The organism is Mycobacterium sp. JS623 (assembly GCF_000328565.1).
Classification (GTDB): domain Bacteria; phylum Actinomycetota; class Actinomycetes; order Mycobacteriales; family Mycobacteriaceae; genus Mycobacterium.
Genome location: NC_019966.1, coordinates 3,068,888 through 3,124,942, shown reverse-complemented (window position 1 = coordinate 3,124,942; position 56,055 = coordinate 3,068,888). Strand labels below are relative to the sequence as shown.

The following is a 56,055-nucleotide window of genomic DNA, read 5'->3' as shown; positions in this document are numbered from 1 at the left end:
CGACAAGCACATTGGCCGCAGCACATGACCGGTCGCGCATCTGCGCGAAAGTTACGGGCGTTCCCGCAATCGACATCATCACGCGATCGCCGAATTGTTGCGCGCGCAGATCGAGGACTGCGGGAACGGTCAAGCCCGCGTCGGGCATTACACCCTCGCTGCGGCCGGGTCGGGCTCGCCGTCGGCGGTGTAGCCGAAATCGGTCGCGGCCGGCTCCTCGCCGGGATAGAACCGGTGCGCCCACCGCCGCAACGCGGCGTAGTCCCGCGCCTCCTCAGGAGCAAGATTGGGCTTCTCCAGGTACTTCATGTTCTCCCAGGTGAAGAAGTCCTGCTTGATGACTTCCTGTTGTAGCTGCAGGAATTTCGCGGCGCGTCCAGTTGGCTTGTCCCCGGTGTCACCGGATTCGCGGATCGAGGCCTGCGTGTAGAAGTAATCGGTGTAGTCCTCATCGACAGGAGTCTGACCGGTCACCTGGACCGTCGCCACCAGATCCGACGGGAAGCGCACGACACCAAGCCCCAACGAGTAGTTGTCGTAGATGATTTTGGCTTCCACGGGACCATTCGGCGTCAGCCACGTCTTCGCCCGTCCCCCACCGAAATCCGCGTTGACCGTCGCGTGCAGGTGGTAACCGCTGACTTCGAACGATGCCGTATTGGCCGGATTGGCCGCCTTGTGCACATATTGCACGTGATACGGGTCGGCGGCGTTCTCGATGATCATCTGTGCATGCACCTTGACCCGGTTGACCATCCGGGTGTGCGGGTGCAGTGGGTAGTACTCGTCGGTCTCCAACTCGGGCAGCACCGGAGGCTGCCAGTAGGGGGCACGGCCATGCCGCTCGTGCCAGACCAGGATGAAGCCGTACCACTCGGTGACCGGGTAGGTCTTGATGCGGACGTTCTGCTTGCAGCCGATCTTGCTGTACGGGATCAGAGCGTTCGTGCCGTCGCCGTTCCAACGCCAGCCGTGCCACGGGCAGACGATCCGCTCACCCTCGACCGTGCCGCCGACGCCCATGTTTGCGCCCAGGTGTTGGCAATACGCGTCGAGGACATTGACCTGACCGGACTCGGTACGGAAGATCACCAGCTCTTCGCCGAAGTAGTGGGCGCGCTTGACCTGGCCGGCGGCCAGGTCTGAGGCGAACCCGACGATGAACCATCCGGTTGGGAATCGGTAGGTCGACAGGCTGATGCCGCTGGGCCCGAACTCGCGTTCCGACGGGTCCGTGGTGTCCGCAACTGTGTCCGCCACTGCTCTCTCCGTCCGCGCACCAACCGGGCAGGTCAGACCCTGTCCATTGCCTATTTTTACTATTTTAGGCATTCTAGGTCAAGGACAGCCAAGCGAGGAGCCTGCATGCCGATCACGACTCCCGTCGATTTGTCGGATTCTGCGTTGTGGCAGAACGGTTTTCCCGATGAACTATTCGCCGAGTTGCGTCGCGAACGGCCGATCTTCCACCACGAGCGGACCGACGGCGTCGCCAAGACCGTGCATCGCGACTTCTGGATGACCACCAAGCACCGACACGCGCAGCGGATTCACCGGGATACCGACTCGTTCACCGCTGTGGACGGGCCGCTCATTCAGACCATCGGCGTGATGACGGACTTTCCGACGATCATCCACATGGATCCGCCGGAGTTGACCAAGCGGCGCAGAGTGATGTCCCACGCCTTCACTCCGAAGGCGATCGCCAGGCTCGAGGAAGGCATTCGGACGCGTGCGACGTCGTTGGTCGACCGGTTGCTTACGGCGGGCAGCGGGGACTGGATCGAAGACGTCGCCGACGTGCTTCCGATGTCGGTGATCGGCGACATCATCGGCATCCCCGACGGCGACCGACCGCAGATTTTCGACACGCTGGACCGGATCCTGAAGTCCGCCAACGGGCAAGACGCGACGGCGACCGAACAGGAGCAGCTCGAACTATTCGGCAAGGTTTTCACCTACGCACTCGAGCTCACCGCCGAGAAGCGGCGCAACCCAACCGACGATATCTGGAGCACGCTGGCCACCGCGGTCGTCACGGACGAGAACGGCGAGCAGCTGTCCATCCCCGCAAACGAGCTCGAGATCTTCTTCTACGTGCTGACGTTCGCGGGCAGTGATACGACGAAGAACGCGTTGGCTTTTGGGCTGCAGGCATTCGTCGCCAACCCCAGCGAGATTGCGCGGTATCGCGCTGATGAGGCTATCCGGTCCAGCGCAGTCGAAGAGGTACTGCGCTGGGCGACGCCGGTGGCGTTCTGGACACGCAGCACCAAGGTCGACGTTCAGATGGACGGTGTCACCATCCCGAAGGGCGAGCGGGTGGTGTCGATGCTGCGTTCGGCCAACCGCGACGAGGAAGTCTTCGACGATCCGTTCACCTTTGATATCGGCCGTGCGGAGAACCAGCATGTGACATTCGGCGGCGGTGGACCGCACCACTGCCTCGGCGCGATGCTGGCACGCGCCGAGATACGTGCCGTGCTCGACGAGTTGCTCTGTCGCGCAGACGATATCGAGCTAGGTCAGCCGACAGTCAGCTATCCGAACCTGACCAACAACATGTCGATCTTCGATGCGATGCCGATCTCGTTACGGGCACGCTAGTCACAAGCCTTTCGGCCGGGTGCCGATCACGCCCTCGGCGGCCAACCTGTCGAGATCACCGGCCGTCAGTCCGCAGAGCTCAGCCAGCACCTCACTGTTGTGCTGCCCCAGTGTCGGCGGTGTGCGGTGTAGCCATTTCTCGGTGCCCTCGAGCAGTGCGAAAGGCGGTGTCGGATAAAGGCCCTCACCGGTCCGCGGGTGGTCGAGGCGTTCGAAGAAGCCGCGATCCCGCAACTGCGGATTCTCGGTCACCACCGACGGCGAGACGACGGCGGCGCCCGGAATCCCGGCGGACGCAAGGGCATCGACAACAGCGTCGAGCTCTTGTCCGGCGAGCCATTCACTGAGCTCGACGCCGCCCGTTAACTCTGCCAATGCCGTCAACTGCGCCTCGGTGTGCGCGCAGATCGCGATCCAGTTGTCGTCGCCCGCGCAGCGGTAGAGATCCTGCGTCGTGCCGGGTAGACCGCGGTTGCCTCGCCGCGCCAGTATCTCGCCGAACACCTCGTATTCGATTGTCTGCGCTGCGGTCACGTTCAGCACCGTCTCGATCATCGGCACTTCGACCAGCTGGCCGCGACCGGCGCGGTCACGGAATTCCAACGCTGCCAGAAGCGCGAACGCGGCGTGTGCGCCTGCCAACGGGTCGCAGGCGCCCCGCGGTGGCACCGGCGGTCCGTCGGGCAGGCCGGTCACCCAAGCCAACCCCGCGATCTGCTCCATCGTCGGCGCGAAGCCAACGCGATCCCGCCACGGCCCCGTCAGGCCGAACGCGGGCATCCGCACCACCACCAGGTCGGTCTTGATCGCGAGCAATGCGTCTGCGCCAAGCCCGAATTGGTCCATCACCCGGGGCGAGAAGTTTTCGATGACCGCATCGGCCTGGCTTACGAGCTGCTTGAGCAGCCGGATGCCGTCCTGAGATTCCAGATCCAGCGTCACCGAGCGCTTGTTGGTATTCATGGCGTGAAAGACCCAGCCGTACTCCCACCAATCGTCGACATCAGTGCGCATGCCACCCGAATACCGGATGCCGTCGGGCCGCTGGATCGATTCGATCTTGATGACGTCCGCGCCGAGCGCGGCCAATGCATGCGTAGCCGCCGGCCCTGCCCAAAACGCGGTCAGATCGACGATCCGCACCCCGGCCAGTGGCAGGTCCGAAGCTGCGATAGTAATGGACTCCCTTGGCTCCCAAGCGGTTTCACCGTCAGCTTCGCCGACGGCCGGTGCTGGCCGCACAGGGGCGGGTGCCGCGGCCGACATCAGCCAGGGTGCTCGCGGCTGGCGGAAACCCGACGGGTTGTCGACGTAAACTCCGCGCTCGCGTAGGTGATCCATCTGCGGGATGGTCGAGCCGTTGCCCAGCGGGGCGATCGGCAATCGGAACAACTGGCCGAGCTCGACGATCTCGTCAACGGTGCGTTCGCGCATCCACGGCCCGATGCGTTCGCGGATCCAGTCCCGGTAAGCCCAGCGCCCGAGCTGGAACCGAAGATCCGGAATCTCGGTCAGCTCCTGGCAATCCACCATCGCGGCGAAGTCGAGCCACTGCTGCCCGGTGACCATGCTGATGCCGACGTAACCGTCAGAGGCTTCCTCGATCGACGGGACTTCGATCGAGCGCTTGATCGAAGGCACTTGCAATAGCTGCGAATGCAACCACTCACTGCTTTGCATCAGGGTGATCGCCTCGAGCATCGACATGTCGAGGTGCCCACCCGGCCCGCCGCGGCGGACCCGCCGCATCAGGGCCAGCGCCCCGTACGCGGCGCACGCCCCGCCCATGTACTCCCCCAGCTCGCCGCCGATCGAGATCGGCGGGCCCGCAGGATCACCGCGGAATCCGGTCAGCCCTGATGCGGCCTGCAGCGTGAACTCCGTCGCCGGGCGGTTCGACCAGGGGCCGGTCAATCCGAAGTCGGAGATGGATACCACGACGCACTGCGGTGACGTGTCGACAAGATCGGCCCTCGGCGTGGTGATCACGACGTCCGCGCTCGACATAAGCTCACCGGATGCGGCTGTCACGCTGCGCTTCCCAGCATTGAGATAACTGAACAGTGGCGAATTGGCGCCCTCAGAGACCACAGCGCCGGTTGCGGTGAAGCGGCGCAACGGATCTCCCGCGGGGGGCTCGACCTTCACCACCTCAGCGCCCGCGTCGACGAACAACTTGCCGCAATAAGCGCCGGCGATCCGGTCGCTGATCTCGACGACGCGAAGGTCATCCAGCGGGGTAGGCGAATCGCCGCTCAACCGCACATCCTCCCTGGTTTCTTTATCATCTTAGTAACTTTTGTCGGATAGCGGCGCCTGCTAGCAGGCCAATCACTGTTAATATTGCCAAGACATGACAACACTGGGAATCGGCCCCGAGGCCCGCCGCAGGTTGTCGGCGCGCCGGACTGCCGAGATCGTGGCCGACGAGCTTCGGCGGCAAATCATCGACGGCGAACTCGCAGACGGCGACCTGCTGCCGCGCCAAGAGGTGCTTGTCGAGCAATTCAACGTCAGCCTGGTGTCGTTACGCGAAGCCCTGCGAATCCTCGAGACCGAGGGACTGGTGTCGGTGCGTCGCGGCAATCGCGGCGGCGCCGTCGTGCATGCACCCGCCAAGGCCAGCGCGGCCTACATGATCGGACTGTTGCTGCAAAGCGACACTGTGCCGTTGGCCGATCTCGGCACCGCGCTGCAGGAACTCGACCCGATGTGTGCGGCCCTCGCGGCCAAGCGTCCGGACCGCAGCGAGACGCTGATTCCCAAGCTCAAGGAACTCAACGACGCGATGGCCGAGCACATCGAGGACGGCGCCCGCTTCACAGAGATCGGCGGGAAGTTCCACGACGAGATCGTGCGCGGCTGCGGCAATCACACGATGATCGCGGTCGTCGGCAGCCTGGAGACGCTGTGGAGCAGCCACCTGCAGTGGTGGGCAGACGAGACCGCGGCCAAAGGTGAGTACCCGGCGCTGAGCAAGCGCCGCATCGCGTTGAGCATTCACACGAAGATCGCCGAGGCGATCGAAGCAGGCGACGCCGAACGCGCTCGCAAACTGTCGGCGCGCCATTTGGCGGACACTCAGGCCTATTTCATGGCAGAGGATCCCGAGCGGCGCATCGTCGCACTCTCGCCACAGGCGCTGGCGCGGCGGCAACGCTGAAAGGTGTTGTGTGCGGACGGCTTTGATTACCGGCGGCAGCGGTGGCATCGGCAAAGCCTGCGGCCGTAAGCTCGCCGAACTCGGCTACAACGTCATCCTGACCGCACGCCGCGAGGAGCCCCTGCGGGCCGCGGCCGTAGAGATGGGCGCGCGCTACGTCGTCGCCGACGCGGCCGATCCGGACAAGTTCCAGCCCGCAGTTCAGGCGGCAGGCGAGATCGACCTCGTGGTGCACGCGGCAGGCGTTCTCGGCGGAACGTACGCGCGCAAGCAGACTTTCGATCAGTGGCGCGCGACGATGTCAGCGAACCTCGACTCATGCTTCGTCGTCACGTCGGCCGCCCTGCCCCACATGAAGGCAGGCTCGCGGTTCGTGTTCGTCTCGTCATCGGCAGCACATGAGCCGATGCCCGCGCGCACCGCGTACTCGGCGTCGAAGGCCGGCATGAACGCTTTCGCGCTGGCGTTGGCGCAGGAGGTCGACCGCGACGGCATCAACGTCCACATCGTCACGCCGGGGCCCGTCGAAACCGAGATGCTGCAGGACGTCCCCTTCGAGATGTATGCGATCCGGGCCGCCGACGTGGCCGAAGCCGTCGCTTGGCTGGACACCGTCGACCCATCGGTCGACGTACCCGAGATCCGGCTGCACGCGATCACGCGCGGTCCGTCAGCGCGAGAACCCGTGGTGCCACTGGAAGTTGAGCGCCGGGGTGCTAGTCCGCCTCGCCGTCACTGAGATATACCTCGGACTCCATCTGATGAAAGATGCGCAACCGCTCGCCGCGGCGGACGAGCAGCCACGTGACCCAGCTGGAACCCGTGCGCCGGATATCGGACTCCCGGCCCGTCAGGGTCCAGCGGCTGAGCAGCAACGCCCGCACGACGGTGTCGTCGACGACGTCACACTCATGCAGTGTCGAGTTGACCGATGCCGCCTTGAGCCTGCTGGCGACGCGCGCCCAATGGCGATCCAGCTCGTCCACCCCGATCAGCGGTGCTGCGTATTCATCACCGACGTAGATCGGCTGAGGATCGTCACGCTCCCAAAGATCGCCAAGGCAGGCGAAATCCAGGCTCGACCAACACTTGTCGTACTGCCGGACCAAGTCAGAGACGTCAGGCAGAGGGTGGCTGTTCACCGGGCAGCGCCTTGACCGTCGACGGCAGGCCGTAGAGCGCGGTGGCGTTGCCTCGCATGATCCGCTCACGCTGATCAGCGGGGAAGCGCCGCACGGCCCACTCGGGCGAGTCATAGCTCCAGTGCGGGTAGTCCGTCGAGAACATCAGGCAGTCACCGAGATCCATCATCTCGAGGTATTCGCGGTAGGTCGCGACATTGACGTCCTCGAGCGGTTGCGTGGTGAACCGCACATGTTCGCGGACATACTCCGACGGCTTGCGGCGCACATGCGGCAGGTCGGCTTTGCGCCGCTCCCAGATCCGGTCCATCCGCCACATCATCGGCATCGCCCAGGTGAAGCCGCCTTCGACGAACACGATCCGCAATTCGGGGTGCCTGTCGAAGGCGCCATCGAACACCAGGCTCATCAGATGCGACACATACAGCAGCGGCCAGGAGGCAAAGAAGTCGTGCCAATGCGCTGGGTTGCCCACCGGGTAGATCGGGATCAACTCGAACGGCGTCTGTCCCATCAGGTGCGTGGCGACGGGAAGCCTGTTGCGTGCCGCGGCCGCGTAGAGCGGATCGAAATGCGGGCTGCCGAAGGGGATCCCACGGGTCTGCGGCGTCATCAACACCTCGGCCATGTACGGGTGGCCGGCCCACCGCTCGATCTCGCGAGCGGCAGCATGTGGATCCTGCGCGGTGACGCTGATCGCACCGCGCCAGCGGCCGTGCCAGTTGTTCTCGCCGAGCCACACGTCTGCCAGCCAGTCGTTGTAAGTGGCCTTGAGCACGTGCTCGGCGTGCGGCAGCTGGGCGTCGCACATCGGCTCCAACATCGCGATGCTGACTCCAGCGTCGACCAGCAGTTGCTTGGCGGCGAACTCGGGGTCGCTGCCCGCGGCTCCCCCGCGCGGCGGTGCGGCGTCGACCCGAAGTGACATCGTCTTGTACGAGTCCGGCGTGTCATAGAAATGCGGTACCGGCGAGACGGCGTTACCCGTCGGCCACAGCTTGTCTTTCCACTCCGCAGGCGCATACGACTTGAGCACCTCACCCGATACAGGCAGCGGGTGCACGTCGGTGTCGACGATCGTCACGGCAATGTCTTGGGCTACCGGTGTGCGTCCTTCCACAGTCGTCATGCGAGGCTTCTTTCCGTGACCCCGTAGAGGTCACTTGCGTTGTGCCACAACACCTTTTCACGTTGTTCAGTGTTGAGCCCGGCCACCACATCGTCAGGCTCCGACGTCGACCAATGCGGATAGCTCGATCCGTACATCAGCAGGTCTGCCTTGTCGTTGAAATCCAGCCACCGCTCGGCCAGCCCGGTATCTGTCGGCCCATCGAATGCCGATGAGCAGAACCGGACGTGGTCACGCAGATATTCACTGGGATAGCGGTCCACCCAAGGGGTTTGGTCGCGCATCGACATCCAGAACGTGTCCAGGCGCCAAATCAACGGCGTGAGGATGTCGTAGCCGCCGTCGGCGAAGACGAATCGCAAACCGGGGATTCGCCCGAACGTGCCCTCGACGATCAGCGTTGCCAGGTGCACGAACGAGTTCAGCGGCATGAACGCGGCGTATCCGGGATAGGTGTAGGAGTGCCCCGCGAACGTCGGCGCATGGTCGACGCCGTTGCCGCCGTTGATGTGCACCGCAACCGGCAGTCCATGAGCCGCCGCGGCCTCCCAAATCGGCTCGAACATCGGCTTGCCGTAGGGCTCTCGCGACTGCAGCGGGACGCCGACCTGAACCATCTTCGGATGGTCGGCCAGCCGCTCGATCTCCGCGACCGCACCCTTGACGTCCTCGGGGTTGACCCTGATGGTGCCGAGGAACCGGCCGGGCTCGTCGGGCTCGAGCCAGCGCTCGAGCAGCCAGTCGTTGACGGCCGCACAGATGCGGCTGTTGAGCAGGTAATCGGCGATGTTGCCACGGGTGAGCGGGTTGAGAATCGCGAAATCGACGCCGTCGCCGTCAAACAGGTGGCAGGCCACGGTGTCGGGGTCGGACCCCGGATAGCCGTTGCCGTAGAGGTCCTGGCGATAGTCGCCGCCGGGCGCCTGGTACCACTGCTGCTCGACATCAGGGATCGAACGCAACTTGTGCGCAGGCGCAAGAAACTTCCGGATCTCCGCGTTGTAGCGGAAATGCGGTTGCACATTCGCATCGATGATCATGCGCCGACCTCGCAGGCGTGGCCGGCGCATTCGGTGTTGAAGATTCGCTCGCAAGCTTCGCTCATGCGGTGAGATACACCTGCCCGTCACTCACGTCGACCTCATAGGTGCGAACCCGCTTTTGGGGATCGGCGAGGTTCACACCCGTCGTGATGTCGAACTCCCAGTTGTGCCAGGGGCAGCGCGCGATCCGGCCCTCGCGGACGCGGCGCAACTGATCGGGCATCTCCGGTGCGTATTCATTGGTGCCGACGACATACCCGGCACACAACGGTGCACCCTCATGCGAGCAATAGTTCGCGATCGCGTACAACGCACCATCGATGTTGTAGACACCCACACCGAACTTGCCGGCCTGAACCAGCTTCATGCTCCCGGGAGGCAGGTCTTCGATGGCACACACCGGTCGGCGCAGCATCATGTCCCTTCGGTTTCCTTGACCTAGAATACCTAAAATAGTAAAGATAGGGCGACAGAGCCGCTAGATGCCCTGCCAGGGAGGCATAGGTGACGACCAGCACGGATCCCCAGAGCGCCCCCGATCTTGCGACTGATCCCTACGCATACTTCAACTACATGCGCAACTCGGCGCCCGTATGGCGCGGCACGCTCATGGAGAGCGACTTGATGCCGGAAGAGCTGAAGAACCCGGAAAACTGGACTCTGTTCGACTTCGAGAGCGTGTTCACCGCGTTCCGCGAGGACACCGTGTTCGCGTCGGAGATGTACAACCAGACGATCGGCCTCGTGTTCGGCCCGACGATTCTCGGCATGGCGGGCAAGCAGCATCACGACCATCGCAGCCTGGTGGCGAAGGCCTTCCGGCAGAGCGCGCTCACGGCGTGGGAACCGGAGGTGATCGACCCGATCTGCGACCAGTTGGTCGACGAGTTCAAGAACGAGGGCCAAGTCGATCTCGTCAAGGCGGTGACGTTCGAGTTTCCGACCCGGGTGACCGCGGCGCTGTTGGGCTTACCGCAGCAGGACCTGGAGATGTTCCGGCGGCTTTCGCTGCAACTGATCTCGATCACCGAGGACATCGAGGCCGGCCTCAACGCGTCTGTCCAACTCGGTACCTACTTCCAGGAACAGGTAGACCAGAGGCGCCGAAAACTCACCGACGACGTCATCGGCGACCTGGTTGGCGCCGAGATCGACGGCGAAAAGCTGACCGACGAAGCCATCATCTCGTTCCTCAGGTTGCTGTTGCCCGCAGGCCTCGAGACCACCTATCGGTCGTCGGGAAACCTGCTGCAGCTTCTGCTGACACACCCGGACCAACTCGCGACGCTCCAGCAGAATCGCGACCTCATTCCGGCCGCGATCGAAGAGGGCATCAGGTACGAGACCCCGTTGGTTCTGGTGACGCGCAACACCACCCGCGATGTCGAGATGCACGGCAACACAATTCCGAAGGGGGCCCAGGTCAACCTCTGCATGGGCGCGGCCAATCGCGACGACAAGCGATGGGAGAACCCCGACGTGTTCGACATTCGCCGTCCGCGTCGGGCGCACATTTCGTTCGCCGGCGGCATCCACAGCTGCCTTGGCATGCACCTGGCCCGCGTGGAAACTAAGGCGATGCTGACGAGCCTGTTCGATCGGGTGACTGACCTGCAGCTCTTAGAGGACGACGACACCAAAATCACCGGCATGCCGTTTCGCTCGCCGAAGCACCTGCCCGTGACCTTCCGTCCGGTCGCATGAAAAGTCGCGCCGCGATCCTGCACGACGTCGGCGGACCGTGGTCGGTCGAAGAGTTCGAGCTGGATCCGCCTCGCGCTGGCGAGGTGCTGATCGAGATGGTGGCCGCCGGACTGTGCCATTCCGACGAACACATCCTCAACGGCGACATGTCGGCAAGTAACGAAGTGATGCAGTCTTTCGGCCTGCCATCGATGTTCCCGATGATCGGCGGCCACGAAGGCTCGGCAGTGGTTGTGGAAGTCGGCGACGGCGTGACCGAGTTCGCGCCAGGCGATCACGTGGTGACGTCGTTCGTCGCGGTGTGCGGCCGGTGCAGGTGGTGCAACTCCGGGATGGAGTACATCTGCGACATGGGTGCGCAGGTGATGGTTCCGGGCATGCCGACCGACGGCACCTTCCGTCATCACACCGCTGATGGCCGCCAGCTCGGCCACCTGTCGAAGGTCGGCGCGTTCTCGAAACACACTGTGGTGTCGACAGATTCGATCGTCAAGATCGACCCGCACCTACCGCTGTTGCCGATGGCCCTGCTGTCCTGTGGAGTGCCGACGGGATATGGCTCTGCGGAGAACCGGGCCAAGGTGAGAACTGGCGACACCGTCGTGGTCATCGGTGTCGGGGGCATCGGCACAGCTGCGGTCCAAGGCGCGCGCATCAACGGTGCCGCGCATATCATCGCGGTCGATCCCGTTGAGTTCAAACAGAAGTCCGCGTTGCGGTTTGGCGCCACTCATACCGCGGCCGACACCGACGAAGCTGCGGCGGTCGTTCGGGAGCTGACCCATGGAGTGATGGCCGACGGCGTGGTCGTGTCGCCGTCGTTGATCTCAGAGCACGACGTACAGGCGGCGCTGAGCCTGACGCGCAAGGGTGGCACGTGTGTGCTGACCGGAATGACCAAGCAGACCACCAGTTCCATCGCGATCAACCTGCAGGAGTTCATTCTGTGGAACAAGAGCCTGGTCGGCACCGTGTACGGGTCGTGCAATCCGCGGGTGGACGTGGCCCGCTTCGCCCGGCTCTACGAGGCGGGCCAGTTGCAGCTCGATGAGATGATCACCCGACGGTATGCCCTCGACGACATCAATGACGGTTACCGCGATCTGCTGAACGGCGAAATTATCCGCGGCGTCATCGATTTCAGCCTCTAGTTCAGTCTGTAGAAGCGCTTGGCGTTGCTGCCGGCGATCTTCTCCCGGGTCTGCTCGCTGATGTCGGGTCGGGACCGCAGATGCTTGGTGCTCTCCGGCCATTCACCGTCCCAGTGCGGATAGTCACTGGCGAACATGATGAAGTCGTCACCGAGCACGTCGATGACGCCCGGCAGTATCGGCTCCTCCGGCTCGCAGGTGGTCCAGATGTTGCCTGCCTGAAGGTATTCCTGCGGGTCGCGTTGCCACCCGTTCTCGATCCAATCGCCACGCTTCTCGAAGTGTTCGTGCAAACGGTCGATGAAGAACGGCACCCAGCCGACGCCCGCCTCCAGGAACGCGACGCGCAACTTCGGATGCCGGTCGAAGACACCGCCGGAGATCATCGCCGTCATCGCAGTCATCTGGTCGAACGGGAAGCTGATGCAGTGCACCTGAATGTAGTTGGTGAAGCGGTCGACGCCGAGCTTCGGCAGGTGCATGCCCGGTGCGCCGTGAATGCCGAGCGGCATGTCCAATTCCTCAGCGGCGGCGTAGAACCGGTCGAGATCAGGGTGATCGAGGTTGCGGGTCTTCAGCGCGGGCGGGATGTGGGTGGCGACCAGTCCGAGGTCCTTTGCTTCACGCATCACGTCGATCGCGGCCTCACCGTGTTCGATCGGGGTCACCGCGATGCCGCGCAGCCGTCCGTTGGAGTCTGCACAATAGTCCGCGATCCACTGGTTGTAGAGCCGCGCGAATCCTGCTGCGAATTCCGGATCTTCGAGGCTTGGCGCGCACAGCCCCAGGCTCGGATACAGCACCATCGTGTCGATGTGATCGCGGTCGGCGTCGCCGAGAACGCCCTGCGCCGACGAATAGTCGATGCCGTCGGCCGTGGACAGGCCGTGCTCGCGGGGACAGCCCGCGCCGGGTCCGTCGGCTTCTGGATAGTTGCGGCCCTCGATGACCAGGGCCCTGCCGTCCGGGCGTGGCGTGATGTGTTCGGGCCAGCGTTTCATCGCCTCGATCGCTAGCGAAGGCCCCTCTGCGACGTGCCCGTCAGCATCAATGATCCACATACCCCACCTTAGGAGACTGTTTGCTAAAACTAACAGGATGGCGGGTGAAACCATCCAGCAATTGCTTCGAGAACGTGCTGCCTCCGACGCGGTTGCGGTGAAGTACGACGAGCGGCAGTGGACGTGGCGCGAACACCTGCGCGAGGCATCCGCACGTGCGGCCGCGCTGCTCGCGCTGGTCGACCGCGACCGGCCCGTCCACGTCGGCGTGCTCCTGGGCAATACGCCCGAATTCCTCCATCAGATGGCCGCCGCGGGCCTCGGCGGCTATGTGCTGTGCGGGCTCAATACCACCAGGCGCGGCGCCGCGCTGGCCGCGGACATCCGTCGTTCCGACTGCCAGATCGTGGTGACCGACGCTGAGCATCGGACGCTGCTGGAGGGTGTCGACCTCGAAGGCGTCACGGTGTTGAACTCCTCGTCCAATGAGTGGATGCGTCTTGTGGAGTCCGCCGGCGAGTTGACGCCTTACCGCGAGGTCGACGCGCTCGACCCGTTCATGCTGATCTTCACCTCGGGCACCAGCGGTGATCCGAAGGCGGTGAAGGTGTCGCACTTCATGGTGCTGATGTCGGGCGCGAATTTGGTACAGCGATTCGACGTCACCGCCGATGACACCTGCTACCTGTCGATGCCGCTGTTTCATTCCAATGCGTTGGTGGCGGGTTGGGGGGTGGCGATCGCGACCGGGGCGGCGATGGCCCCGGCGAAGTTCAGCGCGTCGCAGTTCCTCTCCGACATCCGCCGGTACGGCGCCACCTACATGAACTACGTCGGCAAGCCGCTGGCTTACATCCTGGCCACGCCTGAGCAGCCCGACGACGCCGACAATCCGCTGCGCGTGGCCTTCGGAAACGAGGCAAGCGACCGCGACATCGAGGAGTTCACCCGCCGATTCGACACCTTGGTGTGGGACGGCTTCGGCTCGAGTGAGAACGCCGTCATCATCACCCGTGAAGAGGGCACGCCGAAAGGCTCTCTCGGCAAGGGCTTTCCGGGTGTCGCGATCTACAACCCGGACACCGTGACGGAGTGCCCTGTGGCCCGCTTCGATGCGGACGGTGCGCTGATCAATGCCGACGAGGCGGTCGGCGAGCTGGTCAACACGTCGGGCGCCGGGTTCTTCACCGGGTATTACAACAGCGAGGATGCCACGGCCGAACGCATGCGGGGCGGCATGTACTGGTCGGGCGATCTGGCGTATCGCGACGAACAGGGCTGGATCTACCTGGCGGGGCGCACGGCCGACTGGATGCGCGTCGACGGCGAGAACCTCGCGGCCGCACCCATCGAACGCATCCTGGTGCGGCTCCCCGACATCAGCCGGGTCGCCGTCTACGCGGTGCCCGACGAGAACGTCGGCGACCAGATCATGGCCGCGGTGGTGTTGCGCGATGAATCTCATTTGACACCAGAGGATTTCGAGGCGTTTTTGGCCGAGCAGCCCGACCTGTCGCCGAAGGCGTGGCCGCGATACGTGCGCATCACAACCGATCTGCCGACCACTGCGACGCACAAGGTGCTCAAGCGTGAACTCGCCGCGCAAGGCCCCACCGCCGGTGACGGCGAGCTGTGGGTGCGCGAGCCGCGGGGCACGCGGTATCACAGGATTCGTGACGCTCGCCCTTCCCAATAGCGCTCCCTGATCCGCCGCTTGTACAGCTTGCCGTTGGGATCACGCGGCAGGTCGGGATCGAATTCGACTGTGCGCGGGCATTTGTAGGACGCGAGATGCGCCTTGCAATACGCGATCAGTTCGGCTTCCAGGTCGGGACCGGCCACCACGCCGGGGGCCGGCTGCACGACGGCCTTGACCTCTTCGCCGAATTCCTCGTTGGGTACGCCGAATACCGCCGCGTCGACCAGCTTGGGATGCATGACCAGAAGGTTCTCGGCCTCCTGCGGATAGATGTTCACCCCACCCGACACGATCATGAACGTCGACCGATCGGTGAGGTACAGATAGCCGTCTTCGTCGACGTAGCCCATGTCCCCCAGTGACCGCCAACCCTTCTCGTTGGAAACCGATGCGGTCTTCACGGGATCCTTGAAGTACTCAAAGGCCGGCCCGCCCTCGAAGTACAACTCCCCCGACTCGCCGACGGGGCATTCCGACCCGTCCGCGCCGACGACATGCACCGCGGCGAACGGTTTGCCGACCGACCCGGGATGGGCCAGCCACTCCTGCGCGTCGATCGTCGTGCCCGCGAATCCCTCTGTCCCGCCGTAGTACTCGTGGATGATCGGGCCGAACCACTTCATCATCCGGTGCTTGACATCCACTGGGCACGGTGCCGCCGCGTGGATCACGCACTGCAGGCTCGACACGTCGTATGACTCGCGGACCCTGTCCGGCAGTTTCAGCATCCGCACGAACATCGTCGGCACGAACTGCGCATGCGTGACGCGGTGCGTCTCGATCAGCCGCAACACGGCCTCGGCGTCGAACTTGGGCATCAGGACCGACGCCGCACCGACGCGATGCACCGCCATCGTGTAGTTGACTCCGGCCGCGTGATACAGCGGCGCGGGCGAAAGGTACACACTCGACGGGGTCATGCCGTAACGGTGAGTCAGCGTGTACTCCAACACCTTTTGCGCCCATGACCCGTTGCCATCCTCCGGCAGTGGCCTGCGCACAGCCTTCGGCCGACCCGTGGTGCCCGACGAGTACAGCATCTCCGAGCCGTCCGATATCGGCGGCGGGTCACCCGCACCGGCGAGCGCATCCTCGTATGAGCGGACCTCACCTCCGACGTGGATGCGGATCTCCTCACCCACTTCAACGAACACCGCTGTGGCCTCGGAGTCGTCGATGACATAAGCCACTTCGTCCGGGGTGAAGTGGGTGTTGATCGCGCTGTAGTAGAGCCCGGAAAGCTGGCAGCCCCAGGTGATTTCGAGGAACTCAGGCCGGTTCGGCAGCACCAGCGCGACCCCGTCGCCGCGCCGCAGGCCCACATCGTGAAGCATGGCCGCGACCCGTTGGCTCCTCGCGTACAGCTCGCCGTACGAGATGGCCGGACCGTCCGCGACGATCAGGGCCGTCGACTGCGGGCAGGTGATCGCGTGGTCGGCAATGTGCACGACGGCCCTAGGTTGCCTTGCCGTCGGTGGATGCCGCCGCCTGACGCTTCGCCATCTCCGACGGCAGAATCTTGTCGGCGAACACCCGCTGGATCAACTCCTGGACGTCCCTGCTGACCGACGCGAGCGCAACGAGGTCGTTGGAACTCTGCCAGTGCACGCGCATGCCCATCATCTCCCACGCCCGCTTGATGTTTGCCTTGGTGGCCAGCAGCGTGGTCAGCGGCGCCTGCGCGATGTGGCGGGCGATCGCCTCCACCCGAGCGTCCAGATCTTCACGCTTGACCACCTCGTTGATGAGGCCGTACTCGAGTGCCTTTTTCGCGTCGACGGTTTCGGCGGTATAGAGGTAATAGGATGCGCGCCGCCAGTTCATGAACACCCACGGCTCAATCGAGCATTCACCCGATGGCATGCCGAAGCCCTGCAGAGGCGGATACGAGAAGTACGCGTCCTCAGAGGCGATGACGATGTCGGTAGTGAGGCCGTAATGAGTGCCGCCGCCGACGCAGTAACCATGAACCTGGGAGATGGTCGGTTTGGAGAACTCCCACAAGTTGAGGATCGGTTTGACGAACAGGTCGGTCTGCGGCTTCCACGGCATGCCAGTGGCTTTGAAGCCTTCGACGAACTCTGGATAGTCGACCGCGTTGTTGCCGATGGCGTGCCCCGAGCAGAACCCCGGCCCGTTGGCCTTGAGAACCAGAACCTTGATGTCGTAGTCGCGGTCGGCATCCCGCAGTGCGTCGTCGATCTCCTCGACCTGTTTTTGATCCTGCGCGTTCGCCTTCTCCGGCCAGTTCAGCGTGATCTTCGCGATCGGACCGTTCTTTTCGAAGATGATCCGTTCGCGGGTCTCGTTGAGATCCATTCCCTCTCCTATGACTTGATGACGCCGATCTCGACGCCGATGTCGTACATGGTGCCGACCTCGCCGGTCCATCGGACGGTGCCCGATGCACCGGCCTCAATCTCCTGTTCCACCTTCTCCGTTGCAATCACATAGATCGGTGCGCCTTCCTCAACGTGCTGGCCGTCCTCCACAAGGAACTCGATGAGCTCCGCTTCAGAGACGGCGACCGAGACGCGCGGAATGCGAATGACGAAGTCAGCCACGGACTCTCGCTTCTTGGAGGGTCCGCGCAACGGCCGCGACCACGCGGGCGGGCGACGGGTATACCTCGGCTTCGAGCGCGGCGGCCGCGGGCGTCGGGACGAACCGCGCTCCGACTCTCTCGATGGGCGCGACGAGTTCGCCGAAGCACTCGGCCTGTAGCGTCGCCACAATTTCGGCGCCTGGGCCCGCAAATTGGACGGCGTCATGCACGACGACCGCCCGTCGGGTGCGGCGCACCGACTCGACCATGGTCTCGACGTCGAGCGGTAACAGCGTGCGCAGGTCAACGACCTCTGCGCTGATCCCCTGCTGCTCCAACGTCGCGGCGGCCTTCAGCGAGTCAAGGACGCCTCGCCCGTAGCTGATGATCGTGACGTCAGACCCCGGTCGCTTCACGTCGGCCCGTCCGAGCGGAATCGAAAACCCGGGATCGGTTGGTACCAGGCCCTTTTGGCCCTGCAGACGGATGGTCTCGACGAACAGGCAGGGATCCTCGTCGAAGATGGCCGACGTCAGCAGTCCTTTACCGTCTCGCGGGGTCGACGGCACGATCACCTTCATCCCCGGAATGTGCATGAACCAGGCCTCGAGCGTCTGCGAGTGCGTCGCGCCGGTGGCGAGGCCGCCGTACACCTGGGTACGAACCGTCAGCGGTGCCGTCGTCCGGCCCGCGGTCATGAACCGCAGCTTGGCGGCGTTGTTGATCAACTGATCGGCAGCGATGCCGATGAAGTCCATGATCATGATCTCGGCAACGGGCAGCAGACCGTCAATCGCGGCGCCGACCGCCGCACCGAGTATCGCCGCTTCCGAGATAGGAGTGTCCAACACGCGCTCGTGGCCGTACTTCGTCGACAGGCCCGCGGTCGGGCCGGACGCACCGGGGTCGGCAATGTCCTCGCCGAGCAGGAACACCCGCTCGTCGGCCGCCAGCGCTTGGTCGAGCGCGAGGTTCAGCGCCTCGCGCATCGTCATCTCTTTCTCATCCATCTACGGAGTCCTTGCGTAGACGTCACGATCGAGTTCGTCGACTGATGGCGCCGGAGCGTCCATCACCGTCTTCAGCGCCATTTCGACCTTGGTGAGCGCGCCCTCATCGATCCGGCTCAGCTCCTCGTCGGTGCAGAGGCCGCTATCGATCAGCTGCCTGCGGAATCTCGGCACCGGGTCCGCGGCCATCGCCTTATGGAGCTGCTCCTTCGGGATGTAGGGCATCCGGTCGCCGAAGTAGTGGCCGCGGAAGCGGAACGTCACGCATTCGAGGAAGGTGGGGCCGTCACCGCGGCGGGCCCGGCCAAGCGCCTCGTCGAGCGCCGCCGCGACGGCCAGCGGATCGTTGCCGTCGACGCGGACCCCCGGCATGCCGTAACCGGCCGCCCGGTCCGCGACCTTGTCGAGTTTCATCGTCTCGGTGGTCGGCGTCATCTCGGCGTACTGGTTGTTCTGGCACACGAAGACGATCGGCAGATCCCAGAGCGCCGCCATGTTCGCCGCCTCGTGGAACGAACCGGTGTTGGTGGCGCCGTCGCCGAAGCTGACCACCGTGACGCGGTCGAGCCCCTTGTGCTTGGCCGCCAGCGCAAGCCCGACGCCCACCGGCGGTCCGGCCCCGACGATTCCCGTCGAGAGCATCACACCCTTTTCGGGTTTCGCTATGTGCATGGGGCCGCCCTTGCCGCGGCTCGCGCCGACGGTGCGGCCCATCATCTCGCCGTAGATCTCTTCCAGCGGAACGCCTTTGCCGATCAGGTCATGCAGGCCGCGATACGTCGTCACCAGCTGGTCGTCTTCACGCAGCGAGACACCCATCGCGGCGGCAACCGCTTCCTGACCACGCGACGGCCAGTACACGCACATGAACTCACCGGTACCGATGCCCTTGGACAGCCGGTCGTCGGCGGCCTTCATCAACACCATCAACGCGTACATGCGCCGCTGGACGTCAGCCGGATACGTCATGGGCCAAGCGATCCGATCTCGCGGTAGACGTGGGGAATCGGCTTGGGGTCCATGGCGATGTTGTCGAGCCCGGTCAGATTGACTTCGCTCATTCGCTTCGCGGCCGCATCCAAGTCGTCGCAGTCAAGCTCGTAGATCGCGATGAACGGACCGTCGCCGCTTGTCGGCGCGAACCGGCGGGCCGAAACGATCCCGTCCACCGACAGGATCTGCTCGAGATGCGTGCCGTTGTACCACTTGTGGTACTCCGCTTCCCTGTCCGGCGACGCCGGCCTGGTCTCCACATAGATGATCCCTTTGGTCATGCCACGCCTTCCCTACGGTCCCGACCACGGCTTGATCTTCAGGAAGCCGCCCGCATCGACGCGTAACTGTTGGCCGGTGACGTACCGGGCGGCGTCGCTGGCCAGGAACAGCACGGCCTCGCTGATGTCCTCGGGCTCGACGTAGGGAATCGGAAAGCCCTGGATCATCGGGAAGACGACTTCGGCTTCCTCGCGGGTCGGGTTCTGCAGATCCGGCCGGAACGCCTTGTACATCGGCGGGCTGTGCAGCATGTCGGTGTTGCAGTTGGTGGGGTGAATCGCGTTCACCCGGATCTGCTCGGGCGCCAATGTCCGGGCTAGATCGTTGACATAATGTGCGACAACCTGTTTCGCGAACGCGTAACCCGCGCCGCCAGGTCCGCCGTCCATCCCTGCGGTGTTGACGGCGGTCGCCATGAAGGCGGCCACCGAGCCCGTTGCGATGATCGAAGCACCGGCCTGGAGGTGTTTGATGCTCGCGTGGATGAGGTTCATGACGCCGAGCAGGTCGACGTCGACCGCGTCGACGAATGCCTGCGGCGGCAGGCCCGCGGTCATCGGGCAGATGCCGGCATTGGCGACCACGATGTCGAGCTGACCGAACTCGGCAACGCCGCGGTCGATCGCCGCCGCCAGTGCCGCGCGGTCGCGCACGTCGGCGATCTCGGTGTGGGCGCGCTGGCCTTCCTTCTCCACCAACCGGGCCGTCTCGTCGAGGTCCTCCGGCCGCGCCAGCGGATACTCGTTGGTCTCGATGTCCTCGCAGATGTCCACCGCGATGATGTCGGCGCCCTCAGCGGCGAGCAATCGTGCATGCGACCGGCCTTGGCCGCGAGCGGCTCCGCTGATCAGCGCTACTTTCCCCGCTACTCGGCCCACGACCGAACCTCCCTGAAGTGACCATTCCGAGACGCAATGTGGCAACCCCAACTGTAACGTGTTGCAGTAGCTATACTACCTAAAATTATAAAGAAACGATCCCGACAGGAAGCCCGTGGACTTCTCGTACCCGCCGGAGGTCGAACAGTTCCGCAAGGAGCTGCGCGCATGGTTGGCCGCGAACCTGACCGAAGAAGTGGTGGCCGCCGGTCGTAGGCGTGGGCGTGACCCGGAAACCTTCGAAACCTTGCGCGCGTGGGATGCCACGTTGGCCGACGCGGGCTGGGGCGCGGTGTCGTGGCCGCAGGAGTACGGCGGCCGCGGAGCGGGCGTGCTCGAGCAACTCGCCTACGCCGAGGAAACCATTCACGCGCGAGCTCCGGTGCCGCTCAATGTGATCGGGTTGAATAACATCGCGCCGGCGATCATGCAGTACGGCACCGATGCGCAGAAGCGCGACCTGCTCCCCCGGATGGTGCGCGCTGACGACATCTGGTGTCAGGGCATGTCCGAGCCGGAAGCGGGATCCGACCTCGCGTCGCTGCGCACCCGCGCGGTGCGCGATGGCGACGACTATGTGGTCAACGGCCAGAAGATCTGGACGTCGCTGGGGCACCGCGCCGACTGGTGTCAGCTGTATGTGCGCACCGATCCCGATGCGCCCAAGCACAAGGGCATCTCGTGTCTGATTGTCGACATGACTTTGCCCGGCATCGAGGTGCGGCCGCTGGTCACCATCAACGGCGCAAGCGACTTCGCGGAGATCTTCTTCACCGACGTCCGGGTGCCTGCCGACGCGTTGCTCGGCCCGCTCAACGCGGGTTGGCAGGTCGCCACCACCACGCTCAGCCATGAGCGCGCCGGCGCCGCCCGGCTGTATGCCCAGCTGGAGATGCAGCTGCGCGACCTGGTGGCCGACCTCACCGACAACGACCTGATCGAGGATGCGGTGACCTTGCAGCGCGTCGGCGAGGTAGCGGTGCGGATCAAGTATCTCGAGGTGCTGTGTCTGCGGTCGATATCGGCGACGCTGCACGGCGGCGACGCGCTGGGGTCGGCCAGCCTGGCCAAAAGCGTGTGGGCCGAGATCGGCCAGGAGCTCGCGGCGTTGGCCTTCGACGCGCTCGGCCCGCTCGACGGTTCCCGGCGATGGACCGAGTATCGATTGACGTCGCGTTCATTGACCATCGCGGGCGGCACCACGCAGATCAACAAGAGCGTCACCGCAACACGAGTGTTAGGGCTGCCGCGGCGATGAGCGCGAAGAGCAGAGGACACCGTTGAACCTCGAACTCACCGACGAACAGCTGGCCCTGCGTGACACAGTGCGCCGATTTCTTGCTGAAAAGGCAAGCCTGTCAACCCATGTGCGCGCGATGCTCGATAGCGACCAGGGCATCACCGGCGAGGTGTGGCGGGGTTTGGCCGACCTCGGCGCCATCGGTGTGCTGGTGCCGCAGGAGTTCGGCGGTGCGGGCATGACGATGGTCGAAGCCGGCGTCGTCGCCGAGGAACTCGGCGCCGCGTTGCATTCCGGGCCGTGGCTGTCGACTGCGGTCGCCGCGACGCGCGCACTGACGCGCATGGTTGACCCAGCAGTCGCCGGACCGCTGCTGACCCGCATCGCTGACGGCACCAGCATCGCCACGTTCGGTCCGCTGGACGGCGCACGAGCGGTAATCGAAAGAGGGCTTGTCTGCGGCTGGGTCGACCCGTTACCGGATGCGATAGCTGCAGACGTGGCACTGGTGCTGGTCGACGACGGCGGCCGGACAGCACTTTTCGCGGTCGACGCGAATCAAGACGGTATATGTGCGGCGAAGCGGCTCCACGTCGATCCGACGCGCAAGTTGTTCAATGCCACGTTCGACGCCGTGCCGGGCGAGCGCCTGGCCTTGGTCAGTCGAGAGGACATCGAAGCGACCGTCGACGATGTGCTGATCGCGTACGCCGCCGACGCACTAGGGGCGGCGACCGCGGTGATGACCATGGCCGTCGAATACGCCAAGGTTCGACGGCAGTTCGACCAGCCGATTGGAAGCTTTCAGGCGGTCCAGCACATGTGTGTCGACATGTACGAGACCGTCGAACTCGCGCGCAGCGGCGTGATACACGGACTGTGGGCGGCGGATGCAGCGCAGCCAGGCGAGCGCCATCTGGCCGCGGTGCGCGCCAAGGCATTCGCAGGGCAACTGGCGAGCGTCGCCGACACCGCGATCCAGATCTTCGGTGGCATCGGCTACACCTGGGAACACGACGCTCACCTGTATCTCAAGCGCTTGCTCGGCTGGAGCATATTCCTGGGCCGCTCGGATAAGTATCTGCAAGAAGTGGGGAGAGCATTGCGATGACCGGAGTCCTGAGCGGGGTGCGCGTCGTCGAATTGGCGTCGTGGACGTATGTGCCGTCTGCCGGTGCGGCGCTTGCGGATTGGGGTGCGGACGTCATCAAGGTCGAGGACGTCAAGGGTGGTGACCCCGGCCGGGCCTTGGTGATCGGTGGCTTCACCCGCCAGAACGCGCGCGCCGACGTCGACTTCATCCTCGAAATCGGTAACCGCGGTAAGCGCAGCATCGGCATCGACATCAAAACCGATACCGGTCGCGAATACCTCGGTCGCCTGCTGGCCACCGCCGACGTGTTCCTGACCAACTGGCTGCCAGGCGCGCTGGAACGAGCCCGGCTCACTGTTGAGGACCTGCGCTCGTTCAACCCGAACCTCATCATCGCCCGCGGCACCGGCACGGGCGTGCGGGGGCCGGATGCGAACAAGGGCGGATTCGACGCCGCCACATACCTTTCCCGCGGCGGCGTGTCGTACACCATGACGCCATTCGGCACCGAGACCCCAGCCGTGCAGGGCCCTGGGTTCGGCGACCTTCAGGGCGGGATCACACTGGCCGGCGGGGTCTGCGCCGCACTGTTTCACCGGGAACGTACCGGCGAGCCCTCCGTCGTCGATTCGTCGCTGCTGGCCCAGGCGATGTGGTCAATTGCGCCGTCGATCTCGGTGGCCGACCTCTTCGGCATCGACGGTATCCCAGGCGCACCACCCGGGTTGGCGATCAACCCACTGGTCAATCGCTACAAGACCAAGGACAACAGGTGGCTTCAGTTGGTGTTTCTGCAACCCGACCGGTATTGGGCGGGGTTCTGCGAGCGGATCGGCCTGCCGGAGCTTGCCACCGACGAACGTTTCGTACCGTCGAGCAACCTGATCGCCAACGCCTCCGAGGCGTGCGCGCTTGTCGGCGCGGCGATCGCGAGTCAGGACCTCGAGCACTGGCGCAAGGCACTCGCCGACGAACCCGGGGTGTGGGCGCCGCTCGCGACGCCGAAGGAGACGTTGAATGATCCTCAGGTCGCACCAAACGGACTGACCATCCCGAACGTCGACGACAAGGGTGTCGAATACCAGATCGTCGCCGCTCCAGTGCAATTCAATGAAACTCCCCCGGGACCCGCACGCGCACCCGAACATGGACAGCACACCGAGGAGATCCTGTTGGAGCTCGACCTCGACTGGGACGACATCTCCGCGGCCAAGGACAGCGGCGCGATTCTCTAGGAGGCCGGATGACGGAGCGTGAGCGACAAGACACACCAGAGCGGCGGGAACTCGAATCGGTCATCTATGAGCGGGAGCCGCCGATAGCGCGGATCATCCTCAACCGGGCCGACAAGGCCAACACGAAGGACGCGCAACTGGTCCAAGAGGTCGACGCCTGCCTGCATGAGGCCGACCGCGACAGGGACATCAAGGTGGTCATCCTCAAGGCCAATGGAAAAGGCTTCTGCGGCGGGCACGTAGCGCGCTGGGGTCCCGACGAGAACCCGTATCCGGACTTCGGCGACAGCTTTGAGGATCTGTACAAGGGCACCGCCGACCTTTTTCTATGGCCGACGTTGTATCTGTGGGAGTTCCCGAAGATCACGATCTCGGCGATCCACGGATATTGCATGGGCGGCGGCATCTACCTTGGCCTGCTGACGGATTTCAGCGTTGCATCTGACGACGCGTACTTCCAGATGCCGCTGGCCCAGAGCCTCGGTGAACCCGGTGGGCACACGATGATCGAGCCGTGGCTGATGATGAACTGGCATCGCACCATGGACTGGTTACTGTTGGCGCCAACACTTTCCGCGCAGGAGGCACTCGAGTGGGGGCTGCTCAACAAAGTCGTGCCGCGCGAGGACCTCGAGGACGCCGTCGAGGAGATGGCCCGCAAGATCGGGCAGATCCCCTTGACCACGCTGATGGCCGTGAAGAACAACGTGAAGCGGGCGTGGGAGCTGATGGGTATGCGCGTACATCTTCAGGTCAGCCACATCCTGACCAACATGGTCGGCGCGGCGTCCGATGTGCAGGAGCGGCGCCGACAGCTCATCGAGTCCGGTTTGAAGCCAAGGGATTTCGTTGAGGGCGAGCAGACGTAAAGTGCCCCGACACGCCGATAAAATCGGGTAATTTGCGTCTGTTCGCGCTAGGAACCGGCCGCGTGACGGGCGGCGACATAGCCGAAGACCATCGTGTTGGCGATGCTGCCACCCGCGCCGAGGTAGGTGCGACCCATCACGGTGGCCGTGATGTTGCCCGTCGCGTAGAGACCGTCGATCACGTCGTCGTTCTCGTTGAGCACCTGCGCGTGCTCGTTGGTGATCACTCCCCCGCACGTGCCGACGTCGGCCGGGAACACCCGCGTCGCATAGAACGGCGCACGATCGATCGGCCCAAGGGCGGCATTGGGTTTGTGTCCCGGATCGCCGAGGCAGATGTTGTATGCCGACTGACCGCGTCCGAAGTCGGGATCTTGCCCCTTGCCGGCGAACTCGTTGAATCGGCGGACCGTCTGCTCCAATGCCTCTGCGGGGACATCCATCTGGCGTGCCAGGTCGGCGACGGTATTGCCGCGCAGGATGGCGCCCGTCTCGATCACCTCTTCGGGCAGACCCCGCTTGGCGAACGGGTTTGCGCCTGAAACGTATCGGCGGAGATATCCCTCGTCGAAGACCTGCCAGCACGGCACCGCCTTGTTTGCGTACATCGCCTTGCCAACCTCGACATACGAGTTCGACTCGTTGCAGAACCGCTTGCCGGTCCCGCCGACATAGATCGCTCCTGGCCGCTGCCGGCCAGACCCGACTACACGGGCCCGCGGGTCTGCGACGAAAACCGATGGGAGCCACCAGGCTTCATCCAACAGATCGGTCTTCGCGCCGAGCCGCATCGCGGTCTCCAGCACTTCGCCGGTGTCGCCCGGGTTCGCGAGTGACCACTTCGCATCGTTGGGCTGGTCGCCGCTGTACCGACGGCGCATTTCGGGGTTGCGGCTGAATCCTCCCGCTGCGAGCAGAACCCCTTTGCGCGCTTCGATATTCAGCGAGGTGCCGTCTCGGGTGACTCGGGCACCGGCGACACGACCGTCCTCGACGATGAGATCATCCATCGCGGTGCCCGTCCAGATCGGCGGCTCGCCACCGGCGAGGCCGATCAGCACATTGAGCATCTGTCCGATGACCGAGGCCCCGTTGGTGAGCATGTCGCGACGCGCGAGCCGAGCGGCTTGGGTACGCAGAAACACCCTCAGGGCCAAGGCGAACGCTCGCGGCGAGCGATTGAAGTACTGCACCACCACCAGCTCGCTGGTCTTCACCACGAATCCGCGGTTCCAGTTCTTGTCCATCCGTTGGAGCTTGTCGCTCCAGCCCCCTAATGCAGCCGCATCGTAGGGAATGCCCTCGATGGACCGTCCAGCCGCGTTGCCGCCCTTGTGATTCGGGTAATAGTCGCTGTACCCGGGGCATCGGACGAAGCGAACACCCTTATCGACGAGGAAATTGATCATCTCGCTGCCTGCGGTGAGGAATGCCTCGCGGCGCGCAACCGACGACGCCTCCCCGATGTCGCCGACAACGTCGTCGAAGTACGCCAAGCCGTCCTCGTGAGAATCGGGGACACCGTCCGCCTGCATCAGCGGGTTGTTCGGCAGCCACACCATGCCACCTGACATGCCGGTCGCCCCGCCGATGAGGGTCTGCTTCTCAATGACCAGCGGCTCGATGCCTGAGTCAAGTGCCGCCAGCGCAGCGACCATTCCGCCGCCGCCGGTTCCCGCGATGAGGAGGTCAACGGACTTGTCCCAGATCGTCATGCTTGAACTCTTTTTGACAGGTCGAGGTCGGCGACGGGCACGTCGATCGTCGTGTTCGTTTTCTGGATCGCCCCCACAAGCTGCTCGTAGGGCAGGCCCGCAAGGAAGCCGTCGATGACGCGCTCGAAGTTCGAAATCAGCCCTTCGACGTCCGTTGACAACCGCATGTACTCGAATCCCTTGGTGTGCAATCCCTTCTGCTGCCGCGGTAAGTTCGAAAAGTCTTGCGCGGGGATCGTCGGCCAGCTCGGATCGTCAGGGGCGAGCGGTTCGGGCGGGGTGGGTCTTCCAGGCGAGCGGTCACCGGGATAGCGGGTGAGCGACCAGATTTCGAAGAGCGTCTGTTCTGGCCCGAGCGGTCGGATCCGGTACGAGGATGCACTGCTGTATTGCGGCAGCAGGAAGTAGTGCGGGAAGCAAAATCCGATCGGGTCGATCACGCCACGGCGATCGAGGTCGTTGAGGTCGGGGAAGTCGCAGTCGCGGGCCCGGTGCCATGTGGTGACAGCGTCGTTGACCGCGCCGCGCCATGCGGCCATCGCCTCGGCCGGATCGTCGGGCAGCGACATGTGTTGCAGCCCTTCGGCAATGCGGACGTCGTTCTCGTGGGTCATGCCGCCCATGCCGGAGCCGAGGGTACGCATGAAGTGCAGGCTCATCTCGATGAGTGGATGCACGGACGCCGTGTCCGGACTGTGCGACGACGGCAGCAGTTGCGGGTGGGTCTGCGGGACGTGATAACCCTCCATGAAGGCTTCGGTCGCCAGTTTCCAGTTGACAGGCAACAGGCACGACTTCCACCACTCGGTGCGCAACGCGCCGACTTTCCATTCGTCGTGTTTGGACGCGAACGGTTCGATGCAATCGCGCAGCGGCGGCGCGGTGTCGTCGAAGTTGATCCACACGCAGCCGCCCCACAGCTCACACCGAACGGACACGAGGCGCAGATCGTCGGCGCCGAGGTTACTTTCGTCGAAGATCTCGGGCCGCAGCACAAACGAATTGGCGCCGTCGAGTCCCCAGCACCATCCGTGGAACGGGCAGACGAAACTGCGGCGCGACCCGCTGCCCTCGACGATCTTCATCCCGCGGTGGCGACATGAGTTGTAGAAGGCGCGAATGTTGTCGTCGTCCACCCGGACGACGATCACGGACTGGTCGAGGATCTCGTACTCGACGAAGTCGCCGCGCGCCGGAATCTCCTCGAGCCGGCACGCCATCTGCCACACCCGGGGCCAGAACAACTCGGCCTCGAGCGCGTAGAACTCCTTGTCGTAGTAGCGCTGCTTGGGGATCCGGTCCACAGCCTGGACTGCCCACGGAACGGGAAGCGGTGTCCAGTTCACGAGTTCGTATCTTAGCAAAAATAGCAAGTTCGCCGGAGGAGTAAAGAGGACGACATGGACAACTGGATCGACGAGCTCGCCCGCAGCCTTGGTGAGGTGCCCTTGACGTCCGCCGAGATGTCGCGGCTGCTCGACGCGGCGGGCGACGTCGCGCATCGCGTCGAGCGCAAGATGACTCCGCTCTCGACGTTCGTCATCGGCTGCGCGGTCGGTCGAACGCTCGCGGGCGGGGTAGAACGCACGGAGGCGCTCAATGACGCGCTCGGACGGCTCGAGGCGCTACTGCCGCCCGCCACGCCCGATAACACGTAGCGGTTGTTGGGCGGTCGCCCAACCGTTAGTCTGCCTTCATGATCAGACGCCCCGCTGACGAGCGGCCACGAATTGGTCGGGAGGCGACGCGCGAGGCTCTGATCGAGGCGACCGCCCAAATCATGCTCGAAGAGGGTTATGCAGCCGCGACGTCGCGGCGGGTCGCCGCCAAGGCGGGCGTCAAGCCCGCGTTGGTGCACTACTACTTCCCCAGCATGGACGACCTGTTCATCGCGGTGCTGCGCGATAAGGCCGAGAGCAATCTGGAACATCAACGCCAGGCGATCGCCCAGGCGAAGCCACTGCACGCGCTGTGGCTGCTCAACAGTGCGACCGACGCCCAACTGTTCACCGAGTTCTTGGCGATGGCCAACCATCGCAAGGCGATCCGCAGCGAGATCTCGGCCTACGCAATGCGATTCCGCGACCTTGAAGAAGGCGTCGTGACCCTGGCATTGAAGGCCCGTGGCATCGACCTCGAACAGTTCCCGCCGGTGGTCATGTCGATGATCATGGGCGGGCTGGCGCGCATGGTGATCCACGAGCAGGGCCTCGGCATCACCCGCGGCCACGATCAGGCATTGGCTTTCATCGAGCGCTGCCTCGACCAATTCGAAATGCCGTCATGGGAGCGGCCCAGTGACCCAGTCCGCCCCCCTGACCAGGAGGTGACCAGCAACACAGTTACTTGAGGTAATGGTCTCGCGATGAGAAGTTATACCGGCTAAGTTATAGCCGCGACTGCCTTGAACACACGGGAGCGAATCGTCTGATGTTGCGTTTTGCAAAGCGCATTTGGGTGCTGCTGGTGATCCTGCTTGTAGTGGTCATCGCAGTGTTCGTGGTGGACCGCTTCCGCGGGTTCTTCGGCCACACGGTGCTGACCAAGCCGGGTGCCGGCCTGGTCAACGACCCCGAGCCGTTCAACCCCAAGGTCGTCAAATACGAGATCTTCGGCGACGGGGCCATCGCCACCATCAACTATCTCGATCTCGACGCGCAGCCTCAGAAGGTCCTCGATACAGCGATCCCGTGGCAGTTGACCCTGACCACGACGGCCCCCGCAGCTAGCCCGAACATCGTCGCCCAGAGCGACGGCAGTTCCATCACGTGCCGCATCACCGTCGATGGTGTCATCAAGGACGAGAGGACGACCGACGGCGTGAACGCCCAGACCTTCTGCTTGGTGAAGTCGGCATGAGCAATACCCACATTGGGGCCCACCCGATAATTCCGCGCTTCATCCGGCTGTTCTCCGTGCCGATCTTCCTCGGCTGGATAGCGATCGTCGTGGTAGTCAACGTCATCGCCCCGCAGCTGGAGAAGGTCGGCGAGGCGCACGCGGTGTCGTTGGCGCCCAACGATGCACCGTCGCTGGAGGCGATGCAGCGCATCGGTAAGACGTTCCAGGAGTTCGACTCGAACAGCTCGGCGATGATCGTCCTCGAGGGCGACCAGGCGCTCGGCGATTCCGCGCACAAGTACTACGACAGCCTGATCGACAAGCTGCGAGCCGACAAGAAGCACGTCGAACACATTCAAGACTTCTGGGGCGACCCACTCACCGCGTCGGGGGCGCAGAGCGCCGACGGCAAGGCCGCCTACGTCCAGGTCTATCTGTCGGGTAACCAGGGCGAGAGCCTGGCGAACGATTCCGTGCAAGCGGTCCGCGACATCGTCGACAAATCTTCTCCGCCACCGGGTCTCAAGGCTTACGTCACGGGGCCGGCGCCTCTGACCAACGATCAGCACCACGCCGGCGACAAGAGCATCCAGCTGATCACTGGCATCACCATCTTGGTCATCTTGGTGATGCTGCTGTTTGTCTACCGATCCATCGTCACCGTCCTACTCGTCTTGGTAATGATGTTCATCGAGCTGGCGGCTGCCCGAGGAATCGTTGCTGCCCTTGGTTATTACGACTTGATCGGATTGTCGACGTTCGCCGTCAATCTGCTCACGACGCTAGCGATAGCCGCGGGAACGGACTATGCGATCTTCCTCGTCGGCAGATATCACGAAGCCCGTGAGAACGGCGAAGATCGCGAAACCGCTTTCTACACCATGTATCACGGCACCGCCCACGTCATTCTCGGGTCGGGTCTGACCATTGCGGGTGCGACCTTCTGTCTGCACTTCACGAGGTTGCCCTACTTCCAGACGCTGGGCATTCCATTGGCGATCGGCATGCTCGTCGCAGTGGCCGCAGCACTGACGATGGCGCCTGCGCTGTTGACGATCTGCAGCCGATTCGGTCTGTTCGATCCCAAGCGGGCGATGAAGACTCGCGGCTGGCGCCGGATGGGTACCGCCGTGGTGCGTTGGCCGGGACCGATCCTGGCGGCATCCGTTGCGCTGGCACTGATCGGGCTGCTTGCACTGCCGTCGTACAAGCCGAGCTACAACGACCGCAATTATCTGCCCAAGGACATCCCCGCGAATCTCGGGTATGCCGCGGCAGACCGGCATTTCCCGCAGGCCCGGATGAACCCGGAGATGCTGCTGGTGGAAACCGACCACGATGTGCGCAACTCGGCGGACATGTTGGTGATCGACCGAATTGCCAAGGGCATCTTCCACATTCCCGGCGTCGGCAGGGTGCAGTCGATTACCCGGCCTGAGGGCACCCCGATCGAGCACACCTCGATCCCGTTCCTGATCAGCATGCAGGGCACTACCCAGCAGATGAATCAGGACTACATGGACAAGGTCATGGCCAACATGCTCAAGCAGGCCAATGACATGCAGACCTCCATCGACACGATGCAGCGAATGCAGAGCATAACCGTGCAGATGGCGGCCACCACGCACAGCATGGTCGAGAAGATGAAAGGCATGACGGTCGACATCGAGGAATTGCGCGATCACATCGCCGATTTCGACGACTTCTTCCGACCGCTGCGCAACTACTTCTACTGGGAACCGCACTGCTTCGACATTCCCGTCTGCTGGTCGATCAGATCGATCTTCGACACCCTTGACGGCATCGACACGATGACCGACGACATCAAAAACCTGCTTCCCGACATGGAGCGCCTGGACACCTTGATGCCTCAGATGGTCGCTCTGATGCCGTCGATGATCGAGACGATGCAGAGCATGAAGAACATCTCGTTGACGATGTACCAGAGCCAGAAGAGTCAGCAGGACCAGATGAAGGCGATGCAAGAGAACCAAGGGGCCATGGGCCAGGCGTTCGATGCATCGAAGAACGACGATTCGTTCTATCTGCCACCCGAGGTCTTCGACAACGCGGATTTCAAGCGGGGCATGAAGATGTTCGTCTCGCCGGATGGAAAAGCCGTGCGGTTCATCATCTCTCACGAAGGTGACCCTGCGACCCCTGAGGGCATCAAGCTGATTCCGCAGATCAAGAATGCGGCGTTCGAGGCCATCAAGGGCACGCCATTGGAGGGCTCGAAGATTTATCTGGCGGGCACCGCGTCCACCTATAAGGACATGCAGGAGGGTTCGAACTGGGACCTTCTGATCGCCGGCATATCCTCGCTCTGTTTGATTTTCATCATCATGCTGTTGCTCACCCGAGCGGTGATCGCCTCGGCGGTCATCGTCGGCACCGTGCTGTTGTCCTTGGGCACTTCGTTCGGTCTATCCGTGCTGATCTGGGAGCACATCCTCGGCATGCCGCTGCACTGGATGATCCTGGCGATGTCGGTGATCATCCTGCTGGCGGTCGGGTCGGACTACAACCTATTGTTGGTGTCCAGATTCAAGGAAGAGATACACGCCGGCATCAAGACTGGCATCATCAGATCGATGGCGGGTACCGGTGCGGTGGTCACGTCTGCCGGACTGGTGTTCGCATTCACCATGATGTCGATGGTGGTCAGCGATCTGGTCGTGGTCGGTCAGGTGGGCACGACGATCGGCCTGGGCTTGCTGTTCGACACGCTTGTGATCCGCTCGTTCATGACGCCGTCGATCGCGGCGATGATGGGCCGCTGGTTCTGGTGGCCGCAGAACGTACGCACCCGGCCAAAGCCGGTGCCGTGGCCGAAACCGGCGCGACACTCGGCCGACACCCCGATCAGCGTCGGCAGTGGCGGTACTGCTGATGAAAACCCAACGGGCCCAATTAGATAGGTGTGTGATGAAGGGATTTAGACTCGCTTCGGTTGCCGTGGCAGCGATAGCACCTGCGTTGGTTTTTGCCGCGCCGGCGTACGCCGATCCGGATACGGATTTCTCTAACGAGCTCCACACGTATGGCATTTACGGCCAGAAGGACTACAACGCGTGGATCGGCAAGATCACGTGTAAGCGGCTGTACAACGGGCTGGACCAGGATGCCGACAAGTCCGCGAAGTTCGTCTTCCTTCAGCTGCCGAAGGGCAGCACCACCGAGCAGGCGTGGCAGTTCCTCGGGGCTTCGCTTCGGTATTACTGCCCCGATAAACTGCCGGTACTCGACGCAGCCGCCCACCAGTAAGGAGCCAGATGATGTGGATCAAAGCGAGTGTCGCGGCGGCTGTGGTGAGCGTGGCGGCGACGATAGTTCCCGCGGTCGCCTCGGCTGACGCCAGTGACGACTACCCGATCCCGAATCGGATCCTGAAGACCACCTGTACCGTCGACCAGTACATGGCCGCCGTGCGCGACGTCGAGCCGGTCTACTACGAGCGTTACATGACCGACTACAAGAACCGGCCCGTCGACGTCCAAGACGCCGCCCGAGACCGCATCTACTGGTTCTTCTCCCTCGATTACGCCGCACGGCGCCAATATTCAGAAGACACCGCGACCAACGTCTACTACGAGCAGATGGCCACCCACTGGGGCAACTGGGCCAAACTGTTCTTCAACAACAAGGGCGTCGCCGCTCACGGCACCGACATCTGCATGAACTATCCGCCAACCGACCCCACGGTCTGGAACTGGTGACGTCAGTGCCGCGCCGGACGCTCAACGACGCGGTCACACAGTTCTGGAGCATCGCCGCTCCGTTGTACGATCTGCCGTTTCTTCAGCAGTGGGTATACCGGCCGGCGCAAGATGAGGTGATCGCCGCGCTGAGGGCCAGCGACGCCCGGCGGGCGGCCGATATCGCTTGTGGCACAGGTATTCTCGCCGCCCGTATCGCGAGCGAGCTGCACCTTGACGAGGTCTACGGCGTTGACATGTCTGACGGCATGCTCGCTCAGGCCAAGGTCCGCTCGTCAGACGTGCAGTGGTGCAAGGGACCTGCCGAGCATCTCCCGTTCGAGGACGGCACGCTGGACGCGGTCGTGACCACTTCGGCGTTTCATTTCTTCGACCAACCCGCCGCGCTGCGTGATTTTTACCGAGTTCTTGCCCCAGGCGGTCTGGCGGCGGTGACGACCTTGAGTCCGCGCCAGGTGCTCCCCTTGCATCGGCTGTCTGCCAACCGGCTCAACCCCGCGCACAACCCGTCTCCCTCGGAGATGCGGGCACTATTCGAGGACGCGGGCTTTGCGGTCAGCGATCAACACCGTGTCCGCCGGCCTGCGTGGACGCTGGTGCTGTCGGACTTGATCACCATCGGCGTCAAGCACTAACTGTCAGGGCAGCCCGCCGAACAACGGGCTCAACACCTGCTGCAACGGGTCCGGTGGCGGCGGCTCGGCACCCTCCGCCGGCGGAGGTGGCGGCACGGTCGGTGGCGGCGCTGCAGGTGGTGGCGCGATGGGTGCCGGCGCTGCAGGTGGCGGCACCGTCGGTGCCGGCCCTGCAGGTGGTGGCGCAAAGGGTGCCGGCGCTGCAGTCGGCGGCGCAACGGGCGCTGCTAGCGGCGCGACTGTCGGCGGCGCAACGGGCGTCGGTGCCGGAACTGCGTGGGGCACAGCCGTAGCCGCCGACACCGGAGCTGGGACGGCTACCGGCTCGGGTGCCATGGACGCAACGGGCTCCGCTGGGGGCGGCAGCGGTTCAAGCGGTGGAGGCGGTGGAGGAACGGACGGCGGTGGTTCGGCGGCCAGCGGTTGAAGCTGGGGAACGTGCTGCGGAGGAACCGTGTGGACACTGACCGACGTTACCGAGGTGTCCTCGGCGGCAGTGTCTGCGGCTTGTGCGGAGGAGTTCTCGACATTGAGCGCCGAACCGGCTGCGAGAAACAGTGCGGCCCCGAAAACCGCGATGGCCGCGGCACCGATCGTCAGCTTCTTCGTGTGCGCCACCAGCCACGGTCGTTGCCTGGTCGATGAACCGGCTTTCGGTTCGATTCGCGGCTTCTCGATCACCCGAGTAGCGGCGGTGCCGCTGGCCGTCGCTGCCGTAACGGTTTCTGCCGTCGCAAAGGCCGGTTTCTTGACAAGCGATATCCGCCAAGGCGGCTCGGTAGCCGCCGGCGAAGTCGTTTCGCCCTGGCTGACCGTCGCCAGTGCCGCCCCACGCGCAAGCGCGACCTGGGTGTCGACGGAGTCGGAGACGGCTATCGGCAGAGCCTCGGCGATCGGCCGGGTGACCTCATCGAGATCGGCACGCGCCCCGACGAGATACAGACACTCCGGTAGCCAGCCATCCTTGCTAAAGACGGTTCTCAGCCACTCGACAAGGTCGTCAGTGGATTCGCGGGTATCGGTGACGGCGGTGAGCACCGTGCCCGCCCCGGTGGCGATGATCATGACCGTTGCCAGATCAGGCTCGAGGACACACAGCCCCGTCTTGGCATGCGCACCTTCGCGCCCGACCTCGATCCCCCACGCCTGCGCGGCATTGCTCAAGGAGATCGAGTGCGCGTTGTCGAACCCCAAGCCCGCCAACGACTTCAGCAGTGCCGTGGCGTCGCTCTCGACGTCGTCGGTCCACGTGACGTGGACGGCATCGACGTTGTGGCCGCTCGCGGTGGCGATGGTCTGCGCGCCGCGGGCTGCCGCGGCATGCGGGGAGGTAGCACCTTCGCCACCATCTCCGGCGGACAGAATGTCGAATGCGTCGTGATCGAGAATGGCGGCGTCAGGACCCTGTCCGTCGAGAAGCACCCACCCAACACTGGTGGATGTCATCGACAGTCCCAACACCGATTGCACTTGATGCCCCACTCTCGTCGCGTAACCGACGCCGCCGTCGCGGGTCAGGCCCTCACCCGAAGCGAGCATAGTTTGCCCGCTCCTGCGCGTCATCTCGTGAAGATGAGAAAGCGCACAGCACCGACTCTGGGACCTTATCGGCGTGGCCACCAGCGCTGTTACCACCTATTGACCTGTTGAATACAGACGTACCGCATGGAAACTCCTGAAAATCCGCCGCAGGGGCTGGCGTTGCGTGCCTGCCTGCCCATGCGGTTCACCGTCCCGACCTGCCGGGGATGGCTCCTGTTTACTGTTTGCTGGACACGCGCAGGTCGACACCGTTTGACGACCGCGGGGTGTCCGTCGGCGCCCACCCGTACGGCACGGCTTGCGACCGACCGCCGGCGGGCATCGAGGGTTGAATTCTCAGCGATCCGGCCAGCCCGCAAATTAGCGCCGAACCCAGGCGCGACCATCGCGGCAAACTTAGTCGCGTCACGGTGGACGGTCCGATCGCCGGCCGCTCGCCAGGTATGCATCAATACCACCGCGGTGCAATACCACGATATTCCGACCGATGGGGGTCAACGCTGGGCTGGCGTCAATGACCCGCCAGGTCGACCTCCTCCGGGAAACGCAGGGCCTCAACCAATGTCAGCAAACCCAATTCGTATGCTCCCCGCGGCAAGCGAGAAAGATCATTTTGGGTGGCTTTCAGAAATCGTTTGCTGCCCATTTCCTTTGAGCCGGTTTCACTGCAGAATCGTCTTAGTTAAACACCGAAACTGTGCGAGAATACCCTTCGTTACCTACCGACGAGATCGCTTGCTGGTGGGAGGAGACCAAGATTTCGACGCAACTGCGCCTCGCAGCGGGTGTCTTCATGCTGACGACAGGCCTCCTCATCGGGAGCGCCGGTGGAGCGATCGCCGCAGCTGACACCACCGACGCGGCTGGTCCGTCCACCTCCACCAGCGAGGGGGCTGGCGGGACGGCCAAAGACGTCAACGCGCCTGCGTCGGTCGCTAGTAGCGCTAATAAACCGCTGTCATCGATCAGTAGCACCCTTCAGAACGTTCTCCAGACGCTCGGTTCACTCGGCAAACCAGGCGTAAAGCCCCCCGTCGGGCAGAAACCCGTGACGCCCGACGTGAAACCGACGACGCCCGAAGACGTGAAACCGACGACGCCCGCCGTGGCACCGGACACCGGCGCCGCCAGCACCGAGTCCTCAGAGGTCACTCCCGCGGTGATCACCACCGCCCCTGCTGAGTCGGGCGAGAAAGCCGGGACCGCCAATCCCAACCCAACTCCGCTGACCATGAACGTCACCGGATCGGATCCAAATGGCCCCCCACCGTCCACCGTAGTGCTCACGCCGGCCCTCGAAGCGTTCCGGCCATTGACCAACACAATCGCGAGTGTCGCCGGAGTTGCGCTGATGCTGCCCGGGGCCCTCGCGGCACTGCCTAACTCCGGGAATCCGCTTGGCGACGTCATGGCGTCGCTTCAAATCATGCTCGGCATAGTCAATGCCGCCGTCGCGCCGCTAGCGCTCATACCAGGCGACCTCTACTCCCTGATGGTCGCCGCGGCCGGGTCGACAGCCGAACCCGTCGGCGTCACCTCCGGTCCGGGTCTTTCGGCCGCAGCAAGCGCGGGCCTGATGCTGCCAACGACAACGTTCACCGGGCCGATCCTTCCGATCGGTCCCGGCGGAGGCATGCCGTTGCTTGGCGACGTCATCGCGCCTGCAACGCTCGGTGGACTTGCAGTCGCAGGCTTGAGCGCGGACCTGTCGCTGTCCGGGACTGCCCCGCTGGCGATTGGCGGCGCCGGTCCGGCGGACGCGCTGTCGTTCCTTGAGCACACCGTGAAGGCGGTGCTGGCACCCGCTTCATTGACCGCGCTTGCCGCATTCGCGCTGCCGGGCATGGCCGGGCTTCTGATCATCTGCGCGGCGGGCATGCGGCTCGGATACCGCCAGGCAAAGGCAGCGCTCGCCGTACGGGCAAGCGCGATCTCGTGCTTCGCCCGCCAGGGGCCGTTGGGCGTCGTTCGGTCCGGTTCGCTTGTCGCGCTGCACACGCGGCATCCGCGCGCGTTGCGCGTCGTCCGGCCTGCGGCCTCTCGGGTCACGCCACTTTTCGAACAGGCCGCCTGACACGCCAGCCGGAATTCGGCTATTACGCGGGGGATCTCACGTCAGGCCTGCATTCGCAGCGCACTCGGCACTGTCGCAGCGGGCGCATTGGCCTCGTGCCGGGATCCCGCGCAAGGACCGCAGGCGCAGCCGACAACGTCGGCCTCACCGAAGCCGTCTAAGTCATCCGATCCGCAGAATTGGACAGCGCTCGACGACGCCATCGACGGCCACGTCGTGGTGCCCTCGAATGCCGACTAGGCCGGGGCCGTCACCGACCTCGATCCGGCCAGGTACGGCGTTTCCGTGGCGTCGTCAGGCCGCGTGCCTGCAGTGGTATACCGAGCCTTCGCCTGACCGAATCGGCACCGCAAACCGGTGGCTGACCAGTGCGCATGCCGCGGTCCAGGCGCATTCGGTTGGGCGTTATGTCAACTACGCGGAGCCGGACACGCCTGCGTCGCGCGACTTCGGAGCAAACCTGGAACGGCTAGTCGCAGTCCGTCAGAAAACGACCCTGCGGGCCTGATGTATTCGGCGCTGTGACATTCGCTGGTCGTCGGGCGACATACGAGCGTGGGCAGGCGTGCATCGAGACCGCAATGGTCAATCAGTCCGCAACTTTCGAGGCGAGTCGAATCCAGGAAAGCGAAACGTCAACGCGGGCAGAAGAACCTGCGCCAGCTTCGCTAGCGTCCGATTAGCAAGCTCTAAGGAGGCATTAAGAGATTAGGTGTTCAGCGGTGGGTTTACGTAGTATTCACCGCAATCCACTTCGGCCAGGCTGGCAGCATCTGGGTGTCGCGTAATACTTGGCGGCTGTCTCACGACATAGATGACATCGTTGCGAGCGGGGAGGTCAGTCATGGCGAAGCTGCAGTCTGTCGCTATTGCTGCTGTGCTGCGAAAATGGGGCAAACCCAGGGCGCACGAAGGGTTTTCCGCTCGGGGCGCATCACCCGCCGCGGTGTGCAAGCATAGGTCCGTGAAGCCACGTCATATCGCCGTATCGATTGGCGCTGCGGCACTGGCGACTTGCGGCCTGTCGAGTGCACCGACTCCATCCGCGCAGGCCGAGCCGTGCCCGGACGCCGAAGTTGTTTTCGCTCGAGGCACCACTGAGGCGCCCGGCGTAGGGCCGACGGGAGAAGCGTTCGTCGAGGCACTGCGCGCGCGTGTCGCGCCGAAGTGGGTTGGCGTGTACGCCGTCGACTATCCGGCGACCATCGAATTCTCTACCGCCCTCGACGGCATCAACGACGCGCGCACACACATCCTTGCCACCGCGGCGAATTGCCCCAAGACCAAGATGGTGCTCGGCGGATTCTCGCAGGGTGCCGCGGTCATGGGCTTCGTCACCGCGAGCGTTGTGCCCGACGGGGTTTCGCCGGCGGAAGTGCCGGCACCAATGCCGCCCGAGGTGTCCAACCACATCGCGGCGGTTGCATTGTTCGGCAAGCCGTCGACACGCTTCATGCGTGCGATCAATGACCCGGCCGTCACCATCGGCCCGCAGTACGTGGGCAAAACCATCGACCTGTGCGTCGACAACGACCTTGTCTGCGATACCGGCGGCCGGAGCTTCTCGGCACACAACACGTACGTCGACGCCGGAATGACCGATCAGGCAGCGACTTTCGCCGCGAATCAACTGCAAGCCAGTTGGGCCGCCGACGTGCTAGCGCAGCCACCCGCGACGGGAGCGGCGCCGGGACCGCAAGCAACGCCTGCGCCTTCGCCGCTGTCCGCACCTGTCGCTCCAGCACCGCAGGCACCCGTGGTCGCGGCCGCCGGACCCACACCGCATCTGGATACCGCGCCCGTGCCTCCGGGCCCGCCCCCGGGTCCGGTCGCACCGCCTATTGCGCCTCTCGCCTGACGTAAAACAGACCCGGCGCCCGTCCACGTCGTGACGAGCGCCAGGCCAAGACATGAGGGGTTAGGTTCCCTTGGCGTAACGCGTCAGGAAGCCGAAGGCGGCGATCCCCGCGACCACACCGACCACCCCCCAGATCACGAACGGGAAGACCAGTGAAATCGGCGACCAGCCGACGCTGGAGAACGTCACTGCCGTGTAGATCAGCCAGAGCAGCCGGTAGGCGCACCAGAGTGCCGTCAGACCAGTCGCGATCCCGATACCCAATGCCGTACGGCGGTCGACGCGGTTGATCTGTTCCTCGAGCTGGGTGGGCACGAGCTTCATTGCGGTAGTCCTTTCGTTGTGCGCAGCCAGGTTTGGCGTCGTCATTGCGATAAGTAGAGGCGCCATCGGCGGCTACCGATCCCAACAAATGCCGTCGGCGAATGGATCAGTTAGCTCGACGGGTGGTCTCTTCGGTTGGGATGCAACGGGAGTCGCGCCTTCTGACATCCACATTCATTTTGCGAACCCACTGGTCACAGCGGGGTCGACGAAACCGGACGACACGCAACATTTGAATCCGGAAACGGTTGCCTGTGGATTCGCTGAACTACATAATCACCCCGTGACCCAACTGAACAGTCGTATCCGTGCGTTCGTCGTCGTCCTGATCTCGGTAATTCCGTTCCTGGCAACCCCGGTCGCGGCGGCGGATCCGCCGAGTGGAGCACCAGGCGGTGGCCCACACATCACCGACATTCAGCACGTCAACGACCGTTGGGACAAGGTCTCGGTGTACTCGCCGGCGATGAACACGGTGATCGTCAACGATGTCTTCAAGGCCCCGAAGTCCGGAGCGCCCACCTTCTATCTGCTGCCCGGCATCGACGGCGGCGACGACATGGACGGCGGGGGCATTGCTCCCGGCGGCAAGAGCTGGTTCGGGATGACCGACATTCAAGGCTTCTTCGCCACCAAGAACGTCAACGTCGTGTCCCCGCTGGGCGGTGCCTTCAGCTGGTGGACCAACTGGGTCGCTGATGGCAGCAAGCAGTACCAGACCTATATGACCCAGGAGCTGCCCCCGCTGATCAACAAGCAGTACAACACCAACGGCCGCAACGCCGTTGGAGGCTTGTCCAGCACCGGTGGCACCGCGGTGGATTACGCGGTGCAGGCACCGGGGCTCTATCGCGCAGTGGGTTCCTACAGTGGTCTGCTCAACCCCGCGGATCAGCCCCAGCAGGTGTCGATGACGCTGATGAGTGGCGGTGCGAGTGCCGATGCGATGTGGGGTCCGGCGGGTGGTCCGGTGTGGGTGGCCCACGATCCGTCGAAAAACGTCGCCAAGCTCAAGGGCGTGGCGGTCTATGCCGCCGCGTCGACCAGCGGCGGGGAGGGCGCGGTCGACCGGCTGCCCGAGGGCTTCGGCCCCAACTTCACCGGCGGGTTGATCGAGCGCATCGTCGCCGACAGCACCAAGGCGTTCGCCGACGCGGCAGCCGCCGCAGGCGTGCCGGTCAACTATGTCGCGCGGCCCGAGGGCTCCCACACCTGGGGCCTGTTCGAGTCGGAGATGCAGGAATCCTGGAACACCACTATCGGACCCGCGCTCGGGGCGTAGCCGCTACGCGCGCGACGGCCAAGGCAGCGATGAAGCTGCCAACGGCCGTCGCGCCGATGGCATCGTCAAGCCCGTTCTTGGCGAGCAACAGGACCGCGGCGCCTGAGAAACACACCAGCGCACCGGCGACGGTCGCACGGGTGCCGTTGGCGCCGACGGGCGCATCCCACCACGGCAGTCGGCGATGTTCGAGCGGTGAGAGCAGTCGGAACATCAGGGCCATGACGACCGCGAAGACGACCGCTCGCAGCGCTAAGTGGGTCCAAAACCCTTGCGCATGAACGTCATACGCGTCAACTCCGAAGGAGTTGAGCGTAAACGCTGCGATTGCGATGGCGGGGATGTGCCACAGGTAGAGAGTCATCGCTCCCCCGTTGCCGACGACGACCGCCCGCCAGATTCGAGGCCGCGTAGTCCATCGGCGGATCACGCTGGCGGTAGCGACGAACGCGAACGACATCCACGTGCAGTGCAGAGCGAGCAGGAACGTCGGCGGAGATACATTCGACATCCGCTCGGCGCCGGTCACGACCAAAGACACGTCGTAGGGGCCGGTGATCGCCAGCACCACCTGCGCGGTGAATGCCGAGGCAGCCACGGCCCATGCCAAGCGGACAGTGATCAGCCGACGCGCGTAGGCCACCCCGATCACAACGGGGATGAGCCAGACGATCAAGAAGTTGGCGACGGCGGACATGGGCACGCCGACAGCGATCCGGACAGCGTCGAATGCCGCTGCGGCGGTCAGAAGCAATGCGATTGCGGCCGCGACTCCGCCACCCGTGCGCAACCGGGTCAGGGCGGGGACGAACGCGAGCGCGACAAGGTAGACGCCGAGAAACCACAGCAGCGCGACGCACTCGCGGCCGAGCCCCTCTGCTGATTCAGCGCCGAGGGTCATGCGCGCGATCACAAGGCCGGCCGACCATGCCGCGAGGTACCAGAACACGGGTCGGCAGAGGCGCTGGGCCCTGGTGAATAGCCATGTGCCCCATCGGGTTCCGGTATGCCAGCCGTAAGCGGCAGCAGCGCCGCCCGCGAGAAAGAACAGGGGCATCACCTGGACGACCCAGGTGATCGGCGCGATCGCGGGGAGCTCGCCGAGTAGGTTGCCGATGCGCAGTCCGCCGGTGTCGATCGTGGCGAGCAGCAGCGCGCAATGTCCGAACATGACAACGAAGAGTGCCGCGATGCGGATGAAGTCGACGGCGCGGTCGCGGCCGGCCGGTGTGTTGTCGACGACCTGGCGGGCATCGGATGCGGGCGTGGTGAGCGGCATGTTGCAAGCATGCCTGGCCAGGGCGCTTAGCGGTTGAGTAGTACTACGCGCTAATCTCTCGTCCGCGGCGTCGTGCCGCAGTTTGCCAGGAGGGAATTCGGGATGCGCATCTTCAATGTGGCCGTGCTCGTCGCGGCCGTCGCCATCTTCGGCTCTTCGGGCGTGGCGTCGGCCGCGCCGAAGGACTACTGCGCCGATCTGAAGGGCGGCAACACGGGCCGGACGTGTGAGATCCAGCTCGCCGACGCCGGCTACAACGTCAACATCAGCATCCCGCTGGACTACCCCGACCAGAAGTCGGTGGCCGACTACATCGCCCAAACGCGCGACGGGTTCCTCAACGTGGCCAAATCCGGCGCGCCGCGCGACACGCCGTATGAGCTGAACATCACGCCAACGGAATACAACTCGGCAGTGCCGCCGCGGGGCACGCAGGCCGTGGTGTTCAAGGTGTACCAAAACGTCGGCGGTGCGCATCCGCAGACGATGTACAAGGCGTTCAACTGGGACCAGAGCTATCGCAAGGCGATCATCTGGACGGCTGCACCGGACGATAAGAACAACACGCCGTTGTGGCGCGTCGACGATCCGCTGAAGGTCGTGGGCCCGATCGTGCAGGCTGAGCTGCAGAAGCAGATGGCACCGCCGCCGCCGGCCGCGCCGCCCGCGGCGCCTGCGCAGCCCGGTCAGCCAGCGCCGACCACCTCGCCCGTGGCGACTCCGCCGCCCGCGCCCGCGGCGCCGCCGGTGGCGATCGCACCTGCGGCGCTGTACAACCCGAACAACTATCAGAATTTCGCGATAGTCAACGACGGGGTGATTTTCTTCTTCGATCAGGGGACGCTGCTGCCGGAGGCGGCTGGCGCCACGCAGGTGCTGGTGCCCCGGTCGGCGATCGACCCGATGATTGCGTAACGCTCAACCTTTGGTAAAGCTAGCCATTTCGCAGCGGATGCCGCAGTAAGGTGCTGGTCGTGCGCAAGCACCTGTTAGCCAACGGCCGGGCTCGCTGGTTGGCGCTCGGGGCGTCGGTTGTTCTTGCAGGCGGCATGTTCTACGCCCAAGGTGCCGCGCCGCGGCACAGCCCTGCGATGTAGCGGTAGTGCCGTCGACGCAGGAAGCTGCGCCGCCGCCGAGTGCGGCGAAGGTGGCGGCTCCGTCGGAGGCGGAGTTGTTGGCGGCGAGCGCACCGGTGTCTGGGCAGGATTTCCAATTCTCGTTGCCTGCTGGCAACGCACCGGAGGGCGGGTTGCAGATCCACCCGATCTGGGTGGCCCGTGCGATCAGCGTGATGTTCCCGGAGATCAAGACGATCGGTGGGTATCGGCAGGATCCGTTGCCGTGGCATCCCAACGGGTTGGCGATCGACGTGATGATTCCGGACCATCACTCCGATGCGGGCATCGTATTGGGTAACCAGATCGCGGGTTATGCGTTGGCGATCGCGAAGACATGGGGCGTCATCCACGTGATATGCCGGCAGGGCTTCTACCCGGCTCAGGCGGCGCCGAGTTGGACCGCGAACTATGGCAACGAAACCGCAAATCACATGGACCATGTTCATATCGCGACGGACGGTGGCGGCTATCCGACGGGGAAAGAAAGCTACTTCCTCGATTCAATGCGTTCTTGAGAAAAGAACTGCCACACGCGTTTCCAATCCTCCGTAAGACGTTTGTCCTTCTAGCGGCCGGGGACCCGCGCGCAATCTCTTGATGGCGCAACGACGTGTTTGGCCATGTCTGCAGAGGGCTTATCGGCGCGGCGGTCGAAGACTATGCTCCGCGCTTGGGGAGGAAGGCATACGCCTGCAACACATTAGGGGGTCAAAATGACTGTTGTCTCGTTCGTACTGCTTCGCCCGAAACCAGGCACCAATTGGGACGCTATCCAAAAGCACATCAAGAAAGGGTGCGATCTCGCCCGCAAGCATGGTGCTGAGAACGTCACCACATTGTGGAACGTGGCTGGTGGACCCGCTACCGGCACACTAGCCGTGCTCTCTAGCACTGCTGATTGGACAAGCTACGGCAAGGTTCAGGAATCGATGATGGCCGACGCCGATATGCAGGCGCTCATGTCCGATCCGAAGAGCCCGATCGCCAGCTGGGAAACGTACCTCAGCCAGACGATCCCTGACATTTGATCTGCGACCGGATCATGTTGGCGGGCAACGTGACCCGTCTATACGACGCTGCTCATGTGTGACGCCGAGTCACCAATCTTCGCTTCGGCATCGCCGATGATGGTGTGCAGCAACGTTTTTTGCTCTCGCTGACCGCGGGATGCCGCACGATTCCTACCGCCGGGCAATATCAATGCCGCGACGCTGCGGCCGACGTTGACCGGAATCCGTAACAGCGGATACCAGGGCGGCATGTAGGCCAGGCCGAGCGTGCGCATCGCCCGCGGCCCAAGGAAACCGCTCGTCACCGACAGGTGCTGGGCCCATGCCAGGCGACGGCGCAGGCCTGACACGCTGCGGTAGTGCCACGACAGCGGGTCCTCGGCCATCGGCACCGACAACTGCTGCGTAGAGTCGTCGGGCTTCGAGAGTGCGGTAGCCGTATGAAAGAGCACGCGGATGCCATCGCGGAAGTTATGGGGCAACCATTCGTCCTGCACGCCGATCAGCCAGCCGACATAGCGAGTCAGGTGCGCGATGGCGTCAAGGTCGCCAGGCCCGGGCAGGAGCCCCATCCCCATCGCGCCCGCAGGCGGGGCGACGAGCGCGCCGACCAGCGTCGCGGCCATATCGGTCTGATTCACCGGCAGACCCCACTCGTCGGTGCGCCAGTCCGGCATGGCCGCGATATGCCGGCGCACCAACGCGTGGATCAGCCGCACACGCAGCGTGGAACGGTAACCGATTCCGAACGGGACCAGGCCACCGTCGGAGATGACGTCCATCGCCCACTGCATCGTCTCAGCGAACCGCCGGTTCGAGCCCTTCTCCAGCGCACCCGTCCGCAGCAGGGTCTTGTTGAATCCGGAGAACTGATAGCCGCCGAGCAGTGATACGTCGCGCGCGACGTACATGCCGTCGGCGCCACCGATCCGCAGCGCGCGTTGCCCTTTGCGCACCTTGTCCCAGTCGACCCATTCGGGTGCTGACTCAACGCGAATGAAGAACTCGCGCAACGGCTCTGGCGCTTCGGGCACGTTCTCGATGCCCACGGCGCTCGCCCTCTCGAACAGGGCCCGCGCCTCATGCATGCCCGCAGTCGGCATCCACTCGACGAGTCGATCCATCGGTTCGTCGCCGGCAGTCAGCTGCTCGCCGAGCCTGCGCCACTGCTCCGGTGTCGGCTCGCGCAAACCCAGGAGCAGTGCGAACAACCGAACAAGGGCCGGAACCGCGAGCGGCCGTTCGGGATGGCGAGCCGGAATGGTCATCGCTGCTCCCCTTTGAGCAATTGGATAACGCTTGTAGTCAGAATCTAGGCTGCGGGTATGGTGCTGTCAATGAAGCGCGCGGAGGTGGTGCGCGAATACGGCGGTATCAGCGCAACCGACCGCCGCGCCGAACGCCGCCGAAAGCTGCTCGCTGCCGGCCGGCGCACCTGGGGCGAGTCGGGAGTCACCGAGGTGACGGTCCGCGGGGTTTGCAATGAGGCGGGGTTGACCTCGCGCTATTTCTACGAGCAGTTCCCGAACCGCGAGGCGCTGCTATTTGCGATCTCCGACGACGTGCGGGATCAACTGCTCGAGGCGCTCCTTGTCGCCGGGATCGGCGACCCAGGGACGCTCGGCGACAAACTTCGATCAGCGCTGACGGCGTTCCTGGACATCATCGCCGCCGACCCGCACGTGCACCGCATCGCTACCGGCGACGTGAGCAGCGTTCCGGGCCTGGCGCAGCACCGCACGCAAATCCTCGACATGATCACCGATCTGGTCATCCAGCATGCCCCTGACGTCTTGAGCGGGGAAACCCCGAATCCCGCCGACTTGCGGCGAAGCGCGTTGTTCATGGTCGGCGGCGTGAACCAACTCATCGAAGCGTGGCTGGAGAATCCGCAGGAGACCACGGACGAAGTGGCGGCCGTGTGCGCTGACCTCTGCGTGGCCGTGGTTCGCGGCATCACCCGGTCGATCTGACAGGACTTATTGTGCTGCAACGACTTTCAGCTCTTGCATTTACCGCAACCTTGCTTGCATTAGCCGGTTGTTCGATGTCGAGACCGCCGGACACTGCAGCGCCTGTGACGTCGCCCGGCGGTGGGCCGGTCAGCGCAACCATGCTCGACGAACCGAGGGAGCCGGGGCCTACGGGCGCGCAACCCAGGCTGGCGGCGGATCCGGCGCAGTTGGCCGACGATCTGGTCGCCGACGAACAGGTCCTGCATGACCCGTCGGCGTCGGGGGCGGCTTTGGTGGAAGCGGCTCGCCGACAGCAGGCGGCTTATCGCGCCATTGGGCGCCACCCCGAGTGGGACGAGGTCACGCGCGCGCGAATTCCGGCGTCGATGCTTGGGGTTTACGACCTCAATGTGGATGCCCGTCGGCAGCTTGGGACGTTGGCACATGCGACGGACACCGTGCCGGCGTGGCGCATTGAGGCTCCGGCCCCGGCTGCGGAGCTCTTGAGTGACTACCGCGAGGCGGAGTCGGCGTCGGGTGTGGGCTGGAACTACTTGGCGGCGATCAATCTGATCGAGACGCGCTTGGGGCGAATCAACGGTGTGAGCACGGCTGGCGCACAAGGTCCCATGCAGTTCATGCCGTCGACGTTCGCGGCTTATGGAGAAGGCGGCGACATCAACTCGCCCCGAGACAGCATCATGGCGGCCGGTCGAATGTTGGCCGCCAATGGCTTTGCCACCGACCGTGATCACGCGATCTACCGGTACAACAACGCGAACGCGTACGTGCAGGCGGTCAACGACTACGCGGCGGTGCTCGCGGCCGACCCGACAGCATTCACCGGCTATTACCGGTGGGAGGTCTACTACCCGACGACCGCCGGTGACGTGCTGCTGCCGATCGGTTTCGTTGCGACCGAGCCGATCCCGGCCGGCGAGTACCTGGCGACGCACCCGCAGTAAGTTCGTGCGAATCTTCTCTCGCACTGGCATCCACGCCGTGCAGCGCGCTCGGCCGCGAAATCTCGGCCTTGCTCATCGGATAGAAAACCCTTCCTTCTCGGCTAACCAAATCAGACTTCGTGGCGATTACGCGGCGGCTTCCTGTAGCGCGAATATGCAAATGCGCCCAGCTGGGCGACGCTACTGGCACAGGAAGAAACCCCATGAAGCATTCCAAGATCGCGACGCTCATCGGCAGCGCCGCCATCATCGCAGGAGCGCTGTTCGGCGCCATCCCCGCCGCGCCTGCTTTTGCTGTCTGCAACGAGGGCACGCCGAACTGCCTGCAGGTCGACGCCGGGCACCAGAAGGTGCAAGACCAACTCAACGATGCAGAGACCAGTGGTCAATGTGCCGGGCCGGACGGGTTCTGCGACGACGACATACCGGGCAGCGACGTGGAACTCTCGTCGGGCGCCGCGAAATCCACGACCAAGCCGGTTATTTCGAAGACTCTCACCCCGTGGCGGGCCCAACCCTAGACCCCGCGAGCGGGTCCGACAGCCTCGGCGAGAGGTGCCTCAGCGCCGGCGATAGTAGCCGGGCTTCGGCTGTGCCTCGGTGTGTTTCACGGTGCAACGGCGGGAGGGAGGTGCGTCAGTTCGAAGTGTCGAATCGCTGGCGTTGCCGAACGCCATATGCCGCCGCCTTGACGGCCTCGTCGTCTTCCATCCCCGATCCCAGGGCACCGCCCAATGTGGCGACTGCCGCTACCAACCACGCCATGAGCAACAGGGTTGAGAGCTCGACGGGATGGCCGATGTTTTGTGCGACCATATTCGGCGGCAGGGTCCACCAGGCGGTCAGCAACAGCAAGATGAACAGCGCGGCGTGGAAAATGATGACGCCGATTGTCAGGGTGACGACAGTTGCTGCGTTGTACAGGACCGCGCGGTCGCGTGCCTCGGCCGAGTCGGGGCGTTCCCACAGGTTGTGTTCAACGATGAGCCACGCGATCAGAGCTGTGCTGGCCAAGATCGTTGCCGCGGTCAGCCGCCAGGGGCCCATGGTGGCCGACAACTGCCAAATCGTCGGGTATGCAAGGCTTACGGCCCCAGCGGCGAACGCCGCCATCATCACTTTCGACATGCCGGTAACCAATCGCCACGGTCGATTGGCGTAAACCATCCCTGCCAGAAGCCGTAGGCGTGACAGGGCTGACGGCCCGACGTAGCGGACAACGTCGTCGTCCTGTATCCGCGTCAGCCGCTTCACCGACTGGCTGTGGTTCCTCGACCGTTCCGTCACCTCGGCCACGACGGTCTGCGCCAAGTTCCTCACCCGGCGATCGACAAGTACACCGCCTACCCCGGGTATGGAAATCACAGCGAGCCGGTCAGGCACGCTGATGTCGGCTAATACCGGCGTCGTTCCCCGGCGTCGGGGCAAATCGGTGAGGTAGATGACGATGTCTTCCGTCTCGCCACCCGGGTCGATGATGTCGACCACGGCGGAGACTTCGGCGTGCTCGTCGATGGGGTAGGCGTGACGACGCACAGACACCTCCCACGAGTCATCTGCGGGCGTCCCGTCAGTCAGCGCGTCCGGCAGCGAATCGGACAGCCGTTGGGCGATCACCGCCGGGGCGCCGGGATCGGCGACCAACAAGATCGATGACGCCGCGCCCTGCATGGTCCGAGACGTACCCGCGCAGAACGGCGTCAAACTTTTGCGGTGGATCACGCTGAGCTCGTCTGTCTGCGCGACAGCCTGGTCGACCTTGATGGCGTCAGGAACCAGATCCGACGATGGCGATGCCTATCGACAGTGAGGCTGTGGTCGCGCCGATGCCCGCTGCCGCCCGAGGGTGCTGTCCTGAACGTCCAGCGGCACCGGAATCCGTTGCGCTGCAATGGCGTGGATGAGATCGGCGGCCGTTCGTCGATCATGAACGCGGCCGCATTCGTGTTCACTGGCGCGGTCTGCGGCATGACCGACGCGTCGGCCACCCGCACCCCCGGTCAGTCCGTGTACCCGCAGATCGGGTCCGACGACTGCACCGGGTCCGGTGCCCATCGCGCATGTGCCGACCGGATGGTAGTAGGTGCCGGTCAGGCCGACGACGCGGCAAGGAGCGCTAAGTTCTGCAGTGCGGACAGTCCGGCCTTCCCGGCGGGGACAAGGAGGAATTTGGTCATGGGTTCCCAACTGACCATCGGCGAGTTCGCGACGGTGACGCACCTGAGCGTGCGGACGTTGCGGCGCTACCACGAGGCCGCACTCCTCGAACCCGCGACTGTCGACCCCTTCTCGGGCTACCGCTATTACGAGCCCGAGCAGATCCCGATCGCGCAGGTCATTCATCAGCTCCGGCGGCTCGACGTGCCGCTGGCAGAGGTTCGTTCGATCCTGGCCACCGACGATCCGCAGCAGCGGGCCGAGGTGATCGCCAGCCACCTCCGCCGCCTGGAAGCCGAGCTGAACCGAACCCAGGCCGCCGTGGTATCGCTACGTCGGCTTTTGCGCCCGGATCCAGCCGACATTCACGTCGAGCTCCGGTCGATGCCCGCTCGGACCGTCGCCGCGATCAGTGATCATGTGCGCCTGAATGATTCGCTCAGCTGGTACGACGCAGCGATGACGGAACTGGACCGGCGTTCCCGCCCGAGGAACGCACAGGACCCCCCGGCGGACACTATGCGAACGCGCTGTTCGCGCACGGCGCTGGGGTGATGACGGTCTTCCGGCCGGTGCGTATGCCCCGGCCATCCGGTCGGATCGGCGTCCTGGAGCTCCCGGCAGCCGACCTCGCCATCACCGCCCATGCCGGGCCCCACGACGACATCGATGTCACCTATGGCCGCCTCGGTTCCTGGGTCGTCACTCATGCGTTGGCCGTCGACGGACCGATACAGGAGACCTACCGGGTCGGGCCTCGTGACACCGACGACCCGTCCAGGTGGCGAACAGAGATCGGCTGGCCCGTCTTTCGGCTCGCCCCGGCTGGCGCGGACCGGCGCCTCGGTGGCCATGAGACGGAGAGGCGCGCGGCTTCGCCGACCAGATCGGCGACTGCCTCGGGCTGAGAGACCTACACGGCGTGCGACGTCTCGACCTGCACCGTCTGCGATTCCAGCTCGAGAAGTCGGCGAAAGCTGCGCGCACCAGCACCACCGTGGGCCGGACCGCCGAAGGGCGCTGCTCAGTCTCCCGGCGCGAAGTCGGCGCCGCGGGACAACGCTTCGTTCGCTCGAACGTCGGCCAGCACGCCCTCGAGTGCGGAGACGACGGCGTCGAATCCGGCACTGCCCAATACCAGTCGGTTGGGCGGCGGATCCTGCCTCATAGCGGCGATGACGGCGCGCGCGCCGCGCCGCGGATCGCCGGGCTGCGCACCGTTCTCGTCGACCATCGTCGCGCGGACACCCTCCAGCATCGGCCGGTAGTCGGCGATGGACTCTGCGATGGGCTAGTCGACGAAACCCGCGTAAGCCCGGGTTCGGAATGCTCCCGGCTCCACGGCCATCACCCGGATGCCCAGCGGCGCAACCTCTTCGCGGAGGACCTCGGAAACCGTCCAACTCCGCGGGGCGGCGTGCGGTGAGCACTACCCGGTCGCCGATCTCCAATGCCGCCTCGGCGTAAGCCATTCCGAATCCACCGGGGGTGCCTCCGGTGATGAACCAAATCTGCGATGCCATATCAGGGCTCGATCACGAGTCCGCTGATCAGATCGCCGTCCAGGGTGAACCGGTAATGCAGATCGACCACCCCACCCGGGAAGTCGCCTTCCAGGCGCTGGACTACGTCTACATGCTCAGGATCGGGCACATCGGCGCCGGCGAAGTTGGTGGTGAAAATGTACCCGCTGCCTGCGCTGTGCAGCCAGGCGCCGATGTCCCGCCGTCCCTGGACGGTGCGACCCTCGTCGGTGACGGCGACGTCGGCGGTGAAGGTGCTGATGGCAGTGGCCACATCCCGAGTCTGGTGAGCGGTCAGGTACGTGGTCACCACGGCGGGCAACGCATCCCAAGTGGTGTCGGTGTTGGTCATACCGCCACAGTGGAGTTTCCCCCAGGGGGAGGGTCAAGCGCCTTTCAATGAGCGCTCCGGATATCGCGCCGGGCCGATCGTTCAGCCCCGGCGGTGAGTCGGCGGCGATGTCGGCTTTTATAGCTGGCCCGCGCGTCGGCGGCCATGGCGACCTGGTCACCGCAGCGCAGCCTGCCGTGGGTGCGGTACCAGCCGATCGCACGACGCACGGAGGCCGGTCCTCCCCTGCGCAGCGCCAGCGAGATTTGTTTGGTCGGGCTGACAGGATTTGAACCTGCGACCACTTGACCCCCAGTCAAGTGCGCTACCAAACTGCGCCACAGCCCGCGGTGCTGCTGGGGTCGCCAGCAGCAGGTCGAAAGCCTACCGCAGACTGCCCTCGCTCCCTAAACGGTTACCAGTCGATAGAGCCCGATCGCGCCGACCATCACAATCGCCGTCCGCAGTGCCGTCGGCGACAGCCGCCGCCCGTAATGTGCGCCCAAGAACCCACCGATCAACGAACCCGCCGCAATCAATCCCGCCGCCGCCCAGCTGATCCGGTCGAATGCGACCACCGTGTACGCCACCGCCGCCACGATGTTCACCAACAGCGAGAGCAGGTTTTTCGCCGCATTCATCCGCTGCATGTCTTCCGGCAGCAGCGCACTCATAGCCGCGATCAGCATGATGCCCTGCGCCGCCGTGAAGTAGCCGCCGTAGATCCCGATCGCGAACGTCCCGAACACCAGCGCCGCCATCCGCCGGCCGCTCACATGTTCCGGGGACTGGCCGGACAACTCGGCTCGCCGCCGCGCCCACTCCTGGATCTTCGGCCCGATCACGACGAGTCCTAAGGCCAGCACCAGGAGCACCGGCACGACCTTCTCGAACACCGTCTCCGGCAGGTGCAGCAGCAGCCAGGACCCCAACAACGCGCCAATCAACGACGCCGGGATCTGCCACCGCAGCCGATGCCACTGCCCACGCAGCTCGCGCCGATACCCCCACGTGCCCGACACACCGCCTGCCACCAGCCCGACCGCATTCGACATCGTCGCCGTCACCGGCGGATAGCCCAGGGCCACCAAAGTCGGGAAGGTGATCAGCGTGCCCGAGCCGACGATCGCGTTGATGGCTCCCGCCCCGACGCCTGCCAGGGCGATCAGGATCATGTGGGAGACGGGCATTTGCCCAACCCTATCGAGACTTAGCGATGGATCCCAAAGTCGCTCAGCGAGACCTAGCCCCGCGCTTCTCCCGAACCCTTACGTTGATCCTGATCGGGCTGCCCTCGAAGCCGAACGTCTCGCGTAACCGCCGCTCAAGGAACCGCCGGTAGCCAGCCTCGAGAAAACCTGTGGTGAACAACACAAACGTCGGCGGGCGCGCAGTCGCCTGCGTGGCGAACAGAATTCGCGGCTGCTTACCTCCGCGCACAGGCGGCGGCGTCGCCGCCACGACCTCCTTGAAGAACGTGTTCAGCCGGCCCGTCGGCACCCGGGTGTCCCACGAATGCAGCGATGTCTCCAGCGCGGGCACCAGCTTCTGCACCGCCCGGCCCGTCTTCGCCGAAATGTTGACCCTCGGTGCCCACTGCAACTGCGACAGCTGCAAGTCGATCTCGCGGTCCAGCAGATAGCGCCGGTCCTCGTCGACCAGATCCCACTTGTTGAACGCCAACACCAGCGCCCGGCCCGCTTCGATCACCATCGTCAGCACGCGCTGGTCCTGCTCGGTCAGCGGCTGCGACGCATCGATCAACACGATCGCCACCTCGGCGGCGTCGATCGCGCCGTGCGTGCGCACCGACGCATAGAACTCGTGCCCGCTGGCCTGCCCGACTTTGCGGCGCAACCCCGCGGTGTCAACGAAACGCCAGACCTTGCCGTCCATTTCGATCAGCGAGTCCACCGGGTCGACCGTTGTGCCCGCCACGTCGTGCACCACCGAGCGTTCGTCGCCGGCCAGCCGGTTCAGCAGCGAGCTCTTGCCAACATTTGGCTTGCCTATCAATGCAACTCGACGTGGGCCCCCGCCGCCCGACGCCATCTCGGACACCGCGGGCAGCGCCTCGGTCACCTTGTCGAGCAGATCGGCTACGCCGCGGCCGTGTATCGCACTGACAGGATTGGGCTCCCCCAGCCCCAACGACCACAGCTCCGCCGCATCGGCCTCACCGCGTTCGTTGTCAACTTTATTGGCCGCCAAGAAGACTGGCTTGCCCGACCGCTGCAGCAGGCGAGCCGCGGCCTCGTCCGCCGTCGTCGCCCCCACCGTCGAATCGACCACGAAGACGATCGCATCAGCGGTCCGCATCGCGACAGACGCCTGCTCGGCTACCAACTGCTGCAAGCCTTTTGCGTCCGGCTCCCAGCCGCCGGTGTCCTGCACGACGAACCGCCGCCCAGACCACAGCGCGTCATATGACACTCGGTCGCGCGTTACACCAGGAACGTCCTGCACCACGGCTTCGCGACGGCCAAGAATCCGGTTCACCAACGTCGACTTGCCGACGTTCGGACGACCAACGATCGCCACCACGGGTGGTGGTGCCGCAGCCTCTTCGATCGCCTCGGCAACCTCTTCCGCGCCGAGCTCCCAATCGGATTCATCGGCCCAGGTGCCCTCGCTCATCGCGACGCCCCGGCCCGCTGCTTGACCAGTTCCAGCAGATGAATCACGACCTGCGACTCGGTCATGTCGCTGGTGTCGACCACCACCGCATCGTCTGCGGCACGCAACGGCGACACCGCCCGCGTCGAATCCAGATGATCACGCCGCTCGACGTCGGCCAGCACCGCGTCGTAGTCGGAGGCCAGCCCGGACGCGATGTTCTGGTCGTTGCGGCGTCGCGCACGCTCCTCGGCCGACGCGGTCAGGAAGATCTTCACGTCGGCGTTGGGCAGCACGACCGTCCCGATGTCGCGGCCCTCGACCACGACGCTGCCCTGGCCCGCCGCCAACTCGCGCTGCAATTGCACCAACCGCGTCCGCACGACGGGAACCGCTGACACCGCCGATACCGCCTTGGTCACTTCGTCGCCACGGATCTCGACCGAAACGTCTTCTCCTGCAAGATAAGAGCGGTCTTCATCCGGGTCATACCCGACGGCAAGGTCCGCCGACGCCGCTGCCGCACCGATGGCTTCGACGTCCTCCAGCGAGACTCCGGCGCGCAAAACCGCCAGTGTCACGATCCGGTACATCGCGCCGGTGTCCAGGTAGCGGGCATCCAGCGATCGGGCTAAACCCCTTGACACTGAAGACTTTCCAGTGCCCGCAGGTCCGTCGACTGCGACCACCAATGAGGAGCTCACAGGCCCACCGCCTTGTACAACTCCCCTACCTCCTTGCGGCTCAACACCCGGATGCTTCCCGGCCGCTGGTCGCCTAAAGACACCGACCCGATGTCGGTGCGCACCAACTCCAGCACCGGATGGCCGACCGCAGCCAGCATCCGTCGCACGATCCGCTTGCGGCCCTCGTGCAGCGTCACCCGCACCAGCGTCTTGCCGGGCACCTTGTCCACCAACGCGAAATCGTCGACCCGTGCAGGCCCGTCGTCCAACTCGATCCCGTCGCGCAGCTTACGGCCCAGCCCGCGCGGCACGGCGCCGTCGACCGTCGCCAGGTACGTCTTGGGCACCTCGAACGACGGGTGCATCAACCGGTGCGCCAGCTCGCCGTCGTTGGTCAGCAACATCAGCCCTTCGGTGTCGGCGTCGAGCCGACCGACGTGAAACAACCTTTTGTTGCCCCGGACTCGATGCTCGACAAGGTCGCCGATACATGGCCGCCCCCGGTCGTCGGACATGGTCGAGTGCATTCCGCGAGGCTTGTTGATCGCCAGATGCACCAACGTGTCATCGAGAGTCACCCGTGCCCCGTCGACGCGGATCACCGACACATCTGGGTCCACGCGCGTGCCCAGTTCGGTGACGATCCTGTCGTCGACTTCTACACGCCCGTCGAGAATCATCTTCTCGGCGACGCGGCGCGACGCAATTCCGGCCTGCGACAACACTTTCTGCAGACGCACGCCTTCAGAGGCGCCCATGTCACTCCTGGTCTACGTCGAACGACATGGGTGTATCGCCAGCAGGCGCCCCGCCGTTCAGCTTCATGAAACGTGGCTCCTCGGCCAGCGTTTCGCTCAGATCGTCGATCACGTCGACGTCCGGCAACAGCGGCGCAATGTCCGGCAGGTCCGTCAGCGACGTCAGACCTAGTCGCTCAAGAAACAGCTCGGTGGTGGCGAACGTCACTGCGCCGGTATCCGGATCGGCGCCCGCCTCGGTGATCAGCCCGCGCGCCAGCAGCGTGCGCATCACCGCATCGACATTGACTCCGCGCACCGCGCTGACCCGTGCCCGAGTCACCGGCTGCCGATAGGCGACCACCGCCAACGTCTCCAGCGCTGCTCTCGTCAGCTTCGATCGAGCGCCGTCGAGCAGCAACCGCTCCACGTACGGCGCGAACCGCGCGCGGGTGTACATCCGCCAGCCGCCGCCGGCCTCGCGCAGATCGATACCGCTCTCCCGAGCCGACAGCTCCTCGGCCATCACCTGCAGCTTGGCCGCCACCCGATAGGCCGGCTGGTCAGTCGCGGCGGCCAACTGGTCGACGGTCACCGGAGTGTCCACCACCAGCAGCAGCGCCTCCAGCGCCGCGCCGAGTTCGCCGTCTTCGAGCTCCGGCGCCGTCGCGACGTCAATACCCAGGTCCAGATCGGCGGGAAGGTCGGTGGTGATGTCGTTGGGGACTTCGTCAGTCATATTGGTCTACTTCCGCCGCGAGGTGGTCGTTGGTCGGCCGCTCTCCGGTCCACGAAACCTGGAGCACACCAAGCGGTTCTGATTGGTCGAATGCTACCGCCCGCGCGCGATACAGCTCGAGCAGCGCCAGGAAGCGCCCCACGATCTCAATCGAGGCCCCACAGT

At 64.5% G+C, this 56,055-nt stretch carries 57 protein-coding genes, 1 tRNA gene and 2 pseudogenes (2 of these 60 only partly in view); 28 read left to right on the top strand and 32 right to left on the bottom strand.

What is annotated here, in order from left to right; translation table 11 throughout:
• Both MYCSM_RS15315 and MYCSM_RS15310 read right to left on the bottom strand, forming a co-directional pair.
• Positions 1-148: the 5' end (the start) of an AMP-binding protein gene (locus MYCSM_RS15315; protein WP_015307069.1), read on the bottom strand. It extends 1,409 nt beyond the left edge of the window; the window shows 148 of its 1,557 coding nt (coding positions 1-148); the start codon lies at positions 146-148; the stop codon falls past the left edge of the window.
• Entirely contained in the window at positions 148-1,260 is a 1,113-nt protein-coding gene (locus MYCSM_RS15310) for a Rieske 2Fe-2S domain-containing protein (RefSeq protein WP_015307068.1), read from the bottom strand. Before MYCSM_RS15310 ends, MYCSM_RS15315 begins: the two co-directional genes overlap by 1 nt.
• Before the next feature lie 105 nt (positions 1,261-1,365).
• Here MYCSM_RS15310 and MYCSM_RS15305 point away from each other — a divergent pair, with 105 nt between their 5' ends.
• Positions 1,366-2,607, top strand: a complete 1,242-nt coding sequence (locus tag MYCSM_RS15305; RefSeq protein ID WP_015307067.1) for a cytochrome P450 — start codon at positions 1,366-1,368, stop codon at positions 2,605-2,607.
• Here MYCSM_RS15305 and MYCSM_RS15300 read toward each other — a convergent pair whose 3' ends face one another.
• Complete coding sequence (locus MYCSM_RS15300; RefSeq protein ID WP_015307066.1) at positions 2,608-4,872, bottom strand: CaiB/BaiF CoA-transferase family protein; 2,265 nt, start codon at positions 4,870-4,872, stop codon at positions 2,608-2,610.
• An 88-nt stretch (positions 4,873-4,960) separates the two neighbouring features.
• Here MYCSM_RS15300 and MYCSM_RS15295 point away from each other — a divergent pair, with 88 nt between their 5' ends.
• Both MYCSM_RS15295 and MYCSM_RS15290 read left to right on the top strand, forming a co-directional pair.
• Positions 4,961-5,770, top strand: coding sequence for a FadR/GntR family transcriptional regulator (locus MYCSM_RS15295; RefSeq protein WP_015307065.1), 810 nt, complete (start codon positions 4,961-4,963; stop codon positions 5,768-5,770).
• A 10-nt stretch (positions 5,771-5,780) separates the two neighbouring features.
• Positions 5,781-6,509 (top strand): SDR family oxidoreductase, encoded by a 729-nt coding sequence (locus tag MYCSM_RS15290; RefSeq protein WP_015307064.1) that lies wholly within the window; start codon positions 5,781-5,783, stop codon positions 6,507-6,509.
• On the opposite strand, the gene MYCSM_RS15285 is transcribed toward MYCSM_RS15290, so the two are convergent.
• The 4 genes from MYCSM_RS15285 to MYCSM_RS15270 all read right to left on the bottom strand — a co-directional run bounded on the left by MYCSM_RS15285 (position 6,487) and on the right by MYCSM_RS15270 (position 9,499).
• Positions 6,487-6,912, bottom strand: coding sequence for a hypothetical protein (locus tag MYCSM_RS15285; protein ID WP_015307063.1), 426 nt, complete (start codon positions 6,910-6,912; stop codon positions 6,487-6,489). The two genes, MYCSM_RS15290 and MYCSM_RS15285, sit on opposite strands and share 23 nt — an antisense overlap.
• The gene (locus MYCSM_RS15280; protein WP_015307062.1) at positions 6,890-8,041 is read right to left on the bottom strand and encodes an amidohydrolase family protein; all 1,152 of its coding nucleotides are present in this window, start codon (positions 8,039-8,041) and stop codon (positions 6,890-6,892) included. The genes MYCSM_RS15285 and MYCSM_RS15280 overlap by 23 nt, the downstream gene beginning before the upstream one ends.
• Entirely contained in the window at positions 8,038-9,081 is a 1,044-nt protein-coding gene (locus MYCSM_RS15275; RefSeq protein ID WP_015307061.1) for an amidohydrolase family protein, read from the bottom strand. Before MYCSM_RS15275 ends, MYCSM_RS15280 begins: the two co-directional genes overlap by 4 nt.
• A 61-nt stretch (positions 9,082-9,142) precedes the next feature.
• Positions 9,143-9,499 (bottom strand): Rieske (2Fe-2S) protein, encoded by a 357-nt coding sequence (locus MYCSM_RS15270; RefSeq protein WP_015307060.1) that lies wholly within the window; start codon positions 9,497-9,499, stop codon positions 9,143-9,145.
• An 89-nt stretch (positions 9,500-9,588) separates the two neighbouring features.
• On the opposite strand from MYCSM_RS15270, the gene MYCSM_RS15265 reads away from it, so the two are divergent.
• Together MYCSM_RS15265 and MYCSM_RS15260 are read left to right on the top strand one after the other, a co-directional pair.
• A complete protein-coding gene (locus MYCSM_RS15265) occupies positions 9,589-10,788 on the top strand; it encodes a cytochrome P450 (RefSeq protein ID WP_015307059.1) in 1,200 nt (399 codons plus the stop codon).
• Positions 10,785-11,939, top strand: a complete 1,155-nt coding sequence (locus tag MYCSM_RS15260; RefSeq protein ID WP_015307058.1) for a Zn-dependent alcohol dehydrogenase — start codon at positions 10,785-10,787, stop codon at positions 11,937-11,939. The genes MYCSM_RS15265 and MYCSM_RS15260 overlap by 4 nt, the downstream gene beginning before the upstream one ends.
• On the opposite strand, the gene MYCSM_RS15255 is transcribed toward MYCSM_RS15260, so the two are convergent.
• Positions 11,936-13,000: an amidohydrolase family protein gene (locus MYCSM_RS15255; protein WP_015307057.1), complete on the bottom strand. Its 1,065-nt coding sequence runs from the start codon at positions 12,998-13,000 to the stop codon at positions 11,936-11,938. The genes MYCSM_RS15260 and MYCSM_RS15255 overlap by 4 nt on opposite strands.
• Positions 13,001-13,037: 37 nt before the next feature.
• On the opposite strand from MYCSM_RS15255, the gene fadD1 reads away from it, so the two are divergent.
• On the top strand, positions 13,038-14,636 hold the full coding sequence (gene fadD1, locus MYCSM_RS15250; protein ID WP_015307056.1) for a fatty-acid--CoA ligase FadD1: 1,599 nt from the start codon (positions 13,038-13,040) through the stop codon (positions 14,634-14,636).
• Here fadD1 and MYCSM_RS15245 read toward each other — a convergent pair.
• The 7 genes from MYCSM_RS15245 to MYCSM_RS15215 are packed head-to-tail and all read right to left on the bottom strand — an operon-like array spanning position 14,603 to position 20,347.
• The gene (locus MYCSM_RS15245) at positions 14,603-16,087 is read right to left on the bottom strand and encodes an acyl-CoA synthetase (protein WP_015307055.1); all 1,485 of its coding nucleotides are present in this window, start codon (positions 16,085-16,087) and stop codon (positions 14,603-14,605) included. The genes fadD1 and MYCSM_RS15245 overlap by 34 nt on opposite strands.
• Before the next feature lie 7 nt (positions 16,088-16,094).
• Positions 16,095-16,958: an enoyl-CoA hydratase/isomerase family protein gene (locus tag MYCSM_RS15240; RefSeq protein ID WP_015307054.1), complete on the bottom strand. Its 864-nt coding sequence runs from the start codon at positions 16,956-16,958 to the stop codon at positions 16,095-16,097.
• Between the two features lie 8 nt (positions 16,959-16,966).
• Positions 16,967-17,203 carry a biotin/lipoyl-containing protein gene (locus tag MYCSM_RS15235; RefSeq protein ID WP_015307053.1) on the bottom strand — a complete coding sequence of 79 codons (237 nt, stop codon included), beginning with the start codon at positions 17,201-17,203 and terminating at the stop codon, positions 16,967-16,969.
• Entirely contained in the window at positions 17,196-18,194 is a 999-nt protein-coding gene (locus tag MYCSM_RS15230; protein ID WP_015307052.1) for an alpha-ketoacid dehydrogenase subunit beta, read from the bottom strand. The genes MYCSM_RS15235 and MYCSM_RS15230 overlap by 8 nt, the downstream gene beginning before the upstream one ends.
• Complete coding sequence (locus MYCSM_RS15225; protein ID WP_015307051.1) at positions 18,195-19,163, bottom strand: thiamine pyrophosphate-dependent dehydrogenase E1 component subunit alpha; 969 nt, start codon at positions 19,161-19,163, stop codon at positions 18,195-18,197. It lies immediately after the preceding gene.
• Positions 19,160-19,468 (bottom strand): hypothetical protein, encoded by a 309-nt coding sequence (locus MYCSM_RS15220; RefSeq protein ID WP_015307050.1) that lies wholly within the window; start codon positions 19,466-19,468, stop codon positions 19,160-19,162. Before MYCSM_RS15220 ends, MYCSM_RS15225 begins: the two co-directional genes overlap by 4 nt.
• Positions 19,469-19,480: 12 nt before the next feature.
• A complete protein-coding gene (locus MYCSM_RS15215; RefSeq protein ID WP_015307049.1) occupies positions 19,481-20,347 on the bottom strand; it encodes a mycofactocin-coupled SDR family oxidoreductase in 867 nt (288 codons plus the stop codon).
• A 115-nt stretch (positions 20,348-20,462) separates the two neighbouring features.
• Between MYCSM_RS15215 and MYCSM_RS15210 the strand changes: the two genes are divergently transcribed.
• From MYCSM_RS15210 to MYCSM_RS15195, 4 genes are read left to right on the top strand one after another with little or no spacing between them, the layout of a single operon-like run.
• Entirely contained in the window at positions 20,463-21,605 is a 1,143-nt protein-coding gene (locus tag MYCSM_RS15210) for an acyl-CoA dehydrogenase family protein (RefSeq protein WP_015307048.1), read from the top strand.
• 22 nt (positions 21,606-21,627) lie between these two features.
• Positions 21,628-22,698 carry an acyl-CoA dehydrogenase family protein gene (locus tag MYCSM_RS15205; RefSeq protein ID WP_015307047.1) on the top strand — a complete coding sequence of 357 codons (1,071 nt, stop codon included), beginning with the start codon at positions 21,628-21,630 and terminating at the stop codon, positions 22,696-22,698.
• On the top strand, positions 22,695-23,915 hold the full coding sequence (locus MYCSM_RS15200; RefSeq protein ID WP_015307046.1) for a CaiB/BaiF CoA transferase family protein: 1,221 nt from the start codon (positions 22,695-22,697) through the stop codon (positions 23,913-23,915). Before MYCSM_RS15205 ends, MYCSM_RS15200 begins: the two co-directional genes overlap by 4 nt.
• A gap of 8 nt (positions 23,916-23,923) precedes the next feature.
• The gene (locus MYCSM_RS15195; RefSeq protein ID WP_015307045.1) at positions 23,924-24,784 is read left to right on the top strand and encodes an enoyl-CoA hydratase-related protein; all 861 of its coding nucleotides are present in this window, start codon (positions 23,924-23,926) and stop codon (positions 24,782-24,784) included.
• A 47-nt stretch (positions 24,785-24,831) separates the two neighbouring features.
• On the opposite strand, the gene MYCSM_RS15190 is transcribed toward MYCSM_RS15195, so the two are convergent.
• Positions 24,832-26,499 carry an FAD-binding protein gene (locus tag MYCSM_RS15190; protein ID WP_015307044.1) on the bottom strand — a complete coding sequence of 556 codons (1,668 nt, stop codon included), beginning with the start codon at positions 26,497-26,499 and terminating at the stop codon, positions 24,832-24,834.
• Positions 26,496-27,845: an aromatic ring-hydroxylating oxygenase subunit alpha gene (locus tag MYCSM_RS15185; protein WP_041312140.1), complete on the bottom strand. Its 1,350-nt coding sequence runs from the start codon at positions 27,843-27,845 to the stop codon at positions 26,496-26,498. Before MYCSM_RS15185 ends, MYCSM_RS15190 begins: the two co-directional genes overlap by 4 nt.
• A gap of 54 nt (positions 27,846-27,899) precedes the next feature.
• Here MYCSM_RS15185 and MYCSM_RS15180 point away from each other — a divergent pair, with 54 nt between their 5' ends.
• From MYCSM_RS15180 to MYCSM_RS15150, 7 genes are all read left to right on the top strand, one after another.
• Positions 27,900-28,157 carry a DUF6457 domain-containing protein gene (locus tag MYCSM_RS15180; protein ID WP_015307042.1) on the top strand — a complete coding sequence of 86 codons (258 nt, stop codon included), beginning with the start codon at positions 27,900-27,902 and terminating at the stop codon, positions 28,155-28,157.
• Positions 28,158-28,195: 38 nt separating this feature from the next.
• Complete coding sequence (locus tag MYCSM_RS15175; protein ID WP_015307041.1) at positions 28,196-28,849, top strand: TetR/AcrR family transcriptional regulator; 654 nt, start codon at positions 28,196-28,198, stop codon at positions 28,847-28,849.
• A gap of 80 nt (positions 28,850-28,929) precedes the next feature.
• The gene (locus MYCSM_RS15170) at positions 28,930-29,358 is read left to right on the top strand and encodes an MmpS family transport accessory protein (RefSeq protein ID WP_015307040.1); all 429 of its coding nucleotides are present in this window, start codon (positions 28,930-28,932) and stop codon (positions 29,356-29,358) included.
• Positions 29,355-32,261, top strand: coding sequence for an MMPL/RND family transporter (locus tag MYCSM_RS15165; protein WP_015307039.1), 2,907 nt, complete (start codon positions 29,355-29,357; stop codon positions 32,259-32,261). Before MYCSM_RS15170 ends, MYCSM_RS15165 begins: the two co-directional genes overlap by 4 nt.
• Positions 32,262-32,268: 7 nt before the next feature.
• Complete coding sequence (locus tag MYCSM_RS15160) at positions 32,269-32,607, top strand: DUF732 domain-containing protein (RefSeq protein WP_015307038.1); 339 nt, start codon at positions 32,269-32,271, stop codon at positions 32,605-32,607.
• 11 nt (positions 32,608-32,618) lie between these two features.
• On the top strand, positions 32,619-33,059 hold the full coding sequence (locus MYCSM_RS15155) for a DUF5078 domain-containing protein (RefSeq protein WP_015307037.1): 441 nt from the start codon (positions 32,619-32,621) through the stop codon (positions 33,057-33,059).
• A complete protein-coding gene (locus MYCSM_RS15150; protein WP_015307036.1) occupies positions 33,056-33,694 on the top strand; it encodes a class I SAM-dependent methyltransferase in 639 nt (212 codons plus the stop codon). The genes MYCSM_RS15155 and MYCSM_RS15150 overlap by 4 nt, the downstream gene beginning before the upstream one ends.
• A gap of 3 nt (positions 33,695-33,697) precedes the next feature.
• Here the strand turns inward: MYCSM_RS15150 and MYCSM_RS35250 are convergent, their stop codons facing one another.
• Entirely contained in the window at positions 33,698-35,233 is a 1,536-nt protein-coding gene (locus MYCSM_RS35250) for a DUF7159 family protein (RefSeq protein ID WP_015307035.1), read from the bottom strand.
• A gap of 1,051 nt (positions 35,234-36,284) precedes the next feature.
• Between MYCSM_RS35250 and MYCSM_RS15135 the strand changes: the two genes are divergently transcribed.
• Together MYCSM_RS15135 and MYCSM_RS15130 are read left to right on the top strand one after the other, a co-directional pair.
• Positions 36,285-37,310, top strand: a complete 1,026-nt coding sequence (locus MYCSM_RS15135) for a hypothetical protein (protein WP_157681333.1) — start codon at positions 36,285-36,287, stop codon at positions 37,308-37,310.
• Between the two features lie 964 nt (positions 37,311-38,274).
• On the top strand, positions 38,275-39,168 hold the full coding sequence (locus MYCSM_RS15130) for a cutinase family protein (RefSeq protein WP_041312134.1): 894 nt from the start codon (positions 38,275-38,277) through the stop codon (positions 39,166-39,168).
• Between the two features lie 60 nt (positions 39,169-39,228).
• Here MYCSM_RS15130 and MYCSM_RS15125 read toward each other — a convergent pair whose 3' ends face one another.
• Positions 39,229-39,492, bottom strand: coding sequence for a hypothetical protein (locus tag MYCSM_RS15125; RefSeq protein ID WP_015307031.1), 264 nt, complete (start codon positions 39,490-39,492; stop codon positions 39,229-39,231).
• A 283-nt stretch (positions 39,493-39,775) separates the two neighbouring features.
• On the opposite strand from MYCSM_RS15125, the gene MYCSM_RS15120 reads away from it, so the two are divergent.
• Positions 39,776-40,774, top strand: a complete 999-nt coding sequence (locus MYCSM_RS15120) for an alpha/beta hydrolase (RefSeq protein WP_051073754.1) — start codon at positions 39,776-39,778, stop codon at positions 40,772-40,774.
• Here the strand turns inward: MYCSM_RS15120 and MYCSM_RS15115 are convergent.
• Positions 40,749-42,053, bottom strand: a complete 1,305-nt coding sequence (locus MYCSM_RS15115; RefSeq protein WP_015307029.1) for an acyltransferase family protein — start codon at positions 42,051-42,053, stop codon at positions 40,749-40,751. The two genes, MYCSM_RS15120 and MYCSM_RS15115, sit on opposite strands and share 26 nt — an antisense overlap.
• A 102-nt stretch (positions 42,054-42,155) precedes the next feature.
• Between MYCSM_RS15115 and MYCSM_RS15110 the strand changes: the two genes are divergently transcribed.
• The 3 genes and pseudogenes from MYCSM_RS15110 (at position 42,156) to MYCSM_RS15100 (ending at position 44,199) form a co-directional block, all read left to right on the top strand.
• Positions 42,156-42,968, top strand: a complete 813-nt coding sequence (locus MYCSM_RS15110) for an RsiV family protein (RefSeq protein WP_015307028.1) — start codon at positions 42,156-42,158, stop codon at positions 42,966-42,968.
• Between the two features lie 50 nt (positions 42,969-43,018).
• A pseudogene (locus MYCSM_RS15105) lies at positions 43,019-43,686 on the top strand (glycoside hydrolase).
• A 198-nt stretch (positions 43,687-43,884) separates the two neighbouring features.
• Positions 43,885-44,199, top strand: a complete 315-nt coding sequence (locus tag MYCSM_RS15100; protein ID WP_015307027.1) for a hypothetical protein — start codon at positions 43,885-43,887, stop codon at positions 44,197-44,199.
• A 38-nt stretch (positions 44,200-44,237) separates the two neighbouring features.
• Here MYCSM_RS15100 and MYCSM_RS15095 read toward each other — a convergent pair whose 3' ends face one another.
• Positions 44,238-45,449: an oxygenase MpaB family protein gene (locus MYCSM_RS15095; RefSeq protein WP_015307026.1), complete on the bottom strand. Its 1,212-nt coding sequence runs from the start codon at positions 45,447-45,449 to the stop codon at positions 44,238-44,240.
• 69 nt (positions 45,450-45,518) lie between these two features.
• On the opposite strand from MYCSM_RS15095, the gene MYCSM_RS15090 reads away from it, so the two are divergent.
• From MYCSM_RS15090 to MYCSM_RS15080, 3 genes are all read left to right on the top strand, one after another.
• On the top strand, positions 45,519-46,154 hold the full coding sequence (locus MYCSM_RS15090) for a TetR/AcrR family transcriptional regulator (RefSeq protein ID WP_041314092.1): 636 nt from the start codon (positions 45,519-45,521) through the stop codon (positions 46,152-46,154).
• Positions 46,155-46,294: 140 nt separating this feature from the next.
• Positions 46,295-47,101, top strand: coding sequence for a transglycosylase SLT domain-containing protein (locus tag MYCSM_RS15085; protein ID WP_442928533.1), 807 nt, complete (start codon positions 46,295-46,297; stop codon positions 47,099-47,101).
• 203 nt (positions 47,102-47,304) lie between these two features.
• Positions 47,305-47,622 (top strand): hypothetical protein, encoded by a 318-nt coding sequence (locus MYCSM_RS15080; RefSeq protein ID WP_015307023.1) that lies wholly within the window; start codon positions 47,305-47,307, stop codon positions 47,620-47,622.
• 115 nt (positions 47,623-47,737) lie between these two features.
• On the opposite strand, the gene MYCSM_RS15075 is transcribed toward MYCSM_RS15080, so the two are convergent.
• Both MYCSM_RS15075 and MYCSM_RS39055 read right to left on the bottom strand, forming a co-directional pair.
• Positions 47,738-48,772, bottom strand: coding sequence for a hypothetical protein (locus tag MYCSM_RS15075; protein ID WP_015307022.1), 1,035 nt, complete (start codon positions 48,770-48,772; stop codon positions 47,738-47,740).
• Positions 48,773-48,898: 126 nt separating this feature from the next.
• Entirely contained in the window at positions 48,899-49,321 is a 423-nt protein-coding gene (locus MYCSM_RS39055) for a GMC oxidoreductase (RefSeq protein WP_442928519.1), read from the bottom strand.
• Between MYCSM_RS39055 and MYCSM_RS38195 the strand changes: the two genes are divergently transcribed.
• Both MYCSM_RS38195 and MYCSM_RS37180 read left to right on the top strand, forming a co-directional pair.
• Entirely contained in the window at positions 49,277-49,813 is a 537-nt protein-coding gene (locus MYCSM_RS38195) for a MerR family transcriptional regulator (RefSeq protein ID WP_232425767.1), read from the top strand. The genes MYCSM_RS39055 and MYCSM_RS38195 overlap by 45 nt on opposite strands.
• Entirely contained in the window at positions 49,813-50,166 is a 354-nt protein-coding gene (locus MYCSM_RS37180; protein WP_157681331.1) for a GyrI-like domain-containing protein, read from the top strand. The genes MYCSM_RS38195 and MYCSM_RS37180 overlap by 1 nt, the downstream gene beginning before the upstream one ends.
• Before the next feature lie 116 nt (positions 50,167-50,282).
• Here the strand turns inward: MYCSM_RS37180 and MYCSM_RS35975 are convergent.
• From MYCSM_RS35975 to MYCSM_RS15025, 9 genes and pseudogenes are all read right to left on the bottom strand, one after another.
• Positions 50,283-50,781 (bottom strand): annotated as a pseudogene (locus MYCSM_RS35975) (hypothetical protein).
• A gap of 1 nt (position 50,782) precedes the next feature.
• Complete coding sequence (locus MYCSM_RS15060; RefSeq protein ID WP_015307021.1) at positions 50,783-51,133, bottom strand: nuclear transport factor 2 family protein; 351 nt, start codon at positions 51,131-51,133, stop codon at positions 50,783-50,785.
• Positions 51,134-51,383: 250 nt separating this feature from the next.
• Positions 51,384-51,460 (bottom strand) — tRNA-Pro (locus MYCSM_RS15055).
• 59 nt (positions 51,461-51,519) lie between these two features.
• Complete coding sequence (locus MYCSM_RS15050; RefSeq protein WP_015307020.1) at positions 51,520-52,302, bottom strand: sulfite exporter TauE/SafE family protein; 783 nt, start codon at positions 52,300-52,302, stop codon at positions 51,520-51,522.
• 43 nt (positions 52,303-52,345) lie between these two features.
• Positions 52,346-53,749, bottom strand: coding sequence for a ribosome biogenesis GTPase Der (gene der, locus MYCSM_RS15045; protein WP_015307019.1), 1,404 nt, complete (start codon positions 53,747-53,749; stop codon positions 52,346-52,348).
• Complete coding sequence (gene cmk, locus MYCSM_RS15040) at positions 53,746-54,432, bottom strand: (d)CMP kinase (protein WP_015307018.1); 687 nt, start codon at positions 54,430-54,432, stop codon at positions 53,746-53,748. Before cmk ends, der begins: the two co-directional genes overlap by 4 nt.
• The gene (locus tag MYCSM_RS15035) at positions 54,429-55,172 is read right to left on the bottom strand and encodes a pseudouridine synthase (RefSeq protein ID WP_015307017.1); all 744 of its coding nucleotides are present in this window, start codon (positions 55,170-55,172) and stop codon (positions 54,429-54,431) included. The genes cmk and MYCSM_RS15035 overlap by 4 nt, the downstream gene beginning before the upstream one ends.
• Before the next feature lies 1 nt (position 55,173).
• Entirely contained in the window at positions 55,174-55,890 is a 717-nt protein-coding gene (gene scpB, locus MYCSM_RS15030) for an SMC-Scp complex subunit ScpB (RefSeq protein ID WP_015307016.1), read from the bottom strand.
• Positions 55,883-56,055, bottom strand: the end of a protein-coding gene (locus tag MYCSM_RS15025; protein ID WP_015307015.1) for a segregation/condensation protein A. 655 nt of this gene lie beyond the right edge of the window; only the last 173 of its 828 coding nucleotides appear in the window; the start codon falls outside the window, past its right edge; its stop codon occupies positions 55,883-55,885. The genes scpB and MYCSM_RS15025 overlap by 8 nt, the downstream gene beginning before the upstream one ends.

Bases quoted from the DNA above. Each gene is read 5' to 3' on its own strand.
- MYCSM_RS15080 (WP_015307023.1), top strand. From the start codon at position 47,305: ATGAAGCATTCCAAGATCGCGACGCTCATCGGCAGCGCCGCCATCATC.
- MYCSM_RS15200 (WP_015307046.1), top strand. From the start codon at position 22,695: ATGACCGGAGTCCTGAGCGGGGTGCGCGTCGTCGAATTGGCGTCGTGG.
- MYCSM_RS38195 (WP_232425767.1), top strand. From the start codon at position 49,277: ATGGGTTCCCAACTGACCATCGGCGAGTTCGCGACGGTGACGCACCTG.
- MYCSM_RS15260 (WP_015307058.1), top strand. From the start codon at position 10,785: ATGAAAAGTCGCGCCGCGATCCTGCACGACGTCGGCGGACCGTGGTCG.
- MYCSM_RS15125 (WP_015307031.1), bottom strand. From the start codon at position 39,492: ATGAAGCTCGTGCCCACCCAGCTCGAGGAACAGATCAACCGCGTCGAC.
- MYCSM_RS15255 (WP_015307057.1), bottom strand. From the start codon at position 13,000: ATGTGGATCATTGATGCTGACGGGCACGTCGCAGAGGGGCCTTCGCTA.
- MYCSM_RS15060 (WP_015307021.1), bottom strand. From the start codon at position 51,133: ATGACCAACACCGACACCACTTGGGATGCGTTGCCCGCCGTGGTGACC.
- scpB (WP_015307016.1), bottom strand. From the start codon at position 55,890: ATGACTGACGAAGTCCCCAACGACATCACCACCGACCTTCCCGCCGAT.
- MYCSM_RS15220 (WP_015307050.1), bottom strand. From the start codon at position 19,468: ATGACCAAAGGGATCATCTATGTGGAGACCAGGCCGGCGTCGCCGGAC.
- MYCSM_RS15160 (WP_015307038.1), top strand. From the start codon at position 32,269: ATGAAGGGATTTAGACTCGCTTCGGTTGCCGTGGCAGCGATAGCACCT.
- MYCSM_RS35250 (WP_015307035.1), bottom strand. From the start codon at position 35,233: ATGCTCGCTTCGGGTGAGGGCCTGACCCGCGACGGCGGCGTCGGTTAC.
- MYCSM_RS15230 (WP_015307052.1), bottom strand. From the start codon at position 18,194: ATGGATGAGAAAGAGATGACGATGCGCGAGGCGCTGAACCTCGCGCTC.
- MYCSM_RS15225 (WP_015307051.1), bottom strand. From the start codon at position 19,163: ATGACGTATCCGGCTGACGTCCAGCGGCGCATGTACGCGTTGATGGTG.
- fadD1 (WP_015307056.1), top strand. From the start codon at position 13,038: ATGGCGGGTGAAACCATCCAGCAATTGCTTCGAGAACGTGCTGCCTCC.
- MYCSM_RS15085 (WP_442928533.1), top strand. From the start codon at position 46,295: ATGCTCGACGAACCGAGGGAGCCGGGGCCTACGGGCGCGCAACCCAGG.
- MYCSM_RS15195 (WP_015307045.1), top strand. From the start codon at position 23,924: ATGACGGAGCGTGAGCGACAAGACACACCAGAGCGGCGGGAACTCGAA.
- der (WP_015307019.1), bottom strand. From the start codon at position 53,749: ATGAGCGAGGGCACCTGGGCCGATGAATCCGATTGGGAGCTCGGCGCG.
- MYCSM_RS15240 (WP_015307054.1), bottom strand. From the start codon at position 16,958: ATGGATCTCAACGAGACCCGCGAACGGATCATCTTCGAAAAGAACGGT.
- MYCSM_RS15110 (WP_015307028.1), top strand. From the start codon at position 42,156: ATGCGCATCTTCAATGTGGCCGTGCTCGTCGCGGCCGTCGCCATCTTC.
- MYCSM_RS15280 (WP_015307062.1), bottom strand. From the start codon at position 8,041: ATGACGACTGTGGAAGGACGCACACCGGTAGCCCAAGACATTGCCGTG.
- MYCSM_RS15115 (WP_015307029.1), bottom strand. From the start codon at position 42,053: ATGCCGCTCACCACGCCCGCATCCGATGCCCGCCAGGTCGTCGACAAC.
- MYCSM_RS15305 (WP_015307067.1), top strand. From the start codon at position 1,366: ATGCCGATCACGACTCCCGTCGATTTGTCGGATTCTGCGTTGTGGCAG.
- MYCSM_RS15075 (WP_015307022.1), bottom strand. From the start codon at position 48,772: ATGCAGGGCGCGGCGTCATCGATCTTGTTGGTCGCCGATCCCGGCGCC.
- MYCSM_RS15050 (WP_015307020.1), bottom strand. From the start codon at position 52,302: ATGCCCGTCTCCCACATGATCCTGATCGCCCTGGCAGGCGTCGGGGCG.
- MYCSM_RS15165 (WP_015307039.1), top strand. From the start codon at position 29,355: ATGAGCAATACCCACATTGGGGCCCACCCGATAATTCCGCGCTTCATC.
- MYCSM_RS15170 (WP_015307040.1), top strand. From the start codon at position 28,930: ATGTTGCGTTTTGCAAAGCGCATTTGGGTGCTGCTGGTGATCCTGCTT.
- MYCSM_RS15035 (WP_015307017.1), bottom strand. From the start codon at position 55,172: ATGGGCGCCTCTGAAGGCGTGCGTCTGCAGAAAGTGTTGTCGCAGGCC.
- MYCSM_RS15275 (WP_015307061.1), bottom strand. From the start codon at position 9,081: ATGATCATCGATGCGAATGTGCAACCGCATTTCCGCTACAACGCGGAG.
- MYCSM_RS15190 (WP_015307044.1), bottom strand. From the start codon at position 26,499: ATGACGATCTGGGACAAGTCCGTTGACCTCCTCATCGCGGGAACCGGC.
- MYCSM_RS15100 (WP_015307027.1), top strand. From the start codon at position 43,885: ATGACTGTTGTCTCGTTCGTACTGCTTCGCCCGAAACCAGGCACCAAT.
- MYCSM_RS15090 (WP_041314092.1), top strand. From the start codon at position 45,519: ATGAAGCGCGCGGAGGTGGTGCGCGAATACGGCGGTATCAGCGCAACC.
- MYCSM_RS15295 (WP_015307065.1), top strand. From the start codon at position 4,961: ATGACAACACTGGGAATCGGCCCCGAGGCCCGCCGCAGGTTGTCGGCG.
- MYCSM_RS15180 (WP_015307042.1), top strand. From the start codon at position 27,900: ATGGACAACTGGATCGACGAGCTCGCCCGCAGCCTTGGTGAGGTGCCC.
- MYCSM_RS37180 (WP_157681331.1), top strand. From the start codon at position 49,813: ATGACGGTCTTCCGGCCGGTGCGTATGCCCCGGCCATCCGGTCGGATC.
- MYCSM_RS15155 (WP_015307037.1), top strand. From the start codon at position 32,619: ATGTGGATCAAAGCGAGTGTCGCGGCGGCTGTGGTGAGCGTGGCGGCG.
- MYCSM_RS15095 (WP_015307026.1), bottom strand. From the start codon at position 45,449: ATGACCATTCCGGCTCGCCATCCCGAACGGCCGCTCGCGGTTCCGGCC.
- MYCSM_RS15175 (WP_015307041.1), top strand. From the start codon at position 28,196: ATGATCAGACGCCCCGCTGACGAGCGGCCACGAATTGGTCGGGAGGCG.
- MYCSM_RS15270 (WP_015307060.1), bottom strand. From the start codon at position 9,499: ATGCTGCGCCGACCGGTGTGTGCCATCGAAGACCTGCCTCCCGGGAGC.